52 protein-coding genes and 4 pseudogenes (1 of these 56 running past the window's edge) are annotated in these 57671 nt (G+C 49.2%); 18 read left to right on the top strand and 38 right to left on the bottom strand.

Annotation, left to right across the window (positions count from 1 at the left end; translation table 11 throughout):
- The 16 genes and pseudogenes from B5D40_RS05785 to B5D40_RS05705 all read right to left on the bottom strand — a co-directional run.
- Positions 1 to 462: the 5' portion of a GIY-YIG nuclease family protein gene (locus B5D40_RS05785; RefSeq protein WP_078776151.1), read on the bottom strand. The gene continues 126 nt to the left of window position 1, outside the view; the window shows 462 of its 588 coding nt (coding positions 1-462); the start codon lies at positions 460 to 462; its stop codon lies beyond the left edge, outside the window.
- 136 nt (positions 463 to 598) lie between these two features.
- Positions 599 to 2155 carry a fibrobacter succinogenes major paralogous domain-containing protein gene (locus tag B5D40_RS05780; protein ID WP_078776150.1) on the bottom strand — a complete coding sequence of 519 codons (1557 nt, stop codon included), beginning with the start codon at positions 2153 to 2155 and terminating at the stop codon, positions 599 to 601.
- A 29-nt stretch (positions 2156 to 2184) separates the two neighbouring features.
- Positions 2185 to 2757, bottom strand: a complete 573-nt coding sequence (locus tag B5D40_RS05775; RefSeq protein WP_078776149.1) for a GIY-YIG nuclease family protein — start codon at positions 2755 to 2757, stop codon at positions 2185 to 2187.
- A gap of 158 nt (positions 2758 to 2915) precedes the next feature.
- Positions 2916 to 3965: a fibrobacter succinogenes major paralogous domain-containing protein gene (locus B5D40_RS05770; protein ID WP_095849516.1), complete on the bottom strand. Its 1050-nt coding sequence runs from the start codon at positions 3963 to 3965 to the stop codon at positions 2916 to 2918.
- 33 nt (positions 3966 to 3998) lie between these two features.
- Positions 3999 to 4589: an InlB B-repeat-containing protein gene (locus tag B5D40_RS05765; RefSeq protein WP_158222110.1), complete on the bottom strand. Its 591-nt coding sequence runs from the start codon at positions 4587 to 4589 to the stop codon at positions 3999 to 4001.
- A gap of 307 nt (positions 4590 to 4896) precedes the next feature.
- Positions 4897 to 6783 carry a hypothetical protein gene (locus B5D40_RS05760; protein ID WP_078776147.1) on the bottom strand — a complete coding sequence of 629 codons (1887 nt, stop codon included), beginning with the start codon at positions 6781 to 6783 and terminating at the stop codon, positions 4897 to 4899.
- 17 nt (positions 6784 to 6800) lie between these two features.
- Positions 6801 to 7124 carry a hypothetical protein gene (locus tag B5D40_RS05755; protein ID WP_078776146.1) on the bottom strand — a complete coding sequence of 108 codons (324 nt, stop codon included), beginning with the start codon at positions 7122 to 7124 and terminating at the stop codon, positions 6801 to 6803.
- Positions 7121 to 7756 (bottom strand): RipA family octameric membrane protein, encoded by a 636-nt coding sequence (locus B5D40_RS05750; RefSeq protein WP_095849518.1) that lies wholly within the window; start codon positions 7754 to 7756, stop codon positions 7121 to 7123. Before B5D40_RS05750 ends, B5D40_RS05755 begins: the two co-directional genes overlap by 4 nt.
- 570 nt (positions 7757 to 8326) lie before the next feature.
- The gene (locus B5D40_RS16475; protein WP_369832909.1) at positions 8327 to 8713 is read right to left on the bottom strand and encodes a tyrosine-type recombinase/integrase; all 387 of its coding nucleotides are present in this window, start codon (positions 8711 to 8713) and stop codon (positions 8327 to 8329) included.
- Positions 8714 to 9155: 442 nt separating this feature from the next.
- Positions 9156 to 9389: pseudogene (locus B5D40_RS16470) on the bottom strand (tyrosine-type recombinase/integrase); the annotation flags it as partial.
- 664 nt (positions 9390 to 10053) lie between these two features.
- Entirely contained in the window at positions 10054 to 11073 is a 1020-nt protein-coding gene (locus tag B5D40_RS05735) for a hypothetical protein (protein ID WP_078776142.1), read from the bottom strand.
- 64 nt (positions 11074 to 11137) lie between these two features.
- A complete protein-coding gene (gene rpmA / locus B5D40_RS05730) occupies positions 11138 to 11392 on the bottom strand; it encodes a 50S ribosomal protein L27 (protein ID WP_078776141.1) in 255 nt (84 codons plus the stop codon).
- Between the two features lie 2 nt (positions 11393 to 11394).
- Positions 11395 to 11883, bottom strand: a complete 489-nt coding sequence (rplU, locus tag B5D40_RS05725) for a 50S ribosomal protein L21 (RefSeq protein ID WP_073302177.1) — start codon at positions 11881 to 11883, stop codon at positions 11395 to 11397.
- A gap of 133 nt (positions 11884 to 12016) precedes the next feature.
- Positions 12017 to 12889, bottom strand: a complete 873-nt coding sequence (locus B5D40_RS05720; RefSeq protein WP_078776140.1) for a hypothetical protein — start codon at positions 12887 to 12889, stop codon at positions 12017 to 12019.
- Between the two features lie 526 nt (positions 12890 to 13415).
- Positions 13416 to 14384: a glycosyltransferase family 2 protein gene (locus B5D40_RS05710; protein ID WP_078776138.1), complete on the bottom strand. Its 969-nt coding sequence runs from the start codon at positions 14382 to 14384 to the stop codon at positions 13416 to 13418.
- 59 nt (positions 14385 to 14443) lie between these two features.
- On the bottom strand, positions 14444 to 16384 hold the full coding sequence (locus B5D40_RS05705) for a LamG-like jellyroll fold domain-containing protein (RefSeq protein ID WP_078776137.1): 1941 nt from the start codon (positions 16382 to 16384) through the stop codon (positions 14444 to 14446).
- Between the two features lie 98 nt (positions 16385 to 16482).
- Between B5D40_RS05705 and B5D40_RS05700 the strand changes: the two genes are divergently transcribed.
- Positions 16483 to 17436: a lysylphosphatidylglycerol synthase transmembrane domain-containing protein gene (locus B5D40_RS05700; protein WP_078776136.1), complete on the top strand. Its 954-nt coding sequence runs from the start codon at positions 16483 to 16485 to the stop codon at positions 17434 to 17436.
- 361 nt (positions 17437 to 17797) lie between these two features.
- Here B5D40_RS05700 and B5D40_RS05695 read toward each other — a convergent pair whose 3' ends face one another.
- The 15 genes from B5D40_RS05695 to thiL form a co-directional block, all read right to left on the bottom strand.
- Positions 17798 to 20266, bottom strand: a complete 2469-nt coding sequence (locus B5D40_RS05695; RefSeq protein ID WP_078776135.1) for an Ig-like domain-containing protein — start codon at positions 20264 to 20266, stop codon at positions 17798 to 17800.
- Between the two features lie 92 nt (positions 20267 to 20358).
- Complete coding sequence (locus B5D40_RS05690; RefSeq protein ID WP_078776134.1) at positions 20359 to 21123, bottom strand: hypothetical protein; 765 nt, start codon at positions 21121 to 21123, stop codon at positions 20359 to 20361.
- Positions 21116 to 22084, bottom strand: coding sequence for an adenosine kinase (locus B5D40_RS05685; RefSeq protein ID WP_073302189.1), 969 nt, complete (start codon positions 22082 to 22084; stop codon positions 21116 to 21118). The genes B5D40_RS05690 and B5D40_RS05685 overlap by 8 nt, the downstream gene beginning before the upstream one ends.
- 15 nt (positions 22085 to 22099) lie before the next feature.
- The gene (locus tag B5D40_RS05680) at positions 22100 to 22936 is read right to left on the bottom strand and encodes a rhomboid family intramembrane serine protease (protein WP_233134250.1); all 837 of its coding nucleotides are present in this window, start codon (positions 22934 to 22936) and stop codon (positions 22100 to 22102) included.
- A complete protein-coding gene (coaD, locus tag B5D40_RS05675; protein ID WP_078776133.1) occupies positions 22936 to 23421 on the bottom strand; it encodes a pantetheine-phosphate adenylyltransferase in 486 nt (161 codons plus the stop codon). The genes B5D40_RS05680 and coaD overlap by 1 nt, the downstream gene beginning before the upstream one ends.
- A gap of 10 nt (positions 23422 to 23431) precedes the next feature.
- A complete protein-coding gene (gene rsmD / locus B5D40_RS05670; RefSeq protein ID WP_078776132.1) occupies positions 23432 to 23965 on the bottom strand; it encodes a 16S rRNA (guanine(966)-N(2))-methyltransferase RsmD in 534 nt (177 codons plus the stop codon).
- On the bottom strand, positions 23965 to 24990 hold the full coding sequence (locus tag B5D40_RS05665) for a hypothetical protein (protein WP_078776131.1): 1026 nt from the start codon (positions 24988 to 24990) through the stop codon (positions 23965 to 23967). Before B5D40_RS05665 ends, rsmD begins: the two co-directional genes overlap by 1 nt.
- Positions 24983 to 25894, bottom strand: coding sequence for a type IV pilus biogenesis protein PilM (locus B5D40_RS05660; protein WP_078776130.1), 912 nt, complete (start codon positions 25892 to 25894; stop codon positions 24983 to 24985). The genes B5D40_RS05665 and B5D40_RS05660 overlap by 8 nt, the downstream gene beginning before the upstream one ends.
- Before the next feature lie 34 nt (positions 25895 to 25928).
- Positions 25929 to 26363 (bottom strand): ComEA family DNA-binding protein, encoded by a 435-nt coding sequence (locus B5D40_RS05655; RefSeq protein WP_078776129.1) that lies wholly within the window; start codon positions 26361 to 26363, stop codon positions 25929 to 25931.
- Positions 26350 to 27993 (bottom strand): glutamine hydrolyzing CTP synthase, encoded by a 1644-nt coding sequence (gene pyrG, locus B5D40_RS05650; RefSeq protein ID WP_078776128.1) that lies wholly within the window; start codon positions 27991 to 27993, stop codon positions 26350 to 26352. The genes B5D40_RS05655 and pyrG overlap by 14 nt, the downstream gene beginning before the upstream one ends.
- Positions 27990 to 28703 (bottom strand): 3-deoxy-manno-octulosonate cytidylyltransferase, encoded by a 714-nt coding sequence (locus tag B5D40_RS05645; RefSeq protein ID WP_078776127.1) that lies wholly within the window; start codon positions 28701 to 28703, stop codon positions 27990 to 27992. The genes pyrG and B5D40_RS05645 overlap by 4 nt, the downstream gene beginning before the upstream one ends.
- A 14-nt stretch (positions 28704 to 28717) precedes the next feature.
- The gene (gene gatC, locus B5D40_RS05640) at positions 28718 to 29002 is read right to left on the bottom strand and encodes an Asp-tRNA(Asn)/Glu-tRNA(Gln) amidotransferase subunit GatC (RefSeq protein WP_078776126.1); all 285 of its coding nucleotides are present in this window, start codon (positions 29000 to 29002) and stop codon (positions 28718 to 28720) included.
- 83 nt (positions 29003 to 29085) lie between these two features.
- Positions 29086 to 31539 (bottom strand): ATP-dependent helicase, encoded by a 2454-nt coding sequence (locus B5D40_RS05635; RefSeq protein ID WP_078776125.1) that lies wholly within the window; start codon positions 31537 to 31539, stop codon positions 29086 to 29088.
- A complete protein-coding gene (locus B5D40_RS05630) occupies positions 31539 to 33482 on the bottom strand; it encodes a GspE/PulE family protein (protein WP_233134251.1) in 1944 nt (647 codons plus the stop codon). Before B5D40_RS05630 ends, B5D40_RS05635 begins: the two co-directional genes overlap by 1 nt.
- A 156-nt stretch (positions 33483 to 33638) precedes the next feature.
- Positions 33639 to 34628: a thiamine-phosphate kinase gene (gene thiL, locus B5D40_RS05625; RefSeq protein ID WP_078776124.1), complete on the bottom strand. Its 990-nt coding sequence runs from the start codon at positions 34626 to 34628 to the stop codon at positions 33639 to 33641.
- A gap of 38 nt (positions 34629 to 34666) precedes the next feature.
- Here thiL and B5D40_RS05620 point away from each other — a divergent pair, with 38 nt between their 5' ends.
- On the top strand, positions 34667 to 35098 hold the full coding sequence (locus tag B5D40_RS05620) for a hypothetical protein (protein ID WP_073302209.1): 432 nt from the start codon (positions 34667 to 34669) through the stop codon (positions 35096 to 35098).
- An 81-nt stretch (positions 35099 to 35179) separates the two neighbouring features.
- A complete protein-coding gene (locus tag B5D40_RS05615; RefSeq protein WP_078776123.1) occupies positions 35180 to 36154 on the top strand; it encodes a hypothetical protein in 975 nt (324 codons plus the stop codon).
- Positions 36155 to 36390: 236 nt separating this feature from the next.
- On the opposite strand, the gene B5D40_RS05610 is transcribed toward B5D40_RS05615, so the two are convergent.
- Positions 36391 to 37092 (bottom strand): OmpA family protein, encoded by a 702-nt coding sequence (locus tag B5D40_RS05610; protein WP_078776122.1) that lies wholly within the window; start codon positions 37090 to 37092, stop codon positions 36391 to 36393.
- Between the two features lie 213 nt (positions 37093 to 37305).
- Between B5D40_RS05610 and B5D40_RS05605 the strand changes: the two are divergent.
- Positions 37306 to 37527 (top strand): annotated as a pseudogene (locus B5D40_RS05605) (type IIL restriction-modification enzyme MmeI); the annotation flags it as partial.
- Between the two features lie 815 nt (positions 37528 to 38342).
- Here the strand turns inward: B5D40_RS05605 and guaA are convergent.
- Complete coding sequence (guaA, locus tag B5D40_RS05600) at positions 38343 to 40163, bottom strand: glutamine-hydrolyzing GMP synthase (RefSeq protein ID WP_078776121.1); 1821 nt, start codon at positions 40161 to 40163, stop codon at positions 38343 to 38345.
- Between the two features lie 1072 nt (positions 40164 to 41235).
- Here guaA and B5D40_RS05595 point away from each other — a divergent pair.
- The 4 genes from B5D40_RS05595 to B5D40_RS05580 all read left to right on the top strand — a co-directional run bounded on the left by B5D40_RS05595 (position 41236) and on the right by B5D40_RS05580 (position 46660).
- Entirely contained in the window at positions 41236 to 41793 is a 558-nt protein-coding gene (locus B5D40_RS05595; RefSeq protein ID WP_078776120.1) for a pseudouridine synthase, read from the top strand.
- Between the two features lie 271 nt (positions 41794 to 42064).
- On the top strand, positions 42065 to 44536 hold the full coding sequence (locus B5D40_RS05590) for a DUF4859 domain-containing protein (protein WP_078776119.1): 2472 nt from the start codon (positions 42065 to 42067) through the stop codon (positions 44534 to 44536).
- A gap of 262 nt (positions 44537 to 44798) precedes the next feature.
- Complete coding sequence (locus tag B5D40_RS05585) at positions 44799 to 45731, top strand: M23 family metallopeptidase (RefSeq protein ID WP_078776118.1); 933 nt, start codon at positions 44799 to 44801, stop codon at positions 45729 to 45731.
- On the top strand, positions 45731 to 46660 hold the full coding sequence (locus tag B5D40_RS05580) for a tRNA-dihydrouridine synthase family protein (protein WP_078776117.1): 930 nt from the start codon (positions 45731 to 45733) through the stop codon (positions 46658 to 46660). The genes B5D40_RS05585 and B5D40_RS05580 overlap by 1 nt, the downstream gene beginning before the upstream one ends.
- An 11-nt stretch (positions 46661 to 46671) precedes the next feature.
- Here the strand turns inward: B5D40_RS05580 and B5D40_RS05575 are convergent, their stop codons facing one another.
- Complete coding sequence (locus tag B5D40_RS05575; protein ID WP_078776116.1) at positions 46672 to 48480, bottom strand: DUF4832 domain-containing protein; 1809 nt, start codon at positions 48478 to 48480, stop codon at positions 46672 to 46674.
- Between the two features lie 101 nt (positions 48481 to 48581).
- Between B5D40_RS05575 and B5D40_RS05570 the strand changes: the two genes are divergently transcribed.
- From B5D40_RS05570 to B5D40_RS05550, 6 genes and pseudogenes are all read left to right on the top strand, one after another.
- Positions 48582 to 49208 carry an MBL fold metallo-hydrolase gene (locus tag B5D40_RS05570; RefSeq protein ID WP_078776115.1) on the top strand — a complete coding sequence of 209 codons (627 nt, stop codon included), beginning with the start codon at positions 48582 to 48584 and terminating at the stop codon, positions 49206 to 49208.
- Positions 49209 to 49358: 150 nt separating this feature from the next.
- Positions 49359 to 49487, top strand: a complete 129-nt coding sequence (locus B5D40_RS16065; RefSeq protein ID WP_220387075.1) for a GNAT family N-acetyltransferase — start codon at positions 49359 to 49361, stop codon at positions 49485 to 49487.
- A gap of 36 nt (positions 49488 to 49523) precedes the next feature.
- Complete coding sequence (locus B5D40_RS05565) at positions 49524 to 49907, top strand: GNAT family N-acetyltransferase (protein WP_198951016.1); 384 nt, start codon at positions 49524 to 49526, stop codon at positions 49905 to 49907.
- Positions 49904 to 50536, top strand: a complete 633-nt coding sequence (locus B5D40_RS05560) for a CatB-related O-acetyltransferase (protein WP_078776153.1) — start codon at positions 49904 to 49906, stop codon at positions 50534 to 50536. The genes B5D40_RS05565 and B5D40_RS05560 overlap by 4 nt, the downstream gene beginning before the upstream one ends.
- A 35-nt stretch (positions 50537 to 50571) precedes the next feature.
- Positions 50572 to 51056, top strand: a pseudogene (locus tag B5D40_RS16465) (adenylate kinase).
- A gap of 13 nt (positions 51057 to 51069) precedes the next feature.
- Positions 51070 to 51600: a GNAT family N-acetyltransferase gene (locus tag B5D40_RS05550; RefSeq protein ID WP_369832910.1), complete on the top strand. Its 531-nt coding sequence runs from the start codon at positions 51070 to 51072 to the stop codon at positions 51598 to 51600.
- A gap of 363 nt (positions 51601 to 51963) precedes the next feature.
- On the opposite strand, the gene B5D40_RS05540 is transcribed toward B5D40_RS05550, so the two are convergent.
- Complete coding sequence (locus B5D40_RS05540; protein WP_073305902.1) at positions 51964 to 52404, bottom strand: hypothetical protein; 441 nt, start codon at positions 52402 to 52404, stop codon at positions 51964 to 51966.
- A gap of 105 nt (positions 52405 to 52509) precedes the next feature.
- Here B5D40_RS05540 and mltG point away from each other — a divergent pair, with 105 nt between their 5' ends.
- The 3 genes from mltG (at position 52510) to recA (ending at position 55359) form a co-directional block, all read left to right on the top strand.
- Positions 52510 to 53514, top strand: a complete 1005-nt coding sequence (mltG, locus tag B5D40_RS05535; RefSeq protein ID WP_233134253.1) for an endolytic transglycosylase MltG — start codon at positions 52510 to 52512, stop codon at positions 53512 to 53514.
- Positions 53515 to 53677: 163 nt separating this feature from the next.
- Positions 53678 to 54214 carry a CinA family protein gene (locus B5D40_RS05530; RefSeq protein ID WP_078776112.1) on the top strand — a complete coding sequence of 179 codons (537 nt, stop codon included), beginning with the start codon at positions 53678 to 53680 and terminating at the stop codon, positions 54212 to 54214.
- A gap of 41 nt (positions 54215 to 54255) precedes the next feature.
- Positions 54256 to 55359: a recombinase RecA gene (recA, locus tag B5D40_RS05525; RefSeq protein WP_078776111.1), complete on the top strand. Its 1104-nt coding sequence runs from the start codon at positions 54256 to 54258 to the stop codon at positions 55357 to 55359.
- Here the strand turns inward: recA and B5D40_RS15590 are convergent.
- Positions 55356 to 55613: a hypothetical protein gene (locus B5D40_RS15590; protein WP_159446920.1), complete on the bottom strand. Its 258-nt coding sequence runs from the start codon at positions 55611 to 55613 to the stop codon at positions 55356 to 55358. The two genes, recA and B5D40_RS15590, sit on opposite strands and share 4 nt — an antisense overlap.
- Positions 55614 to 55637: 24 nt before the next feature.
- Between B5D40_RS15590 and B5D40_RS05520 the strand changes: the two genes are divergently transcribed.
- The gene (locus tag B5D40_RS05520) at positions 55638 to 56369 is read left to right on the top strand and encodes a hypothetical protein (protein ID WP_078776110.1); all 732 of its coding nucleotides are present in this window, start codon (positions 55638 to 55640) and stop codon (positions 56367 to 56369) included.
- On the opposite strand, the gene B5D40_RS05515 is transcribed toward B5D40_RS05520, so the two are convergent.
- Positions 56322 to 57302, bottom strand: coding sequence for a hypothetical protein (locus B5D40_RS05515; RefSeq protein ID WP_078776109.1), 981 nt, complete (start codon positions 57300 to 57302; stop codon positions 56322 to 56324). The genes B5D40_RS05520 and B5D40_RS05515 overlap by 48 nt on opposite strands.
- Positions 57303 to 57378: 76 nt before the next feature.
- A pseudogene (locus B5D40_RS05510) lies at positions 57379 to 57671 on the bottom strand (hypothetical protein); the annotation flags it as partial.

The raw sequence follows: 57671 nt of genomic DNA, 5'->3' as shown, positions 1-57671 counted from the left end.
AGGAACTTCCTTTAGCAAGCAAATCGCACGTCCACCACGATGGGATTTTTTTGATGTTTTGCCCTTTACGATGTCATCGACAAATTCCATATAGCAAGAAACTCTGTCATTTAGATTTTCGGCTTTGCCGATATAGAGCAATCTCGAATTTCGCTTCAATTTTTCATTGACTGCTTCCCATTTTTTATCGAACCAGCCGCCTTTTATCGCCTTGTATTCAAGGGACTCGGCGGTGCATAAAGTCAAATTTTGGGGCTCCGTCCACTGCCCGACAAAATAAAGCCCGGGAGCTTCGGGGATTTCGCAATTCTTATTCTTGATGCTAGCAATCAAGTCTTTAATCCGGTGAACATCCTTTTTGGGGACATTTCGAATTCTTTCTCGAATTTGAGGCATGCAATTTTGAAATTTTTGGATAGAACCTAAGTGCACGAGTCCTTCGATTTCTTTCATTGTTTCCATTGTGATTACTCCTTTTTTTAGGTGAATTTTTGGGATTGTACTTGCCGAAGCATGGTTGCGGCCCTTCGACAAGCTCAGGGACCGGTTCTCAAAGCACGCTAACCAAGGCTCAGAGACCGCTTATCGAAGGGCTGCCTCACTCTGAGTCCTTGAGGCAACGGACGGAATACCCGAGGCTCTTGTCGAAGTAACCCGAGAACACGCCCTCGTAGCCGCTGTCGAAGCCCCAGAAGTACGCATCGTTGCTGCCGTCCTCCGTAGAACTCCAGAAGTAAGCGCCCTTGCCGACATTGCCGTAATGGCCAGTGCCACCGCAGTAGCCCGCTGGCAACACGGAAAAGCCGTAAATGTCCATGCCATAGCCATCACTGTACCAGCCGCTCTTGGACTTGAGGAGTATTCCGGCAATACTCGTGTCGCCGACGGTCGCGAATAGAATCTTCCATTCCGTATTGCTGGGCAAATGCCAACCTTTCGGACAAACGCCTCGAACCGATTCCGTCGCATTGCACTTTACTTTGTAGCCGCAGCCCTTGCCGCCATCGCTAAAGACCCCGGCGCTGTCCATCGCGGCACTCCACCAATAAAACCGTCCATATTTGGCGCAGGAATCCGGTTCGTTTCTGTAGCAGAAGCTAGAGGAATCTTCTGTACTTGTTGGCTGCAAGTAGGCGTACTTCAAATTCTCCGCCATCCAAATTTGCTCGCCGATTTTCACAGTCTTGTAAACCTGACCATCACGGGAATCGGTGAACTCTCCATAATCGATAGATGAACTCGACACAGCTTCTACGCTAGAGGATGAAACAGGCTCCGTATTCTGATTAAATGCACTAGAGTCATTAAAAGCACCCGAGTCCCTGAGGCAACGTACGGAATACCCGCTGTACTTGTGGTAGTGGTAATCCGAGAACACGCGCCCGTAGGCGGAGCTGAATTCCCAGTAGTACGCATCGTCGCTGCTGACCTCCGTAGAAGTCCAGAAGTCGGCGCGCTCGCCGGCGTAGTGGTAACCGTCACCGCCACCAAGGCGGCTGCCCGCCGGCAACACGGAAAAGCCGTATTCGTCCGTGCTGCCATCATTGAGCCAACCGCTCTTGGACTTGAGCTTTGTTCCTGCGACATACTCACCACCGACAGCCGCGAACAACGTATTCCATTCCTCTTTGCTGGGCAGGTGCCAGCCTTCGGGGCAGACTCCGCGAACCGGTTCCTTTGCAGAACAAGTCAGGCCAAAACCACAGCCCTTGCCGCTGTCGCTAAAGACTCCGGCACTGTCCATGGCGGTGCTCCACAGGTAGAGCCTGCCATACTTGACGCAGAGATCCCGCGCGGCGTTGGGGCAGTAGCTATTGGCAGTCTCATAATTCAAATTCTCCGCCATCCATGTTTGGGTTCCAATGGTCACGGTCTTGTAGAACTGACCATCGCGGGCATCCGTGAGAGTTCCGTAAGAAATTGCAGATGAACTAGAACTACTGGAAACGACTTCCATCGACGAGGAGCTTACTTCTGTCATAGACGAGCTCGGCGCAACTTCTACGCTAGAGGATGAAACTTCTGGCAACAACGAATTTGAAGATATGGCCGAAATCGGTCCCCCATTCACGGAAGAGCCGCTGTCGCCGCAAGCGGCGAGGAAAAGCATTATCAACAAACCTAAAACCGATTTCTTGAATTTGTGCCGATTCATATAATCTCCTATATGGCCATGCTATTCTTTTATAAACGCCAGTTGGCGAAGGGATAAGCCTCGCGACCTTCAAGTCCAGCGTTAGGATTGTCTTCCTTGTATTTTTTCAGCAGAGCTTTTTCCAGCTCTTTCGCTTCGCTTGCATCTTTGGTTTGAATCCAGCAAACGCCCAGTTCTTTGGCATTTTCTAATTGCCAAATGGCGCGCCCACCTTGATGATTTGATGATTTTCCTTTTTGAAAATCTTCTTGGCTTTTCATATAATTCCTTAATCGGTCTTTCAAACCATACTTAGAATCTTCCGATTCAGGATTCGCTTTCCCGATATAGAGAACGACATCGCCTGCGTTCAATTTTTTCTCCAACGAATCCAATTCATACCATTTAACACGCGTCCCCTTTTCGAGATTGCAAGCTTTTGCCGAACAAGCCCGCAAGGATTTTGTGTCATCGATTTTGCCGACAAAGTAAACTCCGGCAGATTTTGGAACATCGACTTTCCCAGCCTGCAAATCTTTTATTGGGAAAGGACCTTCTATATTAAAATCCTTCGCATTAATAGATTGCAGTAATTTTTGAATTGATTCTTTCATTGTTTCCATTTTGATTACTCCTTTTTTTAGGTGAATTTTTGGGGTTGTGCCGAAGCACTGACAATTCCTAATGTTCCATAGTCGTGACTACAGCAAAACAGCGGAAAAGGAAGGGCGGCCTTGCCTACGGCTAGGCCTCAGCTAGGAGCGGGGGCCCTACCCCGCCCCTAGTTGAGGTCCCTGAGGCAACGTACGGAAAACCCGTGGTGCTTGCTGTCGTAATCCGAGTTCACGTCCTCGATGTCGAAGCTGAAGTACCAGTAGTACGCATTGTAGCTGCTACCCCCCGTAGAACTCCAGAAGAAGGCGTGCTCGCCGGCGTCGAGGTAACTGCCACCGACACGGCGGTCGCCCGCCGGCAACACGGAAAAGCCGTATTTGTCCGATCCGTTGCCGCTTTTGCCATCATAATCATCCCAGCCACTAGTGGACTTCAGCTTTGTTCCTGCGACACCCGTACCGCCGACAGTCTTAAACAGAGTCTGCCATTCCCCATCACTGGGCAGATGCCAACCTTCGGGGCAGACACCGCGAACCGGATACGTCGCCTTACATGTCACACCATAACCACCGCAACCCTTGCCGCCATCGCCAAAGACCCCGACACTGTCCATCGCTGCAGCCCAAGTGTAGAGCCGTCCATACTTGGCGCAGGAATCCGGCTCGTCGTTGTAGCAGTAACTTTTAGCGGTTCCTCCATTGTAATCATAGTTCAAGTTCTCCGCCATCCAAATTTGCTCGCCGATTTTCACGGTCTTGTAGAACTGACCATCGCGGGCATCCGTGAGAGTTCCGTAAGAAATTGCAGATGAACTAGAACTACTGGAAACGACTTCCATCGACGAGGAGCTTACTTCTGTCATAGACGAGCTCGACGCAACTTCTACGCTAGAGGATGAAACTTCTGGCAACAACGAATTTGAAGATATGGCCAAAATCAGTCCCCCATTCATCGTCACGACATTTCCATCGCTCAGCGTGATGTAGCCTGTGTTCGGGTCAAATACGCCCACCACATTGCCGTTTGCATCGCGGACAGTCATGTCCGAGTAAACATCCCCCACAGGAACCTGAGAAACAAGGGTCGCATTGGGGTCCGCTTCGGGGATGGCGTTCCCGCTGGCGGAAGATCCGCTATCGTCGCCACAGGCGGCGAGGAAAACGATGGCGAGAATGGCGAGTGCGAAAATGGGATTTCTAAAATCATGCAGAGTCATAAAATCTCCAATATCTTATAATGTTTCTGTTTCTTATTTCACGCGGATTTTCTGAATTTCCTTGCCTACGCGGACGATGTAAGCGCCGGCATTCGGCATTTCAAGCGAGAATACGGGCGCATTCACCACACCGCGATGCAGTACACGGCCCTGCAAATCCAGCAGGTTAAAGGCTGCGCCAATGCGGGCGTTCTGGATTTGGAGAGTGCGGTTTTGAACGTGGAGGTTGAAGCGGGGATGCGCGCTAAAGTGGATTGCGTCCGTCTTTTCCCACTTGGCGGAAATACGGAGTCCCTCTACAATCTGGATGGTGTCGCCGGGCATTCCCAGTTTTTCATCGCCGTTGTACCAGCCGACAAATTCATAGCCGTCTTTTGCCGGAGCGTCGGGGAGAATAAATTGAATACTAGCCGCCGTGTCCGTTTTGGAAGTGCCGTCATCAATCGTAATGGTATAAATTTTTATGCTGTCAAAGACAGGGGTGTACTCGACATCAGCGACTGCAGCAGTAATCGATGGATTCCATTTTTTAAAAGTGTAAGCATAATTCTCGGAATTTGGACGTGTCGGTTTTGCGCCTTGGTAAGCTACGGAAGCACCGTAGCTCAAAAGAGCGCTTTGCAATACTTCACCTGCGTAATCCAGAAAGACAACGGAAAATTCACGTTCTGTGCTATCGAATATTGCCGTATAAATTGCTGCGCCTTCGACGGTTTCCGTAATTGCTGGACTCCAACACTTAAACGTATATTAATATTTTGCAGATTTCGCTTTTTCAGGAGTCGTTCCCTTGTAAACAATTGAATCGCCATAGTTTAGGATGCCCCTTTGCAAAGTTTCGCCATCAAAATTCACGAAAGAAATTTCATAACTGCGGAGTGTGCTATCATATTGAGCGGTATAAATTGCGTTCGCTTTAACACTATCGATTTTAGGGTTCCAACCTTTGAATGAGTAGGCGTATTGTGCCGTGTTGTCTCGCGAAGGTGCTGGCAGAGACGTTGGGACCGTACTCGAGCGTATCTGTTTGCAGCAATTCTCCATCGAAATCTACGAAAGAAATTTCATAACTGCGAAGTGTGCTATCATATTGAGCGGTATAAATTGCATTCGCTTTAACACTATCGATTTCGGGGTTCCAACCTTTGAATGAGTAGGTGTATTGTGCCGTATTGTCTCGCGAAGGTGTTGGAAGAGACGTTGGGAACGATCCGTACTCGAGCGTATCTGTTTGCAGCGTTTCGCCAGCGAAATCTACGAAAGAAATTTCATAACAGACCGAGAAAATCGTCACATCACGATTAATTGTTGAATTTATGGAAACCCAGTTGCCGAGGGAATCTTTACCAATAACATTTAGAAACTCGGTGGGAATCAATCCTTGAAAGTTTGTATACAGTGTGTCCACTTGATTTCCGGACGTGGAGATAACCCAATTGATGATGACCCGATGAATTGCTAAATGGCCAGAATCTGCAAAAACCGGATAACCAATGCTGTCCCTACTCCATACTCCGCTATTTTCTTCCGTGCCGTTGCTCGTATTCAAGCTCCAAGCGAAAGCGTCGGTCTGCATATTGGCAGTGGTAAGACTATTTACGTTAACGATAGTGGATTTTTGATAGCTTACCGCTGAGAATCCCGGCAAAATATCAGAATCATAATAATTGTTGACGATTTGAGCAGAATTGTAGTTGGTACCTGCAACCCCACCTTTGTATTTAGGCGCATAGATAGAATCTGCTAATGAAAACGAATTTTTAACTATCGCCGATGTACTGGAATTTACAGCAACAAGACCTCCTGCCGACCAATAATTTGATTTTCCCAAAAGGACATTGCTTGTGTCAAAATTAGCGTTATAATATACTGCAGCGGCTTGTCCTTTATTAATGCTATTTATAACACTTCCTCCATTATATCCAACAATTCCGCCCGCTGCATCTTCAGAAACGACATTTCCGTAATTGATACATTGTCCAACTATTCCGATATTGTAACTAGCAATTCCTCCAGCAAAATCCAAATCGCTTGCAAAACTTTTTACTACCCCATAATTTGTACAAGTTTTAATTTCCCCGACATTTTTTCCGGCAATCCCTCCTGAATATCTACTTCCGGATCGATAAAATATCAGTCCTGTATTCTCGCAATTTTCAATATGGCCATGATTGATTCCTGCAATGCCACCAATCGAAGTAGAATCGCTGTAATTTTTCCCAGCATAAATATCGCCGCTATTTCGGCAATCTGTAATAATACCTTTGTTATTACCAACAATACCTCCCGAAGAAGATGTTGAAGATACAGAATGAGCGATGCCACTATGGGAATCGTTTTTGACGATTCCATAATTATACGCCACTAACCCACCTGCATGCTGATTGCCATTGATGGAATCCTTTTTCATGTTCACATTCCGCACAATGCCAGCCGTATCCAGCACACCCACTAGTCCGCCGAAGTCGCTTCCGTTTGTGTAAACGCCATAAATTGAAAAATCGGCTCCATCTAAAATACCTTTGAAGCGGTGCAAATCGTCTTTACCGATAGGTGTCCATGGGCTGGTCGTGTTCGTTTTCGACGTGTCAGACCCAAACACAATGTCGTTGGCAAGCACTGCGTTAATGCTATCATTGCCGTTATTCACCTGCGCCGCAATCCAGGCAAGTTCCTCTGGCGTGGTAATCACGTAGAAGCTCTTGCCGTCTATCTTTTTCATGTTTTCCGGCTCGCTGTTGGAACCCGTCCACGCCGCCCCAAAACTGAAAGAGGCGAACAGAGCGAGCAATAGGAATAAGGATTTGAGTTTTTGCATTTGACAGTCTCCTATTTTTACTTGGAATTTTCTTTAGGAATTGTTTGAAAATCACTGATTTTTATTTCGCATTTTTTCCCGTCATATTCCGCTGTAAACGAATAATTGAAACTTTGTATTTGGGCTTGATTTGTTGAATCTTTTTCTTCTTTGCTGCAATCCTTACAGCACCAGATAAGAATGATTGGAATGACCAGCATTACTGATGCGAGAATTTTTACACATAAATTCATTTCACAACCTCCTAAAGAAATCAAACCATACCCGACAAACAGGCTAAATGCCATCGACAAGGACAAAGTCAATAACCAATCTTTTGGCTCGAACTTTTTCATTTTCATTTCCCCTTCACCGAGAATAAGTCAAAGACGATTTCCTTTTCTTTTGTTTTAACATTTCCCCGGGCGTTGAATATAAAGGCGATAATTCCTATGGCCGCCACCACCAAGATGCCGATATAGAACGCAAAAGAAATTTCTTTGACAAAGGATTTTCGGCAAAATTCCACCCCTTCATAAGCGAACAATCCTGCCGCACAAAACGCTACCACATAACCGGCAATCAAGTTGACCTTGGAAACGGAAAAGGAATTCGCTTTGTAAATTTTAAAAAGCGGGCCAGTCACCTTGTCTTCCAGCAAGGCAATGTGATGTTCCCAATTCTCTTGCCAATGTTTGGAACCTTTGGCGACTAGAATCCATGCGATGGCAAAGAACAGTCCCAATCCGGATAGAACCAGTAAAGGAAATTTTCCGTGAGCCTTATCGTAAATGCTGATCAAGACGTTGTAATAAGCGACGTAAATGGTTGTGATGAATGCCCAAAAATACTTCGCCCGTTCCCAATAAAGTTTAATTTCAAATTCCCGTGTTTGAGCGGCACGTTCGTAAGCTTTTTCATAATGATTTGAGGGAAACAAAGCTTCGTACTCCTTCTTGTCGTTTATCGGACGATCATAAGAATGTTTCATCATTACCTCGATTGAAATCCTTTATGCTGAAATAGTCCAATTCAAATCCTTAATGCAGACATTTTTGGAGAAGTTGAAGTTTTTCGTCATGAGGAACGCCCTGTTAAAACAAATCTTTTCGGGCGTAAAGGAAAATTTCAAACAATGCCGCGAAATCCTGGCGGCTCGAAAATTGGAGGCAAGCAACGAAAAAACGGAAACGGGCGAATCTTTTCCTTGGAAAAATTCAACTCTAGCGATTCTTCGCTGGACATTTTTATTTGCCATTCTCTGCGTTCCTCTTTTTTCGCAGAAGTACTCTTCTGCGAAAAAAGCATTTCGGGATGGAGTGTTGAACGGCACTTTTTCCCGACTCGGAGCCGCCACCGAGCAAAAAGGGGACAGGCGGGAACACGTCCGACAGGGAAAACCGCTTGCCGAGGTTAGGATTCATGGTCTTGGAGTTGATTTTCGTCAAATTTGCAAAGAACCGGTAGGAATTTTTATCCTTTGCGTATTGACAAGTTCACAAATCCTACTTATATTTCGTTTATCGTTTATAAAAACTTTCGCAGAAGAGTACTTCTGCGAAATTCACTGCTGGGTCGGCTTGCGCCCGGAACCTCCCGATTTTCCAAAATTTTCGTTCCAATAATCACAATTTCTTTGCCCGCTTTGATTTTGCGCCCGCTTCGGGTTCTTCACGAATTTCCAAAACGCCTCCTGCACGCGCCGCTTGCTCTCGAAAGTCGGGTGAACGTAAAGGTCGAGAGTCGTGTGGGTGCTGGCATGGCCGAGGGTCGCCGAGAGGGTTTTCAGGTCCGCCCCGGAAGTCAGCGCGTGGGTGGCGAAGGTATGCCGTAACACATGAACGTTCGTTTCCGCAACCCCGGCGATTTTCAGGAAGCGCTTGAAGTGGTTCTGCAATGTCCGCTGGTCGTGCTTCACCAGAAAACTGTCCGGGGAATTTTCCCTCGCCATTTTTTTTCAGCCATTGGAGCAGATTTTCCGGGATGGGGATTTCCCGATGGCCGCTTTCGCTTTTCGGCGGGCAGAGCTTGCGGACGGTCTTCGGGGGCTTGGCATTTTCCATTTCGGCAGCGGCATTTTCGTCTGCGCCTTTTGCCGTTTTGCCCTTGTCATTGGGCAGCCGTTCCAGCGTCCCGTGAATTTTGATGGTGTTCCGCACAAAGTCGAAGTCCGAAAATTTCAGGGCGCAAACTTCGCCGAGGCGCATCCCGGTGAATGCAATCAGCAAGAGACTCCGGGCCGAATTTTCCAGTTTTGGATTTTCGTTCTTTTCCAGCGCACGAATCAGCGCGGCCAGTTCCTCGGGTGAGAGGGGAACCGCTTCCCCTTTCCGAGTCGTCCCAGCGTGGGGAAAATCCAGCGCACCCAAATCCTCCGGCGAAAGTGCCGATTTCAAAATCTGCTGCAAGGTCGCCAGCACGAAACGCCGCGTCGAAACCGCAAGCTCTCCGAGAGCGCGCTCCGCAAAATCCCTCACGAGAGCCGAATCGAAACCGACCAGCTCCACTTCGCCAAAATACGGCAGCAAATGCTTCCGCAGAATATTTTCGTATTTCGCCCGGGAACTCTCGCTCCAACTCGCACACTTCTTTTCAAACCACCTTTCCGCCGCTTCCTTGAACCGCATCGCGTCTCCTTTGTTACATTACGGTGCAAAGTTTGCAAAAAAAGACGTACTCTGGCGACTTGCTGTCTGGCGTTTTTCCGTCATTGCGAACCCCACAGGGGTTATACGACACTTGTCAATTTATTGACTTAGTGGAGTTATCCTCTATGTGGATATACGACACTTGGTAACTTTGTTACCTTAGTGGAGTTATACTCGAAGTGTAGAAGCAATCCTTTTTTTGCAGATAGGATTGCCGCGGCGGCGCATCCCTGAAACTCGGAATCTCCGATTCCGTAGTTGAAGTATCCCTGGAAGGGACAATTCGCCTAAAGGAAGCAGAGCTTTCAAGGCTCATGGGTCGCTACGCTCCTCGCAATGACGGGATGCCAGCAAGGATTGCTTCGCCTTGCTCGCAATGACGTACCGCTGGCGATGACTTGTGTTCCATTTGACAAAGGCCGACTTTGCATCGAAACAGGCATTTTTCATTTAGTCGAAAACCCAAAATGCGAAAAAAACGGCAGACAGCCGTTTCTCCCAACTTCCAACTAGCCATGGTTCGGCTAGTTCGACAAGCGGTTACCGAGCTTGCCGAGGTGCACTAACCAGCGATCCCTGAGCTTGTCGAAGGGCGCTAGCCGCTAGCTGCTGACCACTCCTAACTCCCACTCCCCACCTTCACCTATCGGGCAAGCATTTTCCAAACATCCCCCGAACCAGCCGGGCGACCGAGCAAATCGAACGCTTTGTCAGAAATAGCGGGAATCCAGCTGCGGGCGGGCAGCTTCCGAATCGACTCCGTCCCTTCAAACGGAGCTTCTTGAACGTCTATTTCACGAAGGGTCACAAATTTGTAGTAAGGATGATCCTTGTCCGAACGCATGAGAATCGTGCCGCCGCCTTCCAAAATCGGCGCATAAGCGTCCGAATAGGAACAGCCCGAAACCGTTTCGCTATACGCTCCGCGGAAATCTGTTCCCGAGTCCTCAATGGCACCGACGGGTTCCCATTTTCCGGGAGGGGTCGCATTGGATGTCGAATCGATATAAAGTTCCAGGCGGACAGTTCCCGCGTCCTTGTTGTAAACGATATACTTCATGCCAATCCACTTTCCGACGGGCAGCACGTTTCCATTCCAGAGCGGATCCTGATTCCCCACTCCCGATGTCGTGCGATAATAGCTTTCCGGGTGTTTCCACTCCTTTTCAAAATCCCATTTGCCGTCGTTGCGAAAACGGGCGTAATACGTCGTCGCATCGCAGTCGTCGCCACCGCTGGAAGCGTGCCCAAGCGGTCCCGAACGCATACCGACAACCATGCCGCCGTAATTTTCGCCACCCAAGGCGTCCCGCATAAAGTAGCCCGTCCATTCGGAGTTCAAAAAGAACTGCGTCGAAGAACCGTGCAGGCTGTTCAAGTGAAATCGCGGTCCGTCGTTCCAGTTCATCTGCATGATTCCCTGGCCATCGATATCAAAAGAGCCAGAACCGGCGCTGTGGCTTTCCGTCCAGCCCCAAGGATCGTCCGGATCCCCGTCCCATTCGACCGAGCGAGCCTTTCCATTCGCCCAATGGGAGGAATTCCATTCCTCCGTTCCCGTTTTTGTCCGATAGATTTTCTTAAACCCGAAAGCATCGACAGGCTCTTCGGCAAAAAGAACCGATCCCAAGCAAAGCAACGAGAGCGCAAATTTTTTTTTCATAGACCCAATCCCTAAAAAAATAGCCGAGTTTGCACTCGGCCTTGTTTAAATGCGTTTTGACGCTCTACGATTCCGGATAGACCGAAACCTTTTGCGCACCAGCATTCTGTTCGAACTTGACTTTTCCGTCAACAAGAGCGAACAACGTGAAGTCCCTGCCCATGCCGACGTTTGCACCCGGATGGAAATGAGAACCGCGCTGACGGACAATGATGCCGCCGGCTTTAATCGTTTCTCCGGCGTATTTCTTTACACCAAGATATTTGGCGTTGGAATCACGGCCGTTACGAACGGAGCCTTGACCTTTCTTGTGAGCCATTATTAAGCCTCCTTCGACTTGCGGATGGAATTCTTTTTGACTTTAGCGGGCTTCGGAATGCCTTGAGCGATCTTTTCCTTGCGGGTCAGAGGAACGTTCTGCACCTTCTGAGCGGCAAGAGCCTTGACGCGGGCGCGGTTGCGTTCGACAATCTTCGGATCGACCACTTCGGATTCTGCACCGGAATGAAGTTCCGTGACAAGCACTTCCGTATAGCCCTGACGATGACCGTTACGACGGACGTAGCGGGTACGACGCTTCTTTTTGAAGACAATCACCGTATCTTCTTTGTCGTGGGCGAGAACTTCGACCTTGACAGAAGCATCATCCAGGACAGGGGTGCCGACTTTCACTTCTTTCCCGTTAGAGAAAAGAAGGACGGACTTGAGTTCCAGAGAAGAACCGACAGCAGCATCGACGCTCGGGACCTTGTAAGTCTTACCGACTTCGACTTTATACTGGAAACCACCTGTTTCAACAATAGAATACATAATATTCCTTTTTTTAGGTTTGCTGTGGGTGCAGGAAAATAGAAAACTTTTCCTTTTTTGGAAAGGGAATGTGTGATTTTTTTTGTGAATTATTTGTGGCTAGCTTCAAAATCAGCGGCTTTTTTATCCAGCGTCATTTCCGGACGATATTGATGCCGAGCCATAAAGAATAGCACGTCCGCCGAAAATCATCCTCGTCGTATCCCACATAGCCGTCCAAAGAGAATGCGGCGGAAGGCCCCAAATGCCAGCGTTCGCTCACCGCCCACACTTTCCCCACTTCGGCTTTAAATCCAAAGCCTACGTAGAAATCATCGGAAGAATAATAGTCCCAATCCGCATAAGAGCCAAAGGAATAGCCCAGCGAAGTGCTAAAAAAGGTTCCGTGAAAAACGGAAGAGGTATCCCTGAATGGGAAAATCGTCGCGCCAAAGCCGAAAAAGAATCGGGAAAATTCCGCACCATCCAAAGAGATGGATTCGTTAGTCTCCCCTTCTTTTTTGCGCGTGTATTCGAGATCCCCTTGAGCCACAGTAAATTCCAGCGTCCCATGCAGAGCTACGACGTTCTTGATATTCCATCCTAATTTGAAGGACATTCCCAGTCCCAGGGCATCCAGCTCGCTTTCTTCGTCATAATAATCGTAATAGTCGTCATCCCTTTCCATTTTTAAAATATTGGCCACAAAATTCAGGGAAGGGCTGAAGTAAAAACTGCTGCGGGCTCTTTTCGGGCGGCGCGGATTCTCCGCATTCGGAGTTTGTCCCCTATCGTCAACAAAAGCATCGCTGGAAGCAGAATGGTGCACGGCCTTTGGTGCGGATTCCAATGGCTGCGGATTCGGCGGCTGAGCCGGATAGACAACCGTTCCTTCGGGCAAAGAACGCAATGCAGAAGTGTCCGTCACAATAATGTAGTAAACGGGTGCAGGAGTGCTGGACGTCTGTTGCGCACAAAGCGAGGAGACCAAAATCGCAGCGATAGCCAAAAACAGGTTAAAATTCATAGCCACAAATATAACATTAAAAAAAGGAAATTATACATAATCTTTTGCCAAATACTCGCGATTCTTTTTTCCAAAGGGTGGACCTCTTTTCGCAAGGGGCGTTTTCTTTCACAGGGGGAACTCGGTTCTCAATTCTCAGCTCTCAACTCATAACTTCCAACTCCCAACCGATCCCAAACTTGCTTTAGAAACGCCGCGCTTTATGGTTGGAAATTTTGAGCTTTTAGGAGGAATAAATTACTATGGCGAGAGAGGGAAGCAATCTTTCCTTGAATCCCTGAAAAGTGTATTCCCGGAGAATACACTTTTTTTCAACCAAGCGTCTTCCGCTCTTGTTTGTTCGTGCAATAAAAGCTATCTTTTAGCCGGATTGAGCCGCGGTGGAGGAAAATCCTTGCGGTATGGATAAACCTTAAACTCGGGGCATCCGATTAGCGACAATATCAATCCAGGAGGAGTGCGAACGCACTCCTCTTTTTGTAACCCCGAAAACCTGCACATCCATTTCAGCAAGCCCTACCGCCCTTCAATTTAAAACGTAAGTTTTCAACAAATTCATCACGGCGACATTGACATCGCCAAATTTTTGCCGGTAATGACACCTTGTTTTCAGTTCTGCCGGCAAAAAAATCATCGCTTGTATCCAGGCCTTTGCCAAAGCTGTGCAAATGGAAACGGTGGAAAGTTTTTTTCCGTCTCCAGAACGGCTCGGCGTTTTTTTTGCCATCGACAAGTAACGTGTCACAGCATAAAAGGGAAGTTTTGCAATTTCTTTTGCCGGAAGCAGCCGGAGAGCGGAACGCAAACGATTGCGCTCGGAATAGAATAATTTTTTTGGGGAATAGCGCACCGTGGTTTTCGAACGTTCATGGAAAACTTTGGCGTCCGGGCAGAAGACCGTTTTAAAACCGGCCAACTGATGACGAAAATACCATTCCGTTTCTTCAAAAAAGAGAAAGAAGCTAGCATCCATTCGACCGACGGCTTGCGCGGCTTCCTTACGAAAACTCATCACGGCACCATAGCAGCCGAAGACTTCTTTTTCGCGTACGTCTGCTTCGGAAATATTCAAACCGCTCGCTTCGTTTTCGGCAAAAAGATCGGGACCGAACAGCACCCCGACGGCATTCACCACGCCGCTTTTTTCCATAACCAAACTCGCCACGGAACCCGCATCCGGATGCCTCGCAAAACAGGCCAACAGATGTTCCGCCCAATGCGCATCAAATTCCAAATCCATATTGCAAAGAACTTGGATTTCCGCGTCCATCGTATCTAGCAGCTTATTGCAGGCTCCCGCATAACCTAGATTCTTGTCGCTTGAAATCACCTGGCAAGACAGCCCGGAATTTTGCAGTTTCGAAATGGAATCGTCCACAGAAGCGTTGTCGAAAACGAAAATCCGAACGGACATTGTCTGCATCGCCAAACTGCGCACGCAGTCGGTGAGTTCATCGCCACCATTGTAATTGATGATGCCAACGTCGATATTCATTTTTCAATTTTTCAAAAATGGAATCCTAAAAATTCCCGTTAGAATATACATTCATCTTGTTATTGGCGAATACCGTAGTAACGGATGTAATCGATTTGGCCTTCAAAAAAGCGTTCATTCCAATTCTGATTCATCCCGTCAAATCCGATAGACAAATCATATTCCAACTGGGAGATGTCGCCTTGATAAGCGGCATTCACAATCAATTCGTTATCTTGATAAAGTTGAAGCGCATTGGCCGAACGTATCATACGAATTTCTGTCCACTGATCCGCTTTTAAAGCTTTCCCTTCAAAAATTTGCCACTCAACACTATGCGTTTGGCTGTCGCGAAGGTGGATGCGAAGAATGCCGTCATCTATACGAATCATCCAGCCGTCGCCATAACGTCCAGGAGGTTCCGCAACCAAGATGTTTTGAATTTTACCAAAGGCCTTCGGTTTTAAACGCACGTCGATGACAAATTCGTTCCGTAAGAATGTTTTCGTCAGGGGAAGATATAGCCCGGATTTTCCGTCTAAAGTTAAACTGCTGTCCTCTACTTTCGCATTTCCAACCCTATTGTAGATAGTATTGTTGGCTATTTTGTCCAAACCCACAAAATCCGGGGCATTAAATTCCCAGTCCGCTAAAAGTACATAAGAAGAAGCGCTTCCCAACGAATCTTTACTCATTTGATCCAGACTTCCAAATCGAATATAATCCACATAGCCAACAAAACAACGGTCATGGTAAGACTGGTTCATCGCATCATAACCAAGTCCCCAATTGTACGTTACCTCACCGACGTCTCCTGTATAAGAGGCATCTATTGTCAAGACCCCGTTTTGGAAGACTTTGACGGCATCATCGGAGCGTTCTACACGAATAGCGTTCCATTCATTCAAAAGAAGTTTTTCCCCTGTATATACGTTCCAATCCGCATAGTCCGTATTTTCATCTCGGAAATGAACGGTTAAATAACCGTCATCAACACGAATCATCCAGCCGTCGCCAGAACGTCCGGGAGGTTCTGCGACCAAGATGTTCTTCATCGCGCCAAACTCTGTCGGTTTAATGCGGGCTTCAACAACAAAGGAGTTTTTCTGGAGATCGGACACCAGCGGAATTTCCAGCCCCGAAGAGCCGTCGAAATAGGCTACGCTGTCCTTTACGGTAATTTTGCCTTCTCCCGCCAGCGCATCATGACCATTTCCCGTATAATCCTTGCCGACATTTAAAGAATCGTCAAATTCCCAAGCGGCAATCCACGGACGTTCGCCAGAAGCGGTAGAATCCGTTGAATTTTCCGAAAGTTCGGGATCAATGACCAGCGGGGCGTCTGTATCCAGGCCGGCCGAATCCGGGCGTTCTTCTATAAAATCGTCTTGAATATATCGAACCTTGTCAAAACGGACGTAAAGAACGCTTCCCGGCATATTTTCTGTTTCCGAGGACGGGTCGAAACCTATGGTGAAATGGCCATTCACATTTTCAATAGCGCTTGCGGATTCTGATGCCGCCTTTATGATTCCGTTCACATAGAGAACCGTAAGTTTGCCATAACGCTCCGCACGGATTGTCATCGTATCGTTGACGACCAGAACGTTTTCCGCTTCGAGCCTGTACCATTCGTTACTCGTGGAAATATCCCGCCAAGCAAAAATGGCATTGCCGTTTTCCACGCGAAGTGCCCAAGCGTCCCCGTCCCCGTCAACACCGGCAGAAGCCAAGGTCATATAGCCTTTTTTGCCTTTAAGAAAAATATCCGCTTCTACAGCAAAATCATTTTCGTTAAATGCGGAATCCGTTGGCTGGGCGTAAACACTGTCTTCCGAATTCAACGTCCAGGCGGAGACCGTGGAACGGGAACAAGGAGGTATTTGAAGGGAGGTCAGAGGTATATCCGATGGCAAAGTTTCTTCTGAACCGGCAACATCGCCTTTAGAACAAGCCATAAAAGAAAATAACGTTACACATAATCCCAGAGTCAGATAAAACTTCTTTTGTTCGGCGTTCATAAATAATAGTCTCCAACCTAAAAATAGAACAATAGCATAAATATAAACATTTTTCCCACAAAAAAAACTCCTAGAGAAATAATTCTAAATTAAAACGCATGAACCAACCTGCCAAAAAAATTTTAAAACTCGCCTTTAAAATTTTAATCACCGTGGGCGGCCTTTGTTATGTTTTCTACAAGGTTCCCCTAAACGATGCTTTAAACCTATGGACATCCAAAGCTCTGTTATGGCTTTTGCTTATTTTCGCGCTAACGATCCTATTTATGGCAATTCAAGCCAATCGCTGGAGAGGGCTGTTGCTCAATGAAGGCCGGAAGATCCCTTTTAAATCATTCTACGCTTATATCGCCCTGGGTTACTTTTTCAACAATTTACTGCCGAGCAATTTTGGCGGAGATGCGGTAAAAACGATCGCCTTTGGAAGGCGATTTGGCAAGATGGCAAACTCTGTAGCAGCTATTATCGTTTCCCGAATCATGGGACTACTGGCCATGTTTTTCAGTTTCTTTATAGCATTGCCTTTTGTGGCTGTCGAATACAACATTCCGATGACATACGTCGCTGTCGTCTGCATTTTGGCATTGATTGCCCTCCTTGTCATTTTCCTAGGACTTTTCTCCGACAAAATAAAGCTTCCCGCCCCATTGACCACAAAGTTTCCTTTTCTATTGAAACTGCAAGACGCTTTTTGTCTTTACCGCAAGCATAAAAAAGAATTTTTCTTGTCCGGTTTGGATTCCATTTGGCTACAAGCGATAACCATTATTATTCATTGGGCGTATTTTAAAGCGATGGGAGTGGATGTAAACTTTGCCGTCATTACAGTTTTTACCACTATTATGGTAACTTTCACGATGCTGCCCATTTCCATTAACGGAATAGGCATTCGCGAAAACGTACAAATTAGCCTGTACTCGGGACTTTTAGGCATTCCCGCAGACATCGTTTTAGCTTCTACCTTATTCAGCTATATGCCACTCCTATTCCAAACCATCCAAGGCGCAATCGCATTCGCGATTCTCAAAGAAAAGAATCCTTCCACAAAATAAGGCAACGGGAAAAAAGGATTCTTCGGGCTTATAGCTTTTGAAATTTCTTCATTTTCTAAAATCCTCTATTCAAGCGATGGAGAAAACTTTTAGCCGGATGGATCCGCAATAGAGATCCTGAAAACGATAGAATGCAACCAACCCAACGATAAAAAACGCCGTAAGAAATCGGAACTTTATTTTGGGAATTATATACATTCTTCCACTAAATACTTTCAATTATTTTTTTTCAAAATAAGCATTTCTTTTTCACAAGGTGAACTCGGTTTTCAGTTTTCAGTTCCAACTCCTAACTCTTAACCGGTCCCTGAGCCTGTCGAAGGGCAAGCAAATCGAGGTGGAATTTTGTATATAAATTCCTTTATTTTGGCATCGACTTAGAACAAGGCATCAGATATTTCCGCAGCGCATTTCCCTCTTTATCAAATTCTACAACCAGAACTCTCTGATTATAAATCCTCGGTTGAAAAGCACCACGATACAATAGGCGTCCTTGCAAATCAAATACCCGATACGAAAAGGCTTTGGGTAGAACGGTTTGTTGATGCGTTATCGCGGTTTCCGATTCTGCAACACGAATGGTACGAACGACGCTGACATTTGAGTCCGCTCCGACAGTCGTAATGGTGTACACAAACTCTCCGAATTCCGTAGGCGTTCCCGAAATGGAAATTCGAGAATCCAGCGAATCTATAAAGACATTCACGCCCATGGGAAATCCCGTCGCCGTTACCGTTTCTGCATTTTCCCAAACATAACTGAACGGAACAAGGGAGTCGCCAAGAATCAAATTCTGATTGGAAGAGCCCGCTCCATTTTTAATCAGCTTCGCCACCGTTTTTTCCGAGTCTCCCGAAACCTGAAATACCACATAAGAAGAAACGCCCGAAAGTCCATTTTTATCTGTCGCTACAGCGATGGCACTGTAAACTCCCGGAACGAGATCGGAAACGTTGAACGAATACGGTGCGGAATGGGCACTTCCAACAAGTTCCGTTCCCACGTAAAAATCCACTCGCTGAATCGCCGCGCCGCTAGAACTTGTCACCGTCGCATTCAATGTTACCGCATTATTCGCAATTTGCGCTTCCACAGATACCGAGGCGGCTTTGGGCGAAATTTCAAAAGCCTGATTGTATTCCGGCATTTTCCCCCACTTTCCGCCAACGCCTGCATAAACCGGAAGTTCCGAAGGAATCGCCGAAACCGTCCGCTTGGCATACGAATACGAAGGTGTGAACACGCTATTCTGCGGCGGATTGCTGGAGCATACCCCATTGACATAATAGCAGCCTTTGCTGTTTTTTACCTGATTGCCCGTGAAATTCATATAGCCGTAACTTCCGACATCGACAATGTGAAAATTCATCTGATCCAGATAGCTGTTCTCGTAAAGTATTTGCGAATAGCTGCCGGAATTATCGCCGCTGACCGCTGCTCCCGTCCAATAATTATAAGAAGTGTAATTGTTGAATATATGCACGCGGGAATTTCCGCCGACTTTGGGAACCCTGCCATAAGTTCCATGCCAATAGACATTCGCATAAGTGAGTTCTGCATCTTGAACCAATGCCATGTAGGGATCGTATCCCCAGCAGTTGAATTCGCTCGTGCCGTCGTAATCCAGATAGCTCACCGTCGCACCTTTCACATTCCCAATGTCAAAGCCATCGCTTATCCATTTATAAGAAATATGATCCGCCCAGAATTTTTGTACGAAATTTTCATCGGAACCGTCCACACTTAAACCGTCTCCCGCTTCGACCAAGTGCGGATTCACATCGTAAAACGCCAGATTCCGATAGATATTATTGTGGCCGTTTTCATACGACCTCGGATTGATGGCCGCCCCGCGCAAGTTGGCTCCGCGTCCCATGCCGATAAGACTTTTGTCCGCGCTTGTGGTAATCCAGTTGTTCCAGGATTGCAAATTTTCCGATTCGCTGACCGGCGTCACGTCTTCGCTGAGCCCGCTGCAAGAATTTTCCGTAAAGGAAATGCGGTAAAAGGTATTGCCTGAATTTTTATCATTTGCCCCGCATTGGCCCTTGCACCACGTCCATTTTCTGTTTTTGGCATCCGTCACGGCATTTTTAAAAATCCGAAAATCATAGGTTCCTTCGGGAATAAGAATCGTTTTTGGGCCATTGGATTGCAAAGCCTTGCGAACACTTGCCGAGTCCGTCGCCAGCACGACTTCTCCCCCAGAGCCGCCTGTCGTCGCAGCTCCAAAGCCTTCCGCTTTCACATAAAAAGTATAGAGCAGAACGGCAAGGGAATCCGATTCGCTTCCCGTCCAAATCCACTTTGCTTTCGTATCTTCGGCAAATCCCGAAAGATCGCCGCCGCTCGGCATTTTCTGGTTGGAATGGTCGAGAATGGTCGCGCCGCCCCATTGCGAAAGATCGCGTCCCTTCGCTTTCCACGCGTTGTTTCCTACCGCTGGTTTTGAAACCCACCCCGCACCGGAATAATACGATTTTTCCAATTCGTCGATTTGCACGAGAACGCCGGGAGCGCCCGATCGATTGACGCCTACGACGCTCACCGCATTTTCTCCAGGCAGAAAAGTGTACGGGACAAAACTCACCCGCCCCGCCTGAACATCTTCTTTTAAAAGTTCGCCGTTTACATACAAACGATAACCGCCATCGGCAACAATCCAAATTCCGGGTCCCTTGCCCGCATTGTAAGTTTCCGAAATCAGCAAAGAGCCGACGTTGTCCCCGCCGCCGTAATTGGGCGATTCAGGGAGAGTGGCCACTTCCGTAAGAGAAATCGCCGCAAAACAGGGAACGCAGAGAAGTGCAAGCCAAAGCAAAGAGCGCATATTTTTTCCTTTTCGATAGGCATAAAATTAAATGCGTCTCTTCTTTTATCCCGAACTTTCACCAAAAAACGTTGTCCCAAGACAACCGCAAATTACATCGTTCGAATAGCGATATCTATAATGACCGCAGCCAAAGACAATGCGGCAAGCACCATTTCGCAGAACGAAAAAAGGCGCATCCTTTTGGAGAATACGAAAATTTTTTCACCATTCGGCAGGCGTTTTTTGCGATACGTCCAATTCAATCCCGCAATCAACGCCAAGCAAGAAATCAAAAAGGCAATGCAAAGAAGATAGAGATAATTCACATTGTCCAAGTACAAAAAGTTCACGCCGGCGATGACAAAAACAAGAATGCAGCCGACCATGGAAAGAGCGCCGCTGGAAACTTTCACAGGAACCGGTGCGCGCAAAGCGGCCAGACGTTCGTCAAAAAAACGTTGCAAATCCGCATCCGAATATTCCTTTCCATGCGACGCCAGAATTTTCCGCGAAAGCAGCACGTTTTCCGGATTCCACTCGTCCGGTTTTTGCAAAACTTCCAGCAGGTCTTCGTCCGAAAAAGATTCAAACATGGCAAGGCTCGCTTCGTCCGCATCCGTAACGGCAGCTTTGACGGCGGCTTCCAAAATACGACGCGCGGATTCAATATCTTTTGCCCGAACCCGTACAATCACCGAAGACGCCCCGCGATTCTGAAAATCGAGTCCCAGCGGGTCGCCGCCCATATTCGCATCGTTTATAACATTCGACTCCAAAGCATTCTCTTGCAGCAGGGCGGCCAACGCCCGCGCTTCTTCTGCCGTGGCAAAAGTTTCCAGAGTCATCCATTCCATCTGTTCCGACGATTCAGACATTTCCCATTTCCTTGCGAATGCGTTCCCAACCTTCTTCTGGAATTTGCGCGCCGACAACCTGCACGACTTCATTGGAAACCATGCTGCCCAAAATTCCTGCGCGCTCCATGGACCAACCGGAGAGAAGCCCATACAAAAAGCCCGAAGCCCACAAATCGCCAGCGCCTGTCGTATCGATAGCCTTTGCCGAGCCGGCTTCTACACGGGTGATTTTTCCATTTTGAGAAATCAGCGCGCCGCGTTTGCCGAGCTTTACTACCGCGATGGAAGCAAACTGCGCCATCTTTGCCAAAGCAGCCTCCTCGCATTCCCCCGTATAGGCTTTCGCTTCTTCTTCGTTGGCTATCACAATGTCGATTTCTTTGCCCGCAAAGAGTTTGTTAAAAAATGAACGGCAATCGTTCACCACGCCGAAGCTTCCAAAATCCAGAGCAGTCATGACCCCGCGACGACGAGCTTCCGACACCATTTTGGCAAAGCACTCTTCACCGTATGCGCGATAGCCTTCCAGATAAAGAATCCCGACACCGTCAAAAAGTTCTGGCGAAATATCCGCCGCAGAAACTTCATCCGAAGCGCCCAAAAAAGTGAACATCGTCCTTTCCGCATCGGGAGTCACCGCCGAAAGAACCGTCCCTGTCGCCGTCGAAGATAAAAGCAGATGATTTTCCACTCCGGAATTTTCCAAATGCTTCGCAAAAAGAACGCCCAATTCGTCACGTCCCGTTTTGGAAAAGAAAGAGGACTTGCCGCCGAGCTTCGCGAAGCCGACCATCGTGTTGCAGGCCGATCCGCCCGGAACCCTCTGCGGATTTTGCACGCCGTCCAAAAGTTTCAAAAGCTGAGGATATTTTACCAGATTCATGCTGCCTTTGGGAACATTCGCCTTTTGAATCCGTTCCTCTTCCACGTGGACCAGCAAATCGACCAGCGCAGCACCAAAACCTAAAACCTTTTTCATTGAAATCCCTTTTATTTAAAACCCACGAAAACCGCCGTGGCGACGACGCTCGCTTTCCCGAATCAAAAACGACTTTTCACTTTCCGAAAGCGAATTGACTCCGGATTCACTCACTTTTTTGAGAATCATGTCCAGCTGCTTTTGATTGTCCAGAAAACGTACTTCCCCTTCGAGCGGCTCTTCAGGTGTTCCCTTGGGCTTTCCACAACGCTTTTCTTGAAATTCCCCGCGGAGCTTCGCCCAAATATCGTGTTCAAAAAAATACATGCACAGGAATCCCGAAAGGACGCCGCCCAAATGCGTAAAATGCGCAATGGTATCGTTGGAACCCGCCATGAAAACGTCCAACGCGATGAATATCCAGATAGCGTGCTTGATGCGCATCGGAATGACAAAGAACATCAGAATCATCCGATCGGGGAAAAGCCGAGCATAAGCGACAAAAATTCCCATCAACGCGCCCGAAGCCCCGATGATAAAGGTCATCGGCGACATCGCACCGAACAAATAGAACGGAATGCTGAAAAGCCCGGCAAAGACCGCGCAGAAAATATAAAGAATCCAAAAACGGCGAAATCCAATCGCCATAGCGACATCATCCCCGAACATCCAGAGCGAGAACATATTGAAAGCAAAATGCCAGAAATTCATATGGATGAACGCGTATGTCAAATAACGCCACGCCTGCTCGTAAGCGACCGGCACTAAAGCCCCGTAGCCGACCAGATACGAATACAGGGAATCCAAATGCAAAGTCCGCGAGAAAAAGCAAATGGCAAAAACAACGGCATTCGCCATGAAAAGGATGCGAATCGGCTGGGACAGATAACGGAAGGGTTTCAATCCAAACATCAGAGTTTCTCCGTTTCGTGAAGGATGTCGTGTAAAATTGTGGAAGGAACCATCGAAGAAATGTCGCCGCCGAATTTCAGGACTTCCCGAACGGCGGAACTGGACACGTCGGCAAATTCCGGTTCTATCTGCAAAAAGACGGTTTCTATTTCGGAAGCGAGCCGGCGATTGTTCCACGCCAAGTTGCGTTCCGCATCAAATTCCGCCGAAGAACGAATGCCGCGAACCAAATACTTTGCCGCATTTTTTTGGGCAAAATCCACCGTCAGTCCCGAATAAGATTCTACGGAAATATTCCGCAAACCGGCTACCGCCTTTTGAATGAAGCGCATCCGAACTTCTACAGGAAATAAGGATTTTTTGTTCACATTTTGGGCGACAACGATAAAAATCCGATCAAAAAGAGAACTCGCCCTTTTTACAATCGACAAATGGGCCGATGTAAACGGATCGAAAGAACCAGCAAAAACAGCAATGCGTTCCATAACGCCAAATTTACAAAGTTGCCGAAAAGAAAGCGAGCGAGCTTTCTCCATATCGGCGGATTCTGCCCGCCTGCGTCCATTCCGGAGCCTTTCGAGACGGAATTTCAAAAACGGCAACACCACGAGGAGAAAGAAGTTTTAAAAATGGCAGCAAATCGGGATAAGCTTCGGTAAACGGAGGATCCGCATAAATCAAATCAAAACGCTCTTCCCTAGTGATTGCCCGTGAAAAAAAGTCCTGCACTTCGGCTACGCACAAATGAAGTTTCTCTTCCACGCCAAGCGACTTGTAAGAGTTCAAAAGGGACTGAGCCTGCGCCCTATTTTTTTCGACCGCAGTGACTTGCCCCGCACCACGGCTGAGAGCTTCAATCCCGACAGCACCGGATCCCGCAAAAAGATCCAGAATGTTGAACTCCGAAACATCTTGCAGGATATTGAAAAGGGCTTCGCGCGCCATGGCGCCCGTGGGTCGGGTCTTTGAAGTCAAAGGCGAAGAAATCTGGCGTCCGCGAAATTCCCCGCCGGTGATACGAATGGACATCAGTTCGAAGAATAAACGACAAGGGTCATGGACGTCGATACGCCTTTTTTCCCCGAAGCCGACATTTTGATTCGTTCTATGCCCACGCGAGCGGGGCTTTGGCTCAAAGCTTGCAAGAACTTCAGCACCACCACAAAATCGGCTTTGGTAGTTACGTTGTATGTATAACTTTTATACACGCCAAAGTCTTCAACCTTCGCGTGTTTCAGCCCCGCCAAGCGCAATTTTCCGTTCGCATCCAATTTTTTGAGCAAATCGATTTCCTTTGCTACTTCGTCATCTTTGACAAACGGCACCGAAGACGCTTTTGTCATATCCGGCTTGGCATTGAGAACGCCGTATGCAGTAACCGCCGTTGCAGGCGCATTTTCCGGCAATTCCGGCGTTTTAAATTCGGAACTTCCCATTTTCAAGCGTTCCAAATAGTTCCGCTGGATGAGCGGCGTTTCTGCCACACCACGGACGGAATAAAAATTCGGAGCCATATAGGAAAGTTCCGCAAAACTCACCCCTTCCGGAGTAATCGCGTTGATAAATTCAAACACCTGTGCAGCCAATGTCTTTTGGTACACAATTTTAACCATCGGGAACATAGCCGCATAGCCGGAACGTTTTTCGTTATGGAACATTCCCGGCTGCACGGATTGGACGACTCGCTCAGGGGAATTCGCCTGGGCAAGACGCACCGCTGCGGCTTCCTCTTCGGCCTTGCGACGTTCCAAACCTCCACCCGCAGTCGTCATCTGGCTGACCCGGCGCACATTCATTTCGGGACCGGAACGGCTGGGATCTTCAATCCCCAAAGCCCCCAAAAGCGGAGTCGGCAAAGCTCCTTCCAAAAACGCAGGGATTCCGACCACTTTCAAGCAGCCAAAAAATCCGACAATCAGCACCAGAAGAGCCGCGACGGCAATCAGAGGTTTCGGAAAATTCCGTTGCGCAGAACCCGACGTTTCTTTTGTCACCGGCGTGACAGGAATCGAAACCGACTGCGACGCCGCTTCAATCAAATTCAATTCAATCATGATTTACGCTCCTCAATGCGACACCGATTGCGCCAATGCAAGAAAGGACGTGGTTTGCGCTTTCTTCGTCTGTGGGAAGGCGAATATTTTCAAAAGAATCCATCAACTTCAGCGATTTGCCTTCGAGTTCTTTCAAAAGATTCTGCACAAAAAGTTCGTCGGTCGCCAGTTCGCCGCAAAGCAAAAAGCGGTTCACAGACATTCCGTAAATCTCTTCGGAGCTCCGCATCTGTTTCGCCACATTTTGTGAAAGAATCGCATAAGCGTCTTCCCGGCTCTTCCCGGCCAGGTCAAATGTCGGGCAATGGCTCACGCAGCGCAAGTCGTCGCGAGAAATCCACAGCAGCATGACACCGTTCGTATCGGCTTTGATCACGCACTGGAGCTTTCCGTCCAAACCGCCAGCGGTTTCCAAAAGATTCATGATTGAAAGAATGTCCACTTCCAGAACTTTCGGAGCTATCTGCTGATTTCGGAAACCCTTGCGAATGGAATTGACCCAGATTTTGCGCATGGCAATCATCAAAACCGTGCGCCCGAGTTCGGCGGAACCGCCCAGTTCCACAAAATCCAAAACGTAATCGTCGGCGGAGACATTGACGAGCGTTCCCAAATACCACTGGAGATATTCCCGAATGTTTTTCGCTTCGGACGGGATGAAGACCTGCCGAACGATAGCCCGAAAAGACGGCACGGTCAAAGAGACCGAACCGACATTCACGTCTTCATTTTCAGCAAACCACACTTGCAAGGCGGCTTCAAAAGAGGAGACGTCGTCCAGCGGATTCGTTTCCGTATTGAGAATCGCCGTTTTGACAACTTTCTTCTCCTGGGGGTTGTAAAGCGCCACCTTGAGAAGGACATCGCCGGCTTCAATTCCTAGATGTAACTTCGTATCGTCCATAATACCAACAACTTACGTTTTATTTTTCATAAAACTAGTCAAAAACGATAAAGCCGAGGAGGGCCTCCGCTTTTTTCTTGCCGATTCCCGACACTTTTTTCAGGTCTTTGGCTCCAGAAAACGCCCCATGCGCGTTCCGATATTCGATAATTTTTTCGGCGAGCTTGGGTCCGACCCCTTTGATGGCGCAAAGTTCCTCGGCGGAAGCCTTGTTGATGGAAATCGGAAAATGGACCACGGGCTTTTTTGCCCGCTTGCCTTTCGGCTTTTTATCGCGTGCCGCCCCCTTTTCGGAATCCGACGACACGAAAGCCTTCATTTCCTGTTCCCCGATTCCATTTGAATCGTTTTCCGCATATTCAAAAGATTCTATATGCGGAACCGGATCCCACGGGGAATACCGAACAAGGGCGCCCAGCCCCAAAAGAAAAATCGCTAATATAAAGACCTTCTTTTCAGCCCCGTTCATCTGCAGCCTTCAAGAGACCGAGGAAAAGGGGTGCGGGTTTCAAAAGCGAACTTTTGAGTTCCGGATGAAACTGGCAAGCCATAAAGAACGGATGGTCCGCAAGTTCCAGAATCTGCATGATATTCTCATTTTTCGCCTTGCCGGAGAAAATGATGCCGCCTTTTTCCAAGCGTTCCACATATTCGGGATTCACTTCGTAGCGGTGGCGGAAACGTTCCCGGATTTCCGTAGCTCCATAAACCCGTTCCGCAAGGGAGCCTTTGCTGATAAGCACATCGTGGCCGCCAAGACGCATCGAGGCACCCATCTCCCGAATTTTATCTTGCCCGGGCAAATAAGCGATAACGGGGTCTTTGACATGGGAATCCGCTTCCGTTTCCATAGTCCCCGCTTCGGCCAGTCCGCAGACGTGGCGCGCAAATTCCACAACGGCAAGCTGCATACCGTAGCAAATGCCGAGGAAGGGAATCTTGTGTTCTCGCACGTATTGGATAAGCACGACTTTTCCTTCGATTCCGCGGGTTCCAAAGCCGCCAGGAACGATGACCGCATCGATCCCCTGCATATCCTTTTCCACTTCTTCGGGATGCTTTTCCAATTTTTCCGTATCAATCCAGCGAATTTCCACGTGGACATCCAGATGCGCCGAAACATGATTCAGGGATTCGACAATGCTCGCATAGGAATCTTCCAAGCGGGTGTATTTTCCGCCGATGGCGACAGTCAAAACCTTGCGCGGGCTGACATCGTTCCGATTCATCGTATCGACAAGGCGACTCCAACGGTCAAGCTTGGGCGGCGCATAAATGCGCAATTTTTTCAACAGGATTTCGGGAACGCCTTCCTTGTCGTAAACCAGCGGGCATTCGTAAACGTGTTTCACGTCCACGCCCGAAATCACATGGGAGGCCGGCAAATTGCAGAACAGCCCGATTTTTTCCTTGATGTGCGGTTTCAAAAATTCTTCGCAACGCGCGATGATGATGTCCGGATAGATTCCGCGTTCATTCAATTCGCGAACGGACATCTGCGTCGGTTTGGACTTTTGCTCCTTGACTCCAGACGGAATCGGAACGTACGTCAAATGGACGAACATGCAATTTTCGGAACCCACGTCGTGCGAAAGCTGCCGAGCGGCTTCGATGAAAAATTGATTTTCCAAATCGCCCACTGTTCCGCCGATTTCAATCAGCAAAACGTCGGCGTTTTCGCTGTTCGCCACCTCGTAAAAATGTTCCTTGATAACATTGGTCACGTGCGGAATAAATTGTACCGTATGCCCCAAAAAATCGCCGCGGCGTTCCTTTTCCAAAATCAGCTTGAACACCTTGCCCATCGTCAGACTCCAATCCGAACGGGCGACCACATTCAAAAAACGCTCGTAATGTCCGAAATCCATATCGACTTCGCCGCCGTCGTCAAGCACATAGACTTCGCCGTGCTCCGTCGGATTCATCGTCCCGGGATCCGTATTCAAATAGCCGTCGCATTTCACCGGAATCACTTTGAGCCGGTTGGAAAGAAGCGCGCCGATACTCGCCGCCGCAACGCCTTTGCCCAAGCCGGAAATGACACCGCCGGTCACGACGATAAATTTGGTTTTGCCGTTATATTCATGTTCCTTTTTCATGGTTTCCCCATTTTCAAAAAGAGGGTTTCGACCTTTTGCACATCGGACGGTAAATCGACCGACGCTGAAAGGGATGTAGTACTCACAACTTTGATCGGACGCTTTCCCAAAATGCGAAGCTGCTCCAAAGAACGTTCCTTTTCGGAAGCCGACTGCGGCAACGCAGCAAACTCTTCTCTCGCCTTTGCGGAATACGCATAAATTCCCACATGACGCATCCATCGGCGATTTCCCGGCGGAATCTCTCGGACAAAATCCGTCGCGTAATTTTGCGCATCCACTTCCACCTTGACAATGGAAAGGGTTTCCCGGTCCGCATCGACCAAAGGCGCCGCGACCGTTACCCAGGATTCCGGTTCTTCCGCAAGGGCATTTGCCACATCGCGAAGAGTCTGGAGGTTCGCCAAGGGTTCATCGCCCTGCAAATTCACTACCAGATCCAATCCCAGCTTGCGCGCGGCTTCCGCCACACGGTCGGAACCCGTTTTTGCCGGCGCGGTCATCACCGCCGAAAATCCAGCCTCTTCCACCGCTTTTAAAATGCGAATGTCGTCCGTAGCGCAGACGACATTTCTAAAACACCCGGCGGCGATAGCTCTATCTAATGTGCGAAGAATCATTGGCCGCCCGCAAATCGGGACAAGGGGCTTTCCCGGAAACCGGGAAGACGAAAACCGTGCGGGAACGACGCAGGAGACTTCAGGCTTCATAAAATTCTCGCGAATCAGCCGATGACTTTCGGAATGACAAAATGGCCATTTTCCTCTTCCGGCGCATTGGCAAACGCCTGTTCGTACGAGAGGGAGGGCTGCGGAACGTCTTCACGCAAAACGGTCGGCGCATCTTCCACTCCGGTCATCGGTTCCACATTCGAAAGGTCCAAGGCCTTCAAATCTTCCATATAATGCAAAAGCTTGTCCAGCGGTTTTGCAAAAGATTCGATTTCCGCATCGGAAATTTTCAACCGGGACAACTTGGCGATTTTCAAAACTTCTTCTTTGCTTAACATGATGACCTTTCTCTGTTTATCGACGGTTCTGTTTTTCCAGAATACGCCATTTTTTTCAAAGATATAAAACTTGGCTTCGCTGTCTAGTCCAAAATTTTCAATCCCGCATATTTTAAAATCAATTTTCTGACAATTCCGTCGGAAAAGCGTACTTCGACACGCGTATTCTCGCCTGAACCCGACACATTTGTCACAATGCCATTGCCGAATTTCAAATGCCCTACTTTCACGCCGCGATGCAACGGATTGTCGCAGTTTTCGTCGTAAACCAGACGCGGACCCTTTTCCACCTTTTCGACGACGGGAGGATTGCTGTAAACGATTCGCTGCGTCCTGTGCATTCCGGATGCGCGTTCTGGAGTTCGAGCGGCAAAAGTCCTTTTCCTTGACAATCCCGATTCCTGTCCATAGCTTGAATAGGAACGGGACGATTTTCCGGCATAGCCTCCGAAGCCAGCATTCCAAGGAGCTCCGGTAAAAGAAAGTTCCTCGTCGTCGCTGCTTTTTCCTTCTACGGAAACCGTGACCGGATCGATTTCTTCCAAAAATCGCGAAGGCGGAAACGGACGAAGGGTTCCCTGCCAAAACCGCCGACCGGCGTGATACAGATACAACTGGTGTCTCGCCCGGGTGCAGCCCACATAAAAGAGTCGGCGCTCTTCTTCCGTCTGTTTTTTGCGTTCGTCGGGAGTTTCCAAAGCGCTCGATTCCCGGATCAACGGGAAGACGCCTTCATCGCAACCCGCGATATGGACGGTGTCAAATTCCAGCCCCTTCGCCATGTGGATGGTCATCAGGGTCACGCGGGTATCTTTCGATTCGACTTTTTTATCGGCATCGGTCAGCAGGGAAATTTCCTGTAAAAATTCGTCCAGTCCCTTGTCCGGATTGTCTTCTTCAAATTCGCGGAAAGCGTTCACCATTTCGTCCAGGTTCTGGGCGCGTTCTTCGGCAGTCGATTCGTCTTCCTTTTTGAGGAACTCTTTATAGAACGTGTCTTGGACGATGTGTTCTGCAATAATCGGAAGCGCTTCCTTATTCCGGAGCATCGCCAGCCAGAGTTCCGCAAGATTCCTGAAATTTTCAAATCCTTTGGCAGAGCGCCCGCCTTTGGCGATTTCCAACGGCATGGCCTCCCACAGAGAACAGGAATTTGCCGTTGCCGACAAGCGCAAAGCATCCAGCGAGCCGTTGCCAATTCCGCGCGGTGGCGTGTTGATAATCCGCAATAGCGCCGCATCGTCCTTCGGGTTTGAAAGCAGGCGCATATACGCCAAAACATCCCGCACTTCCTTTCTATCCCAGAAACGGGTGCCGCCAAAAATCACGCAGGGAATCCGCAAATTGTTCAACGCTTTTTCGATGGCGCGGGATTGCGCATTCGTCCGGTAAAAAATCGCAGTCTGCGCATAACATTCTTTGCCCGCCGAAGCGATGCGCTTGGCTATCTGTTCCGCTTCAAAGGTATCCGCTAAAACATGTACAACATGAATCGGATCGCCGGGCGGCTCCTTGGAATAGACGTTTTTTGTCATTTCCAGCGGACGTTCATTGTGGGCAATAACCGCACCAGCTCCACGAACGATATTGGCCGAAGAACGGTAATTCCGCTCTAGCTTGAAAAAAGTCACGCCGTCAAAATCCTGCGAGAAATGGCGAATGATTTCGATGTTCGCCCCTCGCCAGCCATAAATGCTCTGGTCATCGTCGCCGACGACAGTCACGTTCTGCTGCGCCCGGTTGATAAGGAGTTTCAGCAATTCGTATTGGACATCGTTCGTGTCCTGGTATTCATCGACGACGACATATTGAAAACGGCCCGCAAATTGTGCGGCGACCTGCGGAAGTTTTTGCAAAAGATCCACCGCGTTCAAAAGCAAGTCGTCAAAATCCATCGCATTCGCATCATCGAGCTTTGCCTGATAATCCCGATAGATGCCCGCCATTTGAACCTGATCCGGAAAGGCGGCTTTTTCCAAAGCGACTGCCGGAGTCTGCAACACGATTTTCGAACTGCCGTCGGGAAGCAATTCCTTGTGCACGCCGTTCTTGTATCGAGAAATCGCCGATCTGGCCTGCTTCAATTTTTGAGCGTCCATTTCTTCGCCAAAAATCGGCTTCAAAATTTCCTTCAGGATTTTCTTCTGGTCGTCGTCATCGTAAATCGAAAAATTCCGATTGATTTTCCAGCCCAAAGCCTGCACAATCCGCTCGTTCGCAAGGCACAGCCGCAAAATACGGACACAGATGGAATGAAACGTCCCCATCCATTCCAGCGAGACGTTGCTTTCCAAAATCTGCTGAATGCGCCCCTTCATTTCTCGCGCCGCTTTATTTGTAAAAGTCACAGCAAGAATCCGCCGGGGATCCACGCCCTTGGAAGAAATCAGATGCGCGATTTTATAAGTAATCGTCCGGGTTTTTCCCGAACCCGCTCCGGCAAGAATCAACGCCGGGCCTTCGGTTTTTATCGCAGCAGCGACCTGTTCTTCGTTCAATTCCCTTTGAAGGCAAGCAAAATCAACAATTTTTGGCATTAGTCATCCGGATTCGAGGAGCCGAGAACTTGCTCCAAAGTGGTAAGGCCTTCCAAAGCCTTTTGCATTCCATCCATGCGCAGGGTAATCATGTTGCATTCCCTCATGGCAATCTGCTTGATTTCATCGCCAGAGGCGCGCTTCACGACCGCATTCCGCACCGCTTCGTTGGGTACCAGAAATTCGTAAATGCCGCAACGCCCCTTGTAGCCCGAACCGTCGCAATGTTCGCAACCCCTGCCGTGATAGAACTGCATCCCGGGATCCAGATGCAGCTCTTCTCGAAGTTCCGGAGAAATATCGACAGGCTCCTTGCAGTGCTTGCAGATACGGCGTACCAATCGCTGCGCCAGAATTCCTTTCATAACCGTCGCGACCAGGAAGGGTTCCAGCCCCATTTCCAAAAGACGCGGGAAAGAACCCGAAGAGTCGTTCGTATGGAGCGTGCTGAACACCAAGTGCCCCGTCAGAGCCGCTTCAATCGCCATGGAAGACGTTTCCTTGTCACGCATTTCGCCGATCATAATCACATCGGGGTCTTGACGGAGAAGTGCGCGAATGCCCGCCGCAAAAGTAAATCCCGCAGCCACGTTGATCTGTCCCTGGTTCACCCCGTCGATATTCAATTCCACAGGGTCTTCCATCGTCGAGATATTGATTGTCGGATCGAGAATTTCCCGGATAGACGCGTAAAGGGTCGTCGATTTACCGGAACCTGTCGGACCCGTCACCAGCACAATGCCGTTCGGCGAATTGATCGCGTCTTTGAACTGCTTGAACATGATGGGCGCAAATCCCATGTCCTTCAGCGGGAACTGGCCCGAATTCGGGTCCAAAATACGCATGACGATTTTTTCGCAGACGCCGCGCTTGCGGAGGGAAACGGGAAAGGAGCTGACACGCAAGTCCACTTCGCTGCCGCGATATCGAACCGTGAAACGGCCATCCAAAGGTTTGCGCTTTTCCGCGATGTCCATCTTGGCGAGCAATTTGATTCTCGAAAGAATCTGCGGCATCAGGCGGGCGGGAATCGGCGTTTGAACTTGAAGGTCGCCATCGATGCGATAACGGAGCTTTAAGAAAGTTTCCTGCGGTTCCAAATGAATATCGGAAGCATGGCTGGCAATCGCTTCCTGAATCAGCGAGGTCACGATTTTGACAACCTGCTGGCCTTCTTCATCGGTCAGGGCAGCGTCCTGCTGGGCTTCCGCTTCCCGGTCCACCGTTTCCAGTTCTTCGGAACCTTCCGCTTTCGCCTTATTCAACAAGGATTCCAACGAATCGCCGGATGCTGTGGTCGCATAGACCCGATCGATAGCCGCCATGACGTCTTTTTCATTCGCCATCACGACGTCCACATCCATCTGGGACTTGAACTTCACAATATCGACAACCCGGACATTCGTCGGATCCATCATCGCAATCGTCAGCGTCTTATCGGTCACAAAAAGCGGGACGATTTTATAAGTACGGCAGACATCTTCGGAAATCAGGTTGTGGACTTCCGAATCGATATTGAAATTCGTCAGTTTGACATAGGGGACTTCAAATTGGGCGGAAAGGATTTCCACCAGCCGTTCTTCGGGCATGAATCCCAAAGACACCAGCGTCCGTCCAAGCCGCTGACCCGTTTTTTTCTGTTCTTCCAGTGCCTTGTTCAGCTGGGCTTCCGTGATGAAGCTGTGCTTCAAGAGCATTTCGCCGATACGCATCCGAGTCGTATTGCGCAGCTGCACGCCCAGAATATTCGTCAAGACTTCTTCGCTGACCATCCCCAGGCGCACAAGGATTTTCGGAAGCGGAATTTTTGTCCGCTCGTTTTCGCTCAACGCGTGTTTCAGCTGATCTTCGTCAATGACTCCCTGACGCAGCAGGAGTTCGCCAATTTTTTTTCCAGATCCCATAAACCACCCGATTTCAACGTTGTCCTTACGATTCGACATCCATTCCCTTTTTGAAAACGCGAAACATTCCTCGCCGGGAACGGCCCAAACGGGGCACCGTCTTTTTCAAAAAGTCTTTTCAGCGAATTTTGCAGGAAAATATACAATTTGGAAGGCGATAAAGAGACCGCCCAATCCACTTTTTCTCCTTTGAAGCTACAAATGCGACCAGCCGGCGGCGCAAATCCTCTCCACGCTTCCCGTTCGGGAAATCATTTCCACTCCGGAGCCTTCCAGAACATGGCCCACGGCATAGGCGGAAACCCCTTTTTCCCGCAAGGTTTCTTCGGTATCGTCCGAAGTAAAAAGCAAGCGGTAGTCTTCGCCGCCCCGCAGCCAGAACTCGCGAGCGTCCACTCCGTATTTTTCCGAAAGGCGAACCGCCCCCGGATGAACGGGAATTTTGCTTTCTTCAATGCGAATTTTCACCCCGGAAGAAAGCGCGAGGTGGTTCAATTCCGAGCTGAGGCCGTCCGAGAGGTCCACGCAACCGCCGGAGATTCCCGCGCGCACCAGATTCGCCCCGAATTTCTCGTCGATTTTCGGGCACAAGTGTTCCGCGACCACATCCTGAATTTCGGCATCTTCCTGCTTTCCGTGCAAAAAAGCCCACAATCCCGCTCCGCTCGCCCCAATTGGACTCGAAACGAAGACGGTCTCCCCCGGCTTTGCCCCCGAACGGAGAAGCGGCTTCCCGACTGCACGACCGAGCATCGTAATCGAAAACAGGCCTTCGTCGGCAGAAACGATGTCGCCGCCGATAAGAGAAATTCCCCGTTTAGAAAATCCTTTGGAAAAGGCTTCCGCAATCCGCGCCCGAACGGACGCATCCCAATTTTTGTTCACGCAAATACCGAGAAGTGCTAACGCCGCTTCCCCGCCCATCGCCGAAATATCCGAGACATTGGAGACGATGCACTTTTCCACCGCCTGCTCCGGAGACGACCAGTCCAGACGGAAATGCGAATTTTCCGCCGACATATCCTTGGTCACAAGCCAGCCGTCAAAAATAGCGCAATCATCGCCGGCGCCAAGCCACAGGCGTTCCGAAGGGGACGCTTTGTCCATCGGGACATTGTCCGAAAGAATCTGCCGTATAAAATCGAACTCCCCCAGCGGGGGAAAATGCCATGTTGTTTTTTCCATTTGCTGTAAAACTAAAATTTTTAGTTATTTTTTCAGCCGTGGGACACATTTTTTTCATCTCTGACGACCCTGCGACGGATCTTTCGGAAATCGCCAATTGGACTCTCGATTGGATGCTTTCCCATGATATTTCCGCAGACACCGCCATCTACACGTGCAAAGGTATTGCGCAGGGCGAAAAAGCCCTGGACACTCCGCTATCCCAAGGCGAATCACCAGCGCTCATCGTTCTCGACCACGCTTCTGCGCCGACAAAGGAATCCGTCCTCTTTGGCAAAAGGCTCCGCGACGCTATCCCGGAATCTTGGATTGTCGAACTTGTGGAAAAAGATTATCCCATCGACAGGGATTCTAACGAAGCGTTCCTATTGCCGAAACCCGTGAACAAAAATTCCTGGGACGAAGTCCTGCAATATGTTCTCGACGAAGCGACCACGCCGCAATGGTCGAATGCCACATTCAAGCCCTGAAACGCAAGAAGCCTGAATTCCGGCACAGCGATATTCAAGGCCATCGCGCATCCAGAAATCTCTCCCTAAAAGGTTTTGCCCATGAAAAAAGGAATCGCCTATTTTGGCGTACGAAATCCGGAACGGATCATCGACGACCTGAACGAAATCCGCCGAGCGGGATTCAACTGCATTCTGCACACCTGGTCCGAAGAAGACGAGCAATACTACCCCGAAACGATGCGGCGCATCATCGACTTGTCCGCAGACGCCGGATTCACCGTCTATGCGAATCCCTGGGGAGTCGGACGGGTTTTCGGTGGCGAAGCGTATTCGGAACTCACCGCCCGGGATCATTCCCTCTGCCAGATTTCCCTGGACGGAAGTCCTTCTGTCGCAGCCTGCCCCAACCAGCCGAAGTTCCGCGCCTACATGCACCGCTGGATAGAAAGCGTCTGCAAATCCCGAGTCGAAACCATTTTTTGGGATGAGCCGCATTTCTACTTTGAAAAGGGAAAATTGGAAAACTGGGCGTGCCGCTGCCCTGCGTGCAAACAAAAATTCCGGGAACAGTTCGGCTGCGAAATGCCAGTGGCCCTAACCGAAGAGGTGAAAAAATTCCGGGAAGATTCCCTTGTCGATTTCCTTGCCGAAATGACAGCCGACGCGCACGCCCGCGGGAAAAGGAACTGCATCTGCATGCTCCCACCCTGGTTTCCTGCCGGACTTGACGACTGGGAACAAATCGCCAAGCTTCCCTCCGTCGATGAAATCGCCTGCGACCCTTACTGGGAGCGCGGGGATTCCGAAGAAAAAATCCGTTTGAATTACGCACAGATTTCCAAGCGCATTGCAAGCATCGCCAAAACATTCGGCAAAGAAGCGCAAATGTGGATTAAAAATTACCAGATTGAAAGCGGACGGGAAAACGACATCGCAATCGCTACTGAAGAAGCCCGCCGAGCGGGAATCCAAAACATCTTCGCCTGGTCCTTTAAAGGAAACGCTTACCTTTCCTGGCTTACGTCCGACAATCCCGAACAGGTTTGGAAAATCCAGTCGGAAGCGCTTCAGTAACTTTTGGAAGCGACCAACTATTAGTTCCCAGTTCTCAGTTCCCAGTTCTAAGTTCTAAGTTCCCAGTTCTCAGTTCCCAGTTCTCAGTTCTCAGTTCTCAGTTCTCAGTTCTCAGTTCTAAGTTCTCAGTTCTAAGTTCTCAGTTCTAAGTTCTAAGTTCCAACTCTCAACTCTCAACTCATAACTAACAACTGATAACTGACCACTAACAAATAGTCACTCTAATGAAAAGGCTTCTATTCCGCGGAAACATTCACTTCGTCGGGATTTGTCACCCGGACTTCAATTCTGCGGTTCTGGCGTCTGCCGTCTTCGGTATCGTTCGACGCCTTGGGCCGGGAAAATCCGTAGCCGACTGCCGTCACGCGATCTTTGGAAATTCCCTTTTGAATCATGTAATCCCGGACGCTGTTCGCGCGGTCTTCGGAGAGTTTCTGGTTAAATTCTTCGCCGCCCTCGGAACTCGTGTGCCCTTCGATTTCCACTTTTGCCTTGGCGTTCTTTTTGAGACCCGCAATCGTCTTGTCCAACGTCGAAAGCGACGAAGGCAAAAGCTCCGCACTTCCCGCCTTGAATGAAACGCCGTGCAATTCCGCACGGGTGTCGTCAAACGCCACATTCACCGAGCCGTAGCTAGCCTTCAAAGAAACATAGGGAGTCTTGCCGCATTCAAAAGCGCCCGTCAGACTTTCGCACAGAATCGTATAGGAGTCCTCGCGGGGAATCAAAAACGAAACTTCCCCGTAGCCATTCGTTTTCACGACAATTTTGTTTTTGGGTTTACTCTCCCCGACAAAAGTCAAAGTCTTGTTCTTTTGCGGAACATCGTCGAAATTCGTATAAGAGATATTCAAAACCGCGTGCGTCTTGTTGGGAGCCAAATCTTTAGCAAAGGTCACAGAGAACGCAGCAGCAAGGAAAAGAGCAAAATGTTTCATTGTAAAATCTCCAAAGACGGGCGAAAAAATAGGAAAATTTTGAAATTGGGGAAGAGCGGGTAATAAGTTGGAAGTTGGAAGTGAGAAGTGAGAAGTGAGAAGTGAGGAGTGAAGAGTGAAATGTGTGAAGTCACTGGGAAGGACGGTCTCCCGACCGTCCAAAAAGAGGAGGACATGAAAAAGAACGATCAGGAGACCGTTCCTCCTTGCCTTATCACCCAAACCGCCCAAGCCATCCTCGACGCCCGCGCCAAATACCCCGATTGTTCCCTCGCCGACCTTTACGACGAAACCACGATGCCGCCCGAACTGCGCAAAGCCCATCAGGAAAACGATCGTGCCGTTATGCAAGCGTATGGATCCTCGCCAAAGATGACCGAGAGCGAAATCGTCGCGGAGTTGTTTAAGAAGTACGAGGAGCTGGCGAGAAAATAAGAAAAACGGATTTATTCGCGCCTGACGGCTCTCACTACAAAAAGCGAAGAACGTTAGTTCTGAGCAAATCCGTGTGTTAAAGCGAAAAAATGGCTGGCAGCCGTTCTCCTAACTCCCTAAATCACTGCTCCCGCTTTGACTAGTTCGACAAACGGTTACCGAGCTTGCCGAAGCATGGTTGCTGAGCCCGTCGAAGCACACTAACCAACGGTCCCTGAGCCAGTCGAAGGGTGGTCCCTGAGTTTATCGAAGGGCACTCGCCGCTATGCCGCTAATCACAAACTCATGCGCTTTGGAATGTTCCCAAAACAGGCTGCGGCATCGTGCCATTCGTCGTCTCGGGCAAAAATCAAGTCGTGGCATCATGCCATTCACCATCCTGAGCAAAAAATGGGTCGCGGCCCCATGCCATTCTCCGTCCCGAACAAAAAATGGGTCGTGGCACCATGCCTTTCACCGTCCCGGGCAAAAAACAGCTCGTGGCATCGTGCCATTTTTCCCACTAACCTGTGTTCAAAAAAACGTTGTTCCACCAGTTGCAAACTGTCGTTCCACTCCTGCCAGTTGCATTTGAAAACGATGATTTGCCACTCAGTTTCCCTCCTAGTTTTCTAGCAAGATTTGCAACTTGGTTTGTTGCCAAAAGCGGCAAATCTAGTTCAAAAAAGGGTTTTCAACCCGGTTATAAACTTGGTTCCATACCTAGTTGCAAAAAACAAAAAAGCCTCCGAGATTTACATTCGGAGACCTTGCTTAAGGGGTTTGGAACAGGGGTTTGCAATTTGGGTTGCGACCTAGTTCGGAAACATCACCAGCTATTCCCACTCAATCGTTCCGGGGGGCTTGTGCGTCACGTCATACCAGAGCGAGCCCGCTCCAGCCGACTCGAAACGGCGCCAAAGTTCCCCGAGCAACGCGGGTTCGATTTCGGCAAAATTCGCCGTCATCGCTTCGGAGCTGTTCACCGGGCGCATGACGATGCAGGGCTTTTCCTGCACACGAAGCGGCAGAAGCACCACGGGCATCTGCCAGATTTTTTCATACAAATCGTTTTCTTGCAAAAATTCCGTGCAGATGTTGTCGAATAAACGGAGAGTGTCAAAATTTTTCCGCGTGGCATACTGCTCAACAAGCTTCTCTTCCCCGCCGACGGTTCCAATCTGATACACCACCCGATTGATAGCCTTGAAACGGTTCGCCAATTCCGTGGAAAATTTTTCGCACCGTTTCCAAGAAAGTCCGGGAGTCGAAAGCAAAAACGGCTGCGCATAAGTTCTGCCGTCGCCCTGCACGCCGACGCTTCGAATCGGGAGAATCCGTCCGTCGATTTGATTTTCTCGCAGATATTCGGCAAGCGATTTCCCGGAAAAGTCCCGCACGTTTTCCGCAGGCACAATTTCTTCGCTGATTTTTCCCTCGCTGCAAAGCAAGCGCACGCCAAGTCCCGGGCCGGGGAAAGGGTGTCGCCAGACAAGATGATGCGGAATGCCGAGTTCCTCGCCGAGCGCACGGACTTCGTCTTTGTATAAATCGGCAAGGGGTTCCAGAACTAGCCCCTTTTCCATCAGATCCAGAACTTCCTGGACGCGGTTGTGATGCGTCTTGATTTTGTCCGCGTTTTTCGTGCCGCCGCTTTCAATCGTGTCGGGGTAAATCGTTCCCTGCGCCATCATCCATTCGTTTGGATCCAGGTGCAACTTCGCCATTTCGTCGTCCTTGACAACCAGAAATTCCCTGCCGATAATGCCGCGCTTGGTTTCCGGTGCCGTGACGCCCCGCAGTTTTTCGAGGAATTTTTCACTGGCGTCGCAGACTTTCAGATTGTCCATGCCTTCGGCTTTCAGAAAATCCACGATTTTTTGCGATTCGTTCAGGCGCATCATGCCATTGTCGATATGCAAGCCGAGAACCTTTTGAGGTCCGAGGACGCGGTTCAAAAGGACAAACGCCACGGTGGAATCCACGCCGCCGCTCACCAAAAGGAAGACTTTCCTGTTCCCGACCTGCTCACGAATGCGAGACGTAATCAGGGGCAAATAGCTCTTCATATTCCACGATTTTTCGCAACCGCAGAATTTCACAAAGTTTTCAAGGACTTTCATGCCGAAGCGGCTGTGCGTGACTTCCGGGTGAAATTGAAATCCGTAAAGTCTTTTTTCGGGGCAGGCAACGGCGGCAATCGGGCAATCGTCCGTGCTTGCGATGATTTTGTATCCCGCCGGAAGTTCCGAGACGCTGTCCCCGTGGCTCATCCACATAGGCGACGCTTGGGGAACGCCGTCAAATATCGGGTCGGCAGGTTCCAGAACCTTCAAATCCGCGATGCCGTATTCCTTGACTTTTCCCGGCTGCACTTTTCCGCCCTGCTGGAACGCCAGAAGCTGGTGCCCGTAGCAGATGCCGAGCTTCGGGACGGGAAGACTCAAAATTTCGGGGTTGTATTCGGGAGCATCCGCGGCGTAAACGCTGGACGGCCCTCCGCTGTAAATGATTCCCTTGACTCCTTCCAGTTCCGAAACGGGAGCATTAGGGGAATGGATTTCGGTAAAGACTCCGAGACGGCGAACCCGGTTCGCAATCAAATGCGCATACTGGCCGCCAAAATCGAGAACGGCAATCGTATCCATGTTTTTCATATTCGCCCGTAATTATAGAAAAAAAAGGACTTATATACAAAATTCCACCCGATTTGTTTGTAAGTGGTTAGTGATTAGGGGTTAGTTGAAAGTTGTGTGTTGGAACTGATAACTGAGTTCCCCTTGTGAAAGAAAAAGCCCCGTTTGAAAAGAAGTTCACCCTCTCGCAACGTAATACAACTTATTCCGCTCTAGAATTCAAAATTTCCCACAGCAAAGCGTGGCGGGGGATAGGGTGAAGGGATAAGGGGGCTGCCTATGAGTCTTAAGAGTTTTACTCTTTTAGACGAATTGTCCCTGGAAGGGAGCCTTCGCAAAAGCGTGCAAGGCGAATGTTGCGCCGCAAGCTTGTTTGCAGGCATTATCTTCGAGGAGACTAGTAGTATTCGTCATTGCGTACCCACCAAGGAGAAAATCAGTCATATTTGAAAGCGACCGTCACCCCGAACCCCGGAGGGGTTATACGACACTTGTCAATTTATTGACTTAGTGGAGTTATCCTCTATGTGGAGAAGCAATCCTTTCCCGCAGACAAGATTGCCACGTCGCTACGCTCCTCGCAATGACGAGGTGCCAGCACAGATTGCTTGGGCTTTGCATCCCTGAAACTTGGAATCTCCGATTCCATAGTTGAAGTATCCCTGCAAGGGACAATTCGTCTAGGGAAGCAAGCTTCCAAGGCTCATGGGGCGCTGCACAATTCGCCTAAGGGAACAAGTTCCCAAGGCTCATGGGAAAGCGAGCACCTCGCACTCTGCGAGAAGAAATTCCCCTTGTGAAAAGGAAATTCACGCTTTGAAAAAAATTTTATTTGTGAGAATTTGGAGGAAGATTGTATATAATCCCCCCAAAAAAAGGCAATCTCTAAAAATGGCTTTGGAGAATGCTTCGACAAGCTCAGCAACCGTTTGTCGAACCAATCGAAGGGCGGCAAGCAGCGTGAAGGGAAAAGGGATTCGTGGTTAGATAGACAATGCAGACTGATAACTGAAAACAAACAACTGAAAACTGATAACTACCAACTATCTAGAGATGCCCAAAAAGTTAATTTTATAAAAACACGATTTCGCCTATGCCCACGATTCTTTTCAACAAGCCTTTCGGCGTCCTCAGCCAATTCACTCCCGAAGGAAACCACCGGGCTCTGGACGAGTTCCACTTTCCCAAAGGCGTTTATGCGGCGGGTCGGCTCGACCACGACAGCGAGGGCGCGCTCCTTTTGACCGACGACGGGAAACTCATCCACAAGCTTCTTGACCCTAAAAACGGACACCCGAGAACCTATCTGGTCCAAGTAGAAGGGCAAATTTCCGAAGCGGCCATTCAAAAATTGGAAAACGGGGTGCTCATCAAAGGCTACCGCACAAAAAAATGCCGAGCGGAAATCGTCCCGGAACCCGAAGATCTTTGGCCACGCCATCCGCCGGTTCGTTTTCGGGCAAACATTCCCACATCCTGGATAAAAATCACCCTGACCGAGGGCAAAAACCGCCAGGTTCGGCACATGACCGCCGCGGTCGGCTATCCAACACTGCGCCTTATCCGCATTCAAATTGGAAAGCTCTCCCTTTCTGGATTAAAACCCGGAGAATGGAAACCTGTTCGGTTCTCTTTCCAAGACCTTCTCTAGTAGTGGTCAGAGACAAGAGATTAGTTGGGAGTTGGGAGTTAGAACTGAAAACTGATAACTAATAACTGATAACCGAGTTCACCTCGCGAAAGAAATTCCACTAAAAAATTCAATCGCGAGTACTTCTTGGAGTGTTACACACAGATCCAAAAATTTTTACACGCTTGCAACACGAAACATCCAAATTGAAAAGGTTTATTAACACTATTTTCTGCTTTCGTGGATTATTTTTTACACACCTGAATAAAAAATTTTAAAGGACGGTTTGGAAATGAAATCAAGAAATCTTTTCGCTCTGATGCTGGCTGGGTCCTTTTCCTGGACTTTTGCCGCCAACGGCGACGCTTACGTTTGGCCGGGCTACCGCTCGGACCTGGATTACGACACCAAAACGCACATCGGGGTCGTTCAGCCACCGACGCAATTTAACAACAACTGCTCCGGCGTTACCGGGAAAAAAGCCGGAAAATGGTGGGCGCTTTATTGGGGAGCCGATCGGGATTCGCGCATTACGGACGTGACCATCGACAGCATCCTGAAAAAATACGATACGGATTTCAGTTACCTCTACGACACCTTGGGTTGGGCTCCGGATGCCCAGGCGCAGGACGGCAAGTATAGTGCGATTTATTATTATGGTTCGGGGACTTGCGCCGGGGGCAGCAAGACGGATACAACCGGCGGTTGGCAGACTTATATCGCTGGTTACACGGCTGTCGCAGCTTCTTTTTATCCGCTTTATAGTTTCAACACCAGCTGCCCCTACCGTGATCGCGTGGCGCAAATGGATGCCATGATTCACGAAGGCATTCACTCGATGACTAACGCCTACCCGGGTGCCAAGGATGCGCATTGGTTCCAGGAAGCGGGCAACACCTGGATTCAGCAGGATATGTTCAGCCATCGCAATGCGGTTTACAGCGGCATGGGATTTTTGAACGCCGCAACCGTCATCGCGCCCTTTATGCCTATAGAAACTTATTCGGGCTGGCTGATTGACGGAACCTTCGGAGGCCCCGGGGGTGGTGCAGACAACGGTGGAGTCACCGGCAGGAACCAGAGATACCTTTTAGGCGGCGCCCAATACAGCAACATCTTCCCTACTTTTTTGGGGACTTGGCTTGGTACAGGCTCTGTCCGCTGGATTTATGGAAATGCTTACGGCAAGACGAAGTACCTGCTCGAAACATACGCTCTCAACGAAGGACTTGGCGTTGAAGGAACGCGCCGCCTGATTACGGAATTCCGTGCAAAACTCGCCCTTTTGGATATGAAGGAATGGTCCAACGAAATCAAGAATTTGCTAAACCAGAATTTCGGGAGCAATACTTATTGGGAACAGGATTACTGGGATAACGGAAACTACAGTTATACTTGGAAGATGACCCCTTACCAAACGGTAACTGCAAGCGGTGAATATCTTGTTCCGAATCAGGATATCACTCCGGGTTGGTCCGGCGCCAACTACATTCCGCTGAAAGTGCAAAGCGGATCCAAGCAGGTAACGGTGACGTTCTATCCCAATGGCAGCAATTCCAACAACACCAACATGAACTTCCTGATTTGCTACCGCGCGACAGACGGCACACCAGTTTACAGCGAACCCATTACCGGCGAAGGCAGCGTCACTCTTCGACTGGACAAGACACCTTCTTCCACAAACGGTGCCCAGATGGTCTTTGCCGTCGTCGTGAACACCGATTACCAATACACCAACAACACGGATATCCGTACCAAGCATTTCGACTACAAGCTGAAACTCGAAGAAGGTATCAGCGGAGCCGGCGATGCATACACCAAATACTATAATGACTTCAAACTGGACTATGATTGGAACAGCCTTCCCGGAAGCTCTTCGAGCGGCAACTCCAGCAGCTCTTCTTCGAGACCGGGCAGTTCCAGCTCCGCACCGAGCAGTTCCAGTTCTGTTCCAAGCAGCTCCAGCTCCGTTCCGAGCAGCTCTTCGACAACGCCCAGCTCCAGCTCTTCTTATACGCCGAGCAGTTCCAGCATTTCTTCTTCCTCGGAAGTTGCAGAAACCGTCGTCCTCTCCTACGATGTGAACATCACCCTCCCGATTGACGACAACTACGCCGGAGTTAAATTCGGGCTGAACCTTTCGCAAGTCTCTTCCGCTCTCGGGCTTTCCACTGCGGATATGCAGCAAGCGACTTACTTTGCCATCAACCACGACACGCAAGCGAAAAACACAAATTCTACCGCAAACGCTCCCGGACACTGGTTTGATTCCAAAGGCAACGTCGTAGATTACGGCGAATCGGCGATTTTCTATTCGGAATTTCAGTTCGACAAGGATTCCGCTGTCGTCGGACATTACCCGAACCGCGTTTCCAACGGGGATTCTTACTCGTTCCAGCAGGGATTCACCTACAACGGCAAAACCGTCCTCTATAAAGTCACCGTCAAAATCACGAACGAGATTGGCAACGGCGGCGCAACGACGGCCTTGATGTATGGAATCAGCGGACCCGCAACGCATTTCTCCTTGAGAAACAAGCGCGGCATTCTTGACATCCAATACACGCTGCCGAACAAGGACAATGTGAAAATCAGCCTGTTCAATGCCTATGGCGCACTGCTGACTTACGAAATCACCCCGCTGCAAAATGCCGGGACGCACCAGCACCAGTTCGATTTGCGCAATATGCCGCAGGGGACATACATTGTCAAATTGACGACGGGTTCTTATCGAGAAGCCAGAAGCGTCACCATTTCCAAATAACAAATACCAATCCCAACCCAAAATCCCGCCGATTTTTTTGTCGGCGGGTTTTCTTTTGCTGGCGCATGCACGAAGTGGAATGTTCCTAAATCGCGTTAGGGATCGTCGCGCGAAGGCGGCGTGACTCGCCAACCGGATGAGGCACGATGAGGGCTACGCCCGAGCAGAGCCCGACCCGCACCCGTCCGCCTTGTGTTCCCGCTCAAGGTGCGGGGAACGCCCCGGCTTTTTGACCCGGAAATTTTTCTAATTTTGCCTCGCTATGATTCGTTTTCTTTCCTGGTGCTTTCTGCTCGTCGCTATTCCGGCTTTTGCTTTAACGGAAGATGCCGCCCAGAATCTTCAAGAAACGGCGGATTCGGCGGCTGTCGCCGCAACGCCCGAAGAGGATTCCTGCGCCCCGGATGCAGAAAATCGGGATGTCCCCGAAAACGAGGAACCCTTTGCCGAGAAAGCGGATTCCAGCGAAAATGTGGCACTTGCCATGCCCGCAGACGACCCGGATACGGAACCGGAATGTTCCCTGGATTCCGCCGTTCAAACGGACTTGAGCGATTCTTCCCTGGCGGCGAGCGCTCTGGATTTTTCGGACTGGTTCTTGCCCACCGTGCACGCGACCCGCATCACTTCGCCTTACGGCATTCGCCATTACCGGCTGCACCGCGGCATCGACGTCAAGGTTTTCAAAGGGGATTCCATCGTCGCCGCCCACGACGGAAAAGTCATCAAGGCCGCGTACGAAAGACGGGGCTACGGGCATTACATTTTGCTGGAGCACCCAAATGGCACGCGGACCCTTTACGGGCACTTGTCCAAACGGCTTGTCAAAATCGGTGACGAGGTTTCTGGCGGTTCCCTCATCGGGCTGGGCGGAAACACCGGGAGATCGACAGGTTCGCACTTGCATTTCGAAATCCGTTACAAGGACATCAACATTTCACCGGAAGAGGTTTTTAATTTCCCGGACGGAGTTCTTGCCGAAAACGCGGCAAAAATTTCGACGGAAGTCGCCCGTGCCGACCACCTCGCCATCCAGCAGGAACTTTCCAAATACCGCATCTACCGCGTGAAAAAGGGAGACACCCTCGGCGCCATCGCCAGAAAATACGGCACGTCCGTGGAAAAAATCTGTCGGCTGAACCGCATCAAAAGAAACAGCGTCCTGCGAATCGGACAACGGCTTCGCTGTTCGTAATGCTTCCCGTCCACTTTGCGCCCCTCCAGGGATTTACGGATTCCGCATACAGACGAGCCCACGCCAAATTCGCCGGGGGGATCGCCGCCTATTACACGCCCTTTTTACGCCTTGAAAAAGGCAAAGCCCGCGCAAAGGACCTGAACGACCTTCTCGAAGACAAGTCCCGCGGGGAAGCGGCTGGTTACCGCCTGATTCCGCAGATTATCGCCAAGAATGCCGAGGAATTTTACCGACTCGTCGAATGCCTGCTGCAAAACGGATTTCGAGAAATCAATTTGAATATGGGTTGTCCCTTTCCCAAGCAGACGCTCGCCGGACGTGGCGCAGGAATTTTGGAACGTCCCGAAAAGGTTCAGGAAATTTTCCAAGAAATCGGACGCTATGCGCCAGAAGTCCAATTCAGCATCAAATTGCGCACGGGAATGAACAGCCCCAGCGAGATCTTCCGGCAGCTCTCCCTATTCAACTCCGCGCCCCTTTCGCACATCGTCCTCCACCCTCGACTGGGCGTGCAGCAATATCGCGGAGAACTCGACATGGATTCCTTTCGACGCTTTTACGAAGCCTGCGCGCACCCGCTTCTTTTCAACGGCGACATCGTTTCCTCTTCCCAAATCGATAAGCTGGAATCGGAATTTCCCCGACTTGCCGGAGTCATGATCGGACGCGGACTGCTGCAAAGGCCAACTCTCGCCCGGGAGTCCGCCATTCAAAAAAAGCTGGCCCCGATTCCTACCCTCCTGCAAATTCACACGGCGGTATTCAACGATTACAGGGCCAAATGGCAAAATCCGCAGCAGCTTCTCGACAAAATTCGTCCGTTTTGGACATTCGTCGACTTGCCGCACAAAATCGCCAAAGAAATCCGCAAAGCGCGTTCACTCCCCCAATACCAGAACGCCATTTTCCAACTCGCGGCGACTTGAAAATTTATGCGCTACTTCCTGCACTCTATTTTTTGGATTCGCGCAATTCCATTTCGGTCTTTAACGCGAACAACCAAAGGCCCGGCGGGAAATTTAGAAATGTCCCAAATCCATTCCCTTTCCGGAATCGCCCTTCTTTCCAGCAGGACGCCGTTCAAATCCAAAATTTCAATCTCTTGGCCGTGGCGAACAATGAGCATTTTCCCATTTTGCCGCAATTCCACCGCAGAGGTCACGGGCCGACTTTGGAGCGATTGAATTCTGTCGCTTAAGATAAAAGTGCCGACAAAATTGGAACCCGTTTCCTTATCGAAATAGTTGGAATCATTGGCAAAGCGGATAACGGAAAAATTTTCATCCGTGCGAAAATCGCCGTCCTCCGAAAAACGCACAAACACGTTCCAAAGGCCCAGGGGCATTTCTTCGGGCAGCTTCGCCAAAATCCGGAGCGTATCCGTTCCGTCATAGGAAATGGTGGTGTCGGCGTTCATTTTCCGGGAGAGGATTTTCCCAATGTCCGTGGCCGAATCCGGGCGAATTTCGTAAATGCTTTCATTTGCATCCGATTTGAAAATCAGCGTCGTGGCCTTTTTCCGGGTGACATTCCCAAAACCCACATTTTGCAGCAGCAATGCCACTTGCAATTGCCCGCCAATTCCCACGGAGTCGTTCATCCAGGAATTTCTCAGAACAAAACGGTAGCCCAGATGGTCGTTGATATACTTGAATCCGGAAATCCCGTTGTACCCGGAATCGATGGCATTGGACTTTCGCGCGGTAAAAACGTCGGTATTTTTCCAGCGTTCAATCAGATTGTAATTCCATTGGATATTCAAATAACTGGTGTGGGTGCGGAATCCCTCGTAAGCGATAAAATCCGGCGTATTGATTTCTTGATAGCCCGAAGCCGTCGTCAGCGCTTCGCCGCCATAGGGCGTGTGCATGCCGTAAGTTTCCAGCCAAGCAACTCCTTCTTCCCGGGAAATTCCGTTTTCTGCCGTAGTGCTCCAGGTTCCATAATCGTATTGCGTCCCCAAATAGCCGTCGTTAAACATTCCCAGGCGAAACAAGGTGTCCTTTTTTGCCTTGGCGATTCTCTGAAACACTTCGCTTTCCACGTTGAAGTGGACATTCGGATCGGCATCCAAGGCCGGATTCTCCGCATTCTTGGCAAAACCCAGCGCGTATGCCGCATAGCGTGGGGTCCGGGTCAAAATTTTCAATTCGGGCGGCGTGTGTTCCAAAGCAAAACGAATCGCTTCCCCGACTTTTTCGTGAGTGATCATGGTATCCGAATGCATTTCGCCATAAGCTCCGTAAATCCCGATTTCCCAAGCGGTAATCACGTCCAAGTGTTCGGAAAGAACCGGCGCCAGCTGCTCCAGATGCCGTAAAATGACGCTTTGATCTGGCGTGGTGTTGCTATGTCCGTTATACCAAGGGTCGTAGCAAAAGCGGATAATCGTGGTTCCCGAATTTTTGCGAACATTATCCAAAGTCTCTCCCAGCACTTGCAGGGCGTCCTCCGTCAAATCCCGACTCGTCCCCCGCACGGTATCGCCATCGCTTATCCACCAGGCCTTGTCGCTAAATTCCGAAAGCTCCGCCCGCAAATGCAAAAAACGCCCATACGGTTTTGCAATGGGCGTGTTCCCGGAAACCTTCAAATGCATGGTCTGGGGAGTATAAAATCCGATATCCGGATTGTAAAAACTTTGAAGATGATCCGAGTAATCCAGATTTTGAGAAACCATGGACGCGGCAAAAGCCGACATGGAAAGCGCACCCAGCGCAAGGAGGACTTTTTGAAAACGACACATAACACACCCTTGTTGAACCGTTCATCCCGTTGGCATTTAACGTCGGCATAAAGCCGCCGCAAGCAAAACACGCGAACTTTTGAAAATATATATTCAAAGGCATGAATATCCAAAATTTCATTTGCAACCCCTTTCAAGAAAATTCCTACATCGTCTATGACGACACGCGAGAAGCCCTTTTGATTGATCCCGGATTCTACAACGAAACCGAATGGAACAAAGCCAAAGATTTTATCCAAAGCAACCGACTCCTTCCCAAACGCCTCATCAATACACACCTGCATCTGGATCATTGTCTGGGCAACGGCTTCGTGGAACGGGATTTTCGAATTTCGGCAGAAGTCGGGGAAAAGGATTTATTTCTTATCCAAGGGGTTGAAAAACAGGCGGCACTTTTCGGTCTGGAAATCCACGAGAAAGTTCCCCAGCCTCGAAACTTTTTGAAAGAGGGAGACATCATCAAAGTCGGCAAGATGTCTTTCCAAGTGCTGGAAGTGCCCGGGCATTCGCCGGGAAGTCTGGCTCTTTACGAAAAATCGGAAGGCGTACTGTTTTCTGGCGACGTTCTGTTCCAAGGCGGACGAGGCCGCACCGATTTGTTTTGCGGAGACGAAACGACCCTATTGAAATCCATCCGGGAAAAGCTCCTCGTGCTGGACGCCAAAACCGTCGTATGCTGCGGGCACGGAGCGGCAACCACCATCGCCGCTGAAAAAATTCTGTATTGAATTTTAACGGAGCTTTGATGAAATGATTCGACGAGTTCGAGCTACGAGCGCGGAACCCGAAGCCCACCAATCATTAATCCCGAGCCACTCGAATACAACCGATTTTTTGAAAATGGATTTTTAGAAGAGCCTATAAACTCAAGGATTTGCATGATATTGAAAACGAAACGATTGATTCTTCGCCCTTGGAAGAAAGACGATGCGGAAAATCTATACGAATACGCCAAGGATTCCGACGTAGGATACATCGCCGGATGGCCGCCCCACCAAAACGTCTAAGAAAGCCGCAGCATTATCGAATCCGTTTTTTGCGGAGTGAAATGCTACGCCGTCTGCCAAAAAGACGAAAAAGCTATCGGAGCGATTGAACTCATTCCCAACGGACGCTCTGACTTGACAACAAGCGACAGCGAATGCGAACTGGGCTATTGGATAGGAAAGCCTTTCTGGGGAAACGGCTACATTCCCGAAGCGGCGAGCGAACTTATTCGCCGAGGATTTGAAGAGCTGAATCTTTCGGCAATCTGGTGCGGCTCCTACGAAGGCAACACAAAATCCAGACGCGTCCAGGAAAAATGCGGATTTTCCCACCATCACACCGACAGGAACTCCCCCGTTCCCTTGCTAAACGAAACCCGGACCTGCCTCATCAGCCTTTTGACAAAAGAAGAGTGGACAGCACAAAGGAAAAAACAATGAACGCCAACGAACTGCATCCCAACAAGAACCTGAAAAACATCTGCTACATCAAAAACGTCGTCCAAAATCCCAATATTCAAATCGGGGATTTCACCTACTACAATTGCGAAAAGGGCGTAGAAAATTTTGAAAAAGACTGCGTCCTGTATCATTACAAGGAATTTGGGGACAAGCTGATTATCGGCAAATTCTGCTCCCTGGGCGAAAACATCCGCTTCATCATGAATGCGGCAAATCACAACATGAACGCCATTAGCACTTATCCCTTTACCGCCATTTTGCAGCAAAGGGAGGGCGTGAACCAAAAGCATCTTGCCGAACTGCCCCAAAAAGGCGACACCGTCATCGGCAATGACGTGTGGATTGGACAAAACGTGACAATTATGCCCGGCGTCCATATTGGAGACGGCGCCGTCATCGGAGCCAACTCGACGGTTTCCAAAAACGTGCACCCTTACACCATCGCCGCCGGGAACCCTGTCCGAGAAATCCGAAAACGCTTTTCCCCAAAAGAAATCGCCATTTTACAACAAATTAAATGGTGGGACTGGGACATTCAAAAAATTCTGGACCATCTGGAAATCATTTTGGGAAATGACGTACATAAATTACAGGCTATTCAGAAATAAATTTTGAAGTCACAAAAATATCGTCGGAGAAACGAATGGTCATTTTAATTATGGGCGCATCCCACACCGGGAAAACGACCCTAGCGCAAAAACTTTTGGAAAAATACAAATATCCTTATTTCTCCATCGACCACCTGAAAATGGGGCTTATCCGAAGCGGACTGGCCCAGCTCACGCCCACCGACGACGAAAAACTCACAGAATTTCTCTGGCCCATTCTGCGAGAAATGATAAAAACCGTTATCGAAAACGATCAGAATTTGATTGTGGAAGGCTGCTATATCCCTTAGAACTGGACTAGTGATTTCGCTCCCAAATATCGCCAGCACATCCAATCGTATTGCCTGATCATGAGCGAAAATTATATCCGAAATCATTTTGACGACATTCAAAAATATGCCAAAACGGAAAAACGCCTACACGACGACTGTTCTCAGGAAAATCTCTGGAAATGACTCAAAAATTCCATCTAAATTCTATTTTCATCGATAAAAAATACGAGGTTTCCATTGAACTCTAACTCAAAAAAGAGGATTCTAGAATCCCAAAGGCTTTACTTCCGGGAAATGGAGCAAGAAGATTTTTCCGCTTTGTGCAAAACCCTGCAAGATGCCAAAGCCATGTACGCCTACGAGGGAGCCTTTTCCGACGAAGAAGTCCGGCAATGGCTAGAACGGCAAATCGCCCGCTACAAAATGTGGCATTTCGGATTGTGGGCAGTGGTTTTAAAAGAAAGCGACAGCTTCATCGGCCAATGCGGACTAACCATGCAACCGTGGAAAAACGAAGAAGTGCTGGAAATCGGATATCTTTTTGAACGGCAATTTTGGCATCAGGGTTTCGCTACAGAAGCCGCTGTCGCCTGCAAAAAATACGCTTTCGAAAAATGGAAAGCCCAAGAAGTCTGCTCAATCATTCGCGATAACAATGAGGCATCTATCCGCGTGGCTCTCCGAAACGGCATGCACAAAAAAGACAGCGGAGTTAAGCATTACAAAGGAATCGTCATGCCCCACTCTCGCTATGTCATCACCCGCCAGGAATATGCAGACAAAAACAAATAATCCTTTCGGAAAAAATTTTTCCTTCAAAATTTGCGTTTTGAAAGTTTATGGAACCAAATCCCGAGCTTGAGCCCAAATTATACAAATGATGCGTAACACCATTTTTCGGATCCACTTCGCCCCTTGAAAATCCTTTGAACAACACTCGCAAATGCAGGTCAAAATCCGTTATTAAATAAAATTGCTTTGGTGAAGTGGTTCGGCAGGCTCAGGGACCGCCGGTTAGTGAGCTTATCGAACTAGTCAAAGCACACTAACCAGCGCCAAGGGAAAAGTAGTGGTTTGTTGCTAGTGAAATTCTAAAAAAGAAACCGCCCCACTTTGAATGAGGCGGATCCTTTCTAAATCGTTTTGAAAATCGAACTAGTTTTCGTTGTTCTGCATTTCCATGGTTTCGCGGTCCATCGTATGCTGCAAGTATTCCTTGAAGTTACGATCGATATTCACTCCATCGAACTCCGCAGCGTCAGCGTCCAAAACGAACACGGCACTCGGGTTGTCCAACCAACCAATAACGTCAACTTCATCCAAGGACATCGACTTGTCGCCTTCGGCTTTCGCTACATATTCCACGATGCTTTTAGCGACCCATCCCTGACCGCAAGCACCTTTGACAAGAACCGCATCGCCATCATCTTTTACAATGCGAAGTTCGTCGGAGAAAGATGCGGTACAAACCACATCCGAACCGCCTTTCGTCTTGGTCAAATCAATATCGCCGCGTTTTGACTTCACCGATTTCGGCGCGGCAACAGCAGCGACAACCATCAAAGCAAGAAGGCAGAACAAAATTTTTTTAGTCATTTCACATCCTCTTAGGGTGGAACCCTTTTTTCTAATCTTTATCCCAAATATATCCTTTATTTTTTCAAAATGGTAGGGATTTTTTCTTTTTATATTCCCATTCGTATGAAAAAATTTGTTTTCGCCCTATTTATTCTTCTATCGATGGCCGCCATCGCCCTTTATGGGGCCAAACGCCAGATTTTTGCCCCTTCGGACAACCGGACCTGGACCACCGTCCAAGTAGAAAGCGGTTCTTCGGCCCTTAAAGCGGGCAATATGCTGGTAAAACAGGGACTTATTTCCCATGCCAAGCTCTTTTCCTGGTGGTGCCGAATCCAAAAATTGCAGCTAAAGGCCGGCTGGTACGACATTCCGCCCCAAACTAGCATCGCTGGAATGGCAAAGATCCTGACCTCCGGCAAGACGGCAAACCGCAAAGTAACCATTCCCGAAGGTCGCGCTTCGTGGGAAATGCCCGCCTACTTCCGCAAAGCCTTTCCCGCTTTCGATTCCACAAAATGGGAAGCCCTCGTCCACGACCCGCAATTTGCCCAGGAACTCGGCGTCGATGCAGAAAGTCTGGAAGGCTACCTGCTTCCCGACACCTATCCCATTGAATACGGTGCTTCGGAAAAAGACATCGCTCGCCAAATGGTCAAAGCCAACCTGAAACTGCGCGACGAACTCGAAAAGGAAAACAGCCCCCTGTGGAAGGAACTCGGTGGCTGGCATAAAATACTGACCCTCGCCAGCGTCGTCGAAGAAGAAACAGGAAAAATCGAAGAGCGAAATCTGATTGCCGGCGTTTTTGTGAACCGGCTGCGCATCGGAATGCCGCTCGGTGCCGATCCGACGGTTCGCTTTATCTTTCGGAACCTCTCCGGCCCGATTTACAAAAGCCAGCTGCAAAGCGACAGCCCTTACAACACGCGACGGTTTCAAGGACTGATGCCGGGTCCGATTTCCAATCCCGGGAAAAAAGCCATTGTCGCAACCCTTCATCCAGCCCGAACGGACGTCCTTTACTTTGTCGCCAAAGACGACGGTTCCGGAACCCACTTTTTTTCCAGCTCGCTCGCCCAGCACAACAAGTTCAAATCCACCGCCGCAAGAAATCGGGGCGAATAGTTTTCAACCGACGAGCCCTGAGTTTATCGAAGGAAGCCTGACTCACGAACCGCTCTCAACGGACAACGAACCTCCGATTTTTTGAAAAGGATTTTTAGAAGTGGCTTTTTGTCATATTCTGTCAATCCGACATTCTATCTTATAGGAAAAAGGAACTAAAACCATGACAACAGAACCCAACACGAATACGCTGAACGAACTGCTCGAAAATCTGGCCGGACTTTTACAGCAAAAAGGCGAAACGCTTTCCACCGCCGAATCTTGCACCGGTGGAATGGTCGCCAGCGAATTGGTCGGGCTGCCGGGCGCAAGCGTTTTTTTCAAAGGCGGAGCCTGTACATACTGGAACGACGCGAAACGGGACATTCTTGGCGTTCCCCAAGATACTTTAGATAGATTTGGAGCCGTCAGCGAAGAAACCGCACTCGCCATGGCCGAAGGCGCACGCCGGATTTACAAAACGGATTGGGCCGTTTCTACAACGGGAATCGCCGGACCGGACGGAGGAACTAAGGAAAAACCAGTAGGACTCGTATGGATGGCCGTCGTTTCCGATTGTAAAAAAATCGTATTCTGTGAAAAATTTTCGGGAAACCGTGGACAAATCCGCCAGAAAAGCGTCTTTAAAGTACTGGACACTCTGCGCGGTGCTCTCACCAACGAAAATGAACAGAAAAGCACTTGCACAAAAGTTCAGTAGTTTGTATATTTAAGTTCAAAAAATCACTTGGAGATACCAAAATGGCAAAGAAAGCAGCGACCTCTCTCAACAAGCCCCTTTCCGGAGAAAAGGCTAAAGCCGTCGAAGCGGCTATCGCACAAATTGAAAAGAATTTCGGCAAGGGTTCCATCATGACGCTGGGAGGACAGCCAGAACAGAATATTCCCGTCATCCCGTCGGGCTGCATCCAGCTGGATATGGCACTCGGAGTCGGCGGATTCCCGCGCGGACGCATCATCGAAATCTACGGACCGGAGTCTTCCGGAAAAACGACCCTTTCCCTCCACGCCATTGCCGAAGCGCAAAAACAAGGCGGAGTGGCCGCCTTTATCGACGCGGAGCACGCTTTTGACCCGGTCTATGCCCGCCACTTGGGAATCAACATTGACCAGCTTTTGGTTTCCCAGCCCGATACGGGCGAACAGGCTCTCGATATTGCCGAAACCTTGGTGCGTTCTGGGGCCATCGACCTTATCGTCATCGACTCGGTAGCGGCTCTCGTTCCGCAAGCGGAAATCAACGGCGAAATGGGGGACAACCACGTCGGATTGCAAGCACGCCTCATGTCCCAAGCCCTTCGCAAGCTCACGGGCATTCTTTCCAAATCCAACACTTGCATGATTTTCATCAATCAGCTCCGTATGAAAATCGGCGTGATGTTCGGCAACCCGGAAACGACGACCGGCGGAAACGCCTTGAAATTCTACGCATCCCAGCGTCTGGACATCCGTCGCATCGCCCAAATCAAAAACGGCGAAGATGTCATCGGCAACAGGACCCGCGTAAAAATCGTCAAGAACAAAGTCGCGGCGCCGTTTACCCAATGCGAGTTCGACATCCTCTACGGGCAGGGAGTTTCCCGCGAAGCAAGCATTCTCGACTTGGGCGTTGAATTGGATGTCATCGAAAAGAGCGGATCCTGGTTCTCGTATAACGGCGAGCGTATTGGACAAGGCCGCGAAAGCGCTCGCCTGTTCCTGAAAAACAACCCGGAAATTTGCAGCGAGATCGAAACGAAAATCCGCGAGAACATGAAAGACGTGAAAATGTTCGATATTTCCGAAGACGAAGCCCTTTCTACGGACGATTCCATTTCTCCGGAAGCTGCCGCAGAAGAAGCCTAAAATTTCGTTGATAACAGAAAGTCCTTTTCTCTATCCGTCAAATTCGGTTTCGCCATATTCCGAAGTCCAGCGAAAGAGGAAAGGGCTTTTGCTTTAGGTCTCCTAAAAGCACGGCTAAAGAAAAGAGACGACCGCTGCTGTTTCTTGCTTATTTGTTTGGATTCCAAAACCATGGATAAAATTTCCGAACGGATATAAATTATATTGTATTGGCCACCATTTAAAAATGGCTTTGGTGAAAAAAGCTGGTCCATCGCCTATTCCAATTTTACGATTTCATGATTCTTTCCGCCCCTAAAACAACCTTGTTGCTCGCCTTGTTCTTTTCTTCCGTTTGCGCTGAAGAATGCCCCAAGCTGCTGATGGATTCTGCCGCGGTGATCTCCGCAGAGGGCCGCTTTATCAACCGGGAACATTCCCGAATCCACGTGGACATTATCTGGCAACACCAGCCCTTTACCGCCGACACTTTCGACATTTCCGTATCGGGAAAAGAATCTTTCCGTTATGTCTCTGCGGAAAATTTCCGCTACATCGAATTAAAGCCCGAAAATTTCCGGCGACTGATGGCCATGCACCACTTGAAAGAAAACATCGGAGAGAGTCCCATCAAATGGGACGATCTGGAACTTCTCGCCCGAGGTGCGTTCTTGTGCCCGGACAGCCAGCACAGCCCACCCGCCTCTTTCCTCACCGCAAAATCCCAGACCTGGCAAAGCTTGACCCCGAACACGTTCCCGACTCCCGATTCCGTCCAAATGAGCGACTTCAACGCCCAAAACAAACGGACAATCCGAATCCACTCCTGGAAGCCCTACGACAATATGCTTCTGCCGACCATTCTGGATTTTTGGGGAAACGACTATCATGGTTCTTTATGGATTCGGACGGCGCGAAAAATAGAGGCGCAGCGCCCTCAAACGGAAAGTCCAAAGAAAATTCAACCCGACAAAAAAATGCGTTTATGGAACTGGCTGGATATCAAATCCGAAATTCCGCTGGAACTGTAGGTGGACAAGAAACTGCTGGGAAACATCCCCGCTGTAAAAGCGGTCTTTTTCCCGCATCCAAAAGCCCCCCAAAAGGGTCACTTTGCTAGGCGATTTTTTCCCCCAGCGGAAAGACGGACCCACCAACCCAATCGTATAGCTTAAAGGTTCCTTCAGATAAGTGCCGTCCGAAGAGCGGGAATTGCCCGTATTATACTGGTTCAAATGGCAAGCGACCGCCCAGTGTTCCGAAAAGGGAATATAGGCGAAGGCGACCAGATCTATAATAAAGTCCCTACTGAAAACCGGGATATTTCTGCGATAGTCGAAGCTTTTCCCTTCAAATTGAGTGCTGATATCCACCAGCGTAAAATGCGCCCCAATCCCGAGCAGGCCGTCCCCCAACAGCGCATACTCCATATTGAGATAGAACGCGAAATTCTGCATAAAATCCACCGCAGCGTCTTTGGAAAACACCCGGTCGCTCATCCAGTCCGCATTCCACGAATCCGCGATGCTTCCGTTTTTCGAATTGCTCGCCAGAGTCATCTCTACGTTGGAATTGAAATAGGTGTAGTGTTCGTAAATAAAGCGAACTTCGATTTGCGGATTCATCTGGAGAGGGCGACCTCCGATTCCCAAACGAAATCCCCCATAAAAAGGCGAAGCTTCCAAATCGAAGGAAAAACGCAAAAATGCGGCATCCGGATCCAAAGGTTCCCCATAAGGCAGACTGCGCAGCGGTTCAATCCAATTGAAAGAGGCTGTTCCCGTTGCCTGATTCAACCACTCGCCCCACACCACAGGCGTATTCCCCGAAAGAACCACGCTGGCATTCGGACCATACCGCAACCGGTAAAGCCCATCAAAGTCAAAAATATCGCCGACAGCAAGGCCCGTAAAAAGCAGGCCGCAGCTCGCAAGTATTTTTAATCGGCGATAGAAACTCATCATGGGCAAATCTAAAAAAAAATTTGATTGTCTCTTGGTAAAACTTTTGAGGAATTCTATATAGTCAGCCCTTAAAAAGTCACTTTGCGAACGCAAGATAAGGACGTTCGCATTTTTTGTTCATTCCGTTCCACAGAAGGCAAAAACAGTATAGCCATTCCAACAGAACAAAAAAGCGTCTCATGGCCCTCTTGAAGTTGAACGCTGCTGCTGCAAGCTTTGCGTTGAGCATGTCGCCAAAGATTCCCTTGTAGAAGTTGCGACCCATGCGGTGGTCGCTCTTCAAGTGACCATTGATTGGTTCGATGCCAGCCCTCTTGCAAAAAAGCTTGTGAGCCTTTTTCTTCTGGTAGTAAGTCGCGTTTTTCTTCG

It is taken from the genome of Fibrobacter intestinalis (assembly GCF_900167415.1).
GTDB classification, from domain to species: domain Bacteria; phylum Fibrobacterota; class Fibrobacteria; order Fibrobacterales; family Fibrobacteraceae; genus Hallerella; species Hallerella intestinalis.
This window is presented reverse-complemented; position numbering and strand designations above follow the sequence as displayed.

What these genes read in the sequence shown, in the direction of transcription:
- B5D40_RS05770 (WP_095849516.1), bottom strand. Translation starts at nt 3,965, where the DNA reads ATGACTCTGCATGATTTTAGAAATCCCATTTTCGCACTCGCCATTCTC.
- B5D40_RS05530 (WP_078776112.1), top strand. Translation starts at nt 53,678, where the DNA reads ATGACAACAGAACCCAACACGAATACGCTGAACGAACTGCTCGAAAAT.
- B5D40_RS05635 (WP_078776125.1), bottom strand. Translation starts at nt 31,539, where the DNA reads ATGCCAAAAATTGTTGATTTTGCTTGCCTTCAAAGGGAATTGAACGAA.
- B5D40_RS05590 (WP_078776119.1), top strand. Translation starts at nt 42,065, where the DNA reads ATGAAATCAAGAAATCTTTTCGCTCTGATGCTGGCTGGGTCCTTTTCC.
- rpmA (WP_078776141.1), bottom strand. Translation starts at nt 11,392, where the DNA reads ATGGCTCACAAGAAAGGTCAAGGCTCCGTTCGTAACGGCCGTGATTCC.
- B5D40_RS05515 (WP_078776109.1), bottom strand. Translation starts at nt 57,302, where the DNA reads ATGATGAGTTTCTATCGCCGATTAAAAATACTTGCGAGCTGCGGCCTG.
- B5D40_RS05585 (WP_078776118.1), top strand. Translation starts at nt 44,799, where the DNA reads ATGATTCGTTTTCTTTCCTGGTGCTTTCTGCTCGTCGCTATTCCGGCT.
- rsmD (WP_078776132.1), bottom strand. Translation starts at nt 23,965, where the DNA reads ATGTCCATTCGTATCACCGGCGGGGAATTTCGCGGACGCCAGATTTCT.
- B5D40_RS05575 (WP_078776116.1), bottom strand. Translation starts at nt 48,480, where the DNA reads ATGTGTCGTTTTCAAAAAGTCCTCCTTGCGCTGGGTGCGCTTTCCATG.
- mltG (WP_233134253.1), top strand. Translation starts at nt 52,510, where the DNA reads ATGAAAAAATTTGTTTTCGCCCTATTTATTCTTCTATCGATGGCCGCC.
- B5D40_RS05755 (WP_078776146.1), bottom strand. Translation starts at nt 7,124, where the DNA reads ATGAAAATGAAAAAGTTCGAGCCAAAAGATTGGTTATTGACTTTGTCC.
- B5D40_RS05580 (WP_078776117.1), top strand. Translation starts at nt 45,731, where the DNA reads ATGCTTCCCGTCCACTTTGCGCCCCTCCAGGGATTTACGGATTCCGCA.
- B5D40_RS05705 (WP_078776137.1), bottom strand. Translation starts at nt 16,384, where the DNA reads ATGAACGCCGAACAAAAGAAGTTTTATCTGACTCTGGGATTATGTGTA.
- B5D40_RS05610 (WP_078776122.1), bottom strand. Translation starts at nt 37,092, where the DNA reads ATGAAACATTTTGCTCTTTTCCTTGCTGCTGCGTTCTCTGTGACCTTT.
- B5D40_RS05780 (WP_078776150.1), bottom strand. Translation starts at nt 2,155, where the DNA reads ATGAATCGGCACAAATTCAAGAAATCGGTTTTAGGTTTGTTGATAATG.
- B5D40_RS05520 (WP_078776110.1), top strand. Translation starts at nt 55,638, where the DNA reads ATGATTCTTTCCGCCCCTAAAACAACCTTGTTGCTCGCCTTGTTCTTT.
- B5D40_RS05655 (WP_078776129.1), bottom strand. Translation starts at nt 26,363, where the DNA reads ATGAACGGGGCTGAAAAGAAGGTCTTTATATTAGCGATTTTTCTTTTG.
- B5D40_RS05685 (WP_073302189.1), bottom strand. Translation starts at nt 22,084, where the DNA reads ATGAAAAAGGTTTTAGGTTTTGGTGCTGCGCTGGTCGATTTGCTGGTC.
- B5D40_RS05700 (WP_078776136.1), top strand. Translation starts at nt 16,483, where the DNA reads ATGAACCAACCTGCCAAAAAAATTTTAAAACTCGCCTTTAAAATTTTA.
- B5D40_RS05760 (WP_078776147.1), bottom strand. Translation starts at nt 6,783, where the DNA reads ATGCAAAAACTCAAATCCTTATTCCTATTGCTCGCTCTGTTCGCCTCT.
- B5D40_RS05570 (WP_078776115.1), top strand. Translation starts at nt 48,582, where the DNA reads ATGAATATCCAAAATTTCATTTGCAACCCCTTTCAAGAAAATTCCTAC.
- recA (WP_078776111.1), top strand. Translation starts at nt 54,256, where the DNA reads ATGGCAAAGAAAGCAGCGACCTCTCTCAACAAGCCCCTTTCCGGAGAA.
- B5D40_RS05560 (WP_078776153.1), top strand. Translation starts at nt 49,904, where the DNA reads ATGAACGCCAACGAACTGCATCCCAACAAGAACCTGAAAAACATCTGC.
- B5D40_RS05645 (WP_078776127.1), bottom strand. Translation starts at nt 28,703, where the DNA reads ATGAAGCCTGAAGTCTCCTGCGTCGTTCCCGCACGGTTTTCGTCTTCC.
- coaD (WP_078776133.1), bottom strand. Translation starts at nt 23,421, where the DNA reads ATGGAACGCATTGCTGTTTTTGCTGGTTCTTTCGATCCGTTTACATCG.
- B5D40_RS05695 (WP_078776135.1), bottom strand. Translation starts at nt 20,266, where the DNA reads ATGCGCTCTTTGCTTTGGCTTGCACTTCTCTGCGTTCCCTGTTTTGCG.
- B5D40_RS05595 (WP_078776120.1), top strand. Translation starts at nt 41,236, where the DNA reads ATGCCCACGATTCTTTTCAACAAGCCTTTCGGCGTCCTCAGCCAATTC.
- B5D40_RS05615 (WP_078776123.1), top strand. Translation starts at nt 35,180, where the DNA reads ATGAAAAAAGGAATCGCCTATTTTGGCGTACGAAATCCGGAACGGATC.
- rplU (WP_073302177.1), bottom strand. Translation starts at nt 11,883, where the DNA reads ATGTATTCTATTGTTGAAACAGGTGGTTTCCAGTATAAAGTCGAAGTC.
- B5D40_RS05775 (WP_078776149.1), bottom strand. Translation starts at nt 2,757, where the DNA reads ATGGAAACAATGAAAGAATCAATTCAAAAATTACTGCAATCTATTAAT.
- thiL (WP_078776124.1), bottom strand. Translation starts at nt 34,628, where the DNA reads ATGGAAAAAACAACATGGCATTTTCCCCCGCTGGGGGAGTTCGATTTT.
- gatC (WP_078776126.1), bottom strand. Translation starts at nt 29,002, where the DNA reads ATGTTAAGCAAAGAAGAAGTTTTGAAAATCGCCAAGTTGTCCCGGTTG.
- B5D40_RS05720 (WP_078776140.1), bottom strand. Translation starts at nt 12,889, where the DNA reads ATGAATTTTAACCTGTTTTTGGCTATCGCTGCGATTTTGGTCTCCTCG.
- B5D40_RS05680 (WP_233134250.1), bottom strand. Translation starts at nt 22,936, where the DNA reads ATGTTTGGATTGAAACCCTTCCGTTATCTGTCCCAGCCGATTCGCATC.
- B5D40_RS15590 (WP_159446920.1), bottom strand. Translation starts at nt 55,613, where the DNA reads ATGGACCAGCTTTTTTCACCAAAGCCATTTTTAAATGGTGGCCAATAC.
- B5D40_RS16065 (WP_220387075.1), top strand. Translation starts at nt 49,359, where the DNA reads ATGATATTGAAAACGAAACGATTGATTCTTCGCCCTTGGAAGAAAGAC.
- guaA (WP_078776121.1), bottom strand. Translation starts at nt 40,163, where the DNA reads ATGAAAAACATGGATACGATTGCCGTTCTCGATTTTGGCGGCCAGTAT.
- pyrG (WP_078776128.1), bottom strand. Translation starts at nt 27,993, where the DNA reads ATGAAAAAGGAACATGAATATAACGGCAAAACCAAATTTATCGTCGTG.
- B5D40_RS05690 (WP_078776134.1), bottom strand. Translation starts at nt 21,123, where the DNA reads ATGTCTGAATCGTCGGAACAGATGGAATGGATGACTCTGGAAACTTTT.
- B5D40_RS05540 (WP_073305902.1), bottom strand. Translation starts at nt 52,404, where the DNA reads ATGACTAAAAAAATTTTGTTCTGCCTTCTTGCTTTGATGGTTGTCGCT.
- B5D40_RS05630 (WP_233134251.1), bottom strand. Translation starts at nt 33,482, where the DNA reads ATGTCGAATCGTAAGGACAACGTTGAAATCGGGTGGTTTATGGGATCT.
- B5D40_RS05750 (WP_095849518.1), bottom strand. Translation starts at nt 7,756, where the DNA reads ATGATGAAACATTCTTATGATCGTCCGATAAACGACAAGAAGGAGTAC.
- B5D40_RS05735 (WP_078776142.1), bottom strand. Translation starts at nt 11,073, where the DNA reads ATGAAAAAAAAATTTGCGCTCTCGTTGCTTTGCTTGGGATCGGTTCTT.
- B5D40_RS05660 (WP_078776130.1), bottom strand. Translation starts at nt 25,894, where the DNA reads ATGGACGATACGAAGTTACATCTAGGAATTGAAGCCGGCGATGTCCTT.
- B5D40_RS05710 (WP_078776138.1), bottom strand. Translation starts at nt 14,384, where the DNA reads ATGAATATCGACGTTGGCATCATCAATTACAATGGTGGCGATGAACTC.
- B5D40_RS05665 (WP_078776131.1), bottom strand. Translation starts at nt 24,990, where the DNA reads ATGATTGAATTGAATTTGATTGAAGCGGCGTCGCAGTCGGTTTCGATT.
- B5D40_RS16475 (WP_369832909.1), bottom strand. Translation starts at nt 8,713, where the DNA reads ATGGCGAGGGAAAATTCCCCGGACAGTTTTCTGGTGAAGCACGACCAG.